Here is a 50301-nt window from a genome sequence, read left to right as displayed (position 1 = left end):
CAAGCTGATCATCGAAAACGACATGGTGCCGGCCTTCCGCGCCGGCGACTTCTCCGGCGGCATCAGTAAGGCCGTCGACGACATGGTCATGGTGCTGGAAGGCAATCCCGAAGAGCTGGAATCGCGCGGGATCCGCAATCCGGCCGACAACAGTTCCGTCGATCCCATCGTGGCGCTGTTCATCATCGTGTGGGCGACGCTGTTTTTAGGCGGCCTGGCGATGGCGGTCCTGCCGCCGATCTTCGGCACCAAGTTGTCGCCGGGCGTGTATAAATGGCTGGGCATGACGTTTCGCTATGGCCAAAGGTCAGGCTATGCGCGCACGGGCGGCGGCGTCTGGACAACGAGTACTTCATCCGGCGGCGGCTGGTCGTCGGGAAGTTCCGGTAGTGGCTGGTCGTCGGGTGGCGGCGGCTTTTCGGGCGGCGGCGGCTCGTCCGGTGGTGGCGGTTCTTCAGGAAGCTGGTGAGACACAACATGGCAACAAGACCGATCAGCCCCGAGGATCATGACCGCATCGCCAAAGCGATCCGCGCCGCCGAGACAAAGACCGACGGCGAAATCTACTGCGTCGTGGCCTATGCCAGCGACAGCTATTTCTTTCCGGCCGCGTTCATGGCGACGCTGGCCATGCTCGTCGTCAGCCTCGCCGTCAGTTACGGGCTGGAAGCGTGGTGGCTGTCGATCCGCTTGCCGCATTTCGTCATCGCACAGCTTCTGGCGCTGGCCTCGGTGCTTGGCCTGTTGTGGGCGCTGCCCGGCTTGCGCATCCATCTGGTGCCGAGGCGGCTGCGCTACCAGGCCGCGCACGCCAATGCGATAAAGCAGTTCCTCGCCCGCAACGTCCATCGCACCACGGCGCGCACCGGCGTGCTGGTCTTCGTCTCCATTGCCGAGCGCTACGCCGAGGTGGTCGCCGACAGCGGCATCGACAGCCGTGTCGGCCAAGATGTCTGGGACAGCGTCGTCCGCGACCTTACCGCGCATGCCGGCGACGATCGTCTCGCCGACGGCTTCATCAAGGCAATCGAAGCGACGGGCGCGGTGCTGGCCGAGCATTTCCCGGTTTCTAACGGCGACAGCAACGAGCTCGACGATCATCTGGTCGAAATCTGAGAGCCTGCCTGTAAACGCTACTCTGCCGGACGCCTGACGCAGTTTTCTGCGCTTCCGATGCTCACGGACCCAAATGTCCGCTGCGCTTCGGTTCTCGAAAACCACGCCATCCGCCTCGGCAGAGCGCATTTTCAGACAGGCTCGCGGGTCTTCCGATGGCCTGTGCGAAAGCGGGGGGAGCCGCTTACCGGACTCTTGCAATCGGGCGATGCGGGTTTATGGTTAACCAATCATGAATACGCTGAGCATCGATATCAGGAAAGCCGAGCCGCGCGACGCAAGCGCCATCGCCGACGTGCACCTGCTGGCCTGGCGCGGCGCCTATGCCGGCATCATCCCGCATCGCACGCTGACATCGATGATCAACCGCCGCGGCGCCGAGTGGTGGGCGAACGCCATCCGTCGTGCGGCCACCGTTCTGGTCGTCGAGATCGGCGGCAAGATCGCCGGCTATGCCACGATCGGCAAGAACCGCGCCCGCGAGCTCAAGCAGCAGGGCGAGATCTACGAACTTTACGTGCGCCCGGAATATCAGGGCATCGGGCTCGGCAGCCGGCTATTCTCAGCCGCACGGGCGCGACTGGCTGACCACGGGCTGAAAGGCATGGTGGTGTGGGCGCTGGAGGACAATCAGAACGCGCTCACCTTCTATGCCGGCGCCGGCGGCCGCGACGTCGCCGAGGGCGTCGAGGTCTTCGAGCAGAAGGCGCTGAAGAAGGTCGCCTTCGTCTGGGAATGACGGCTCGACACTCCTCTCGCTAACACCCTCAGCTGTTTCAGTACCATTCGCCGCATTGCACCATGCGTCCCCGCCCGCTATCGGTTTCCAATCGAAAGAGGGACAAAAGCCATGCGTATCGAAGCCATAGCCATCGGAAAGAACCCGCCGGAGGACGTCAACGTCATCATCGAGGTGCCGATCGGCGGCGAGCCGATCAAGTACGAGATGGACAAGGAGGCCGGCACGCTGTTCGTCGACCGATTCCTGCATACCTCGATGCGCTATCCCGGCAACTACGGCTTCGTGCCGCACACGCTGTCGGGTGACGGCGACCCGATCGACGTGCTGGTCTGCAACACGCGCGCGCTGGTGCCAGGCTGCGTCATCAATGTGCGGCCGATCGGCGTGCTGGTGATGGAGGACAATTCCGGCCAGGACGAGAAGGTCATCGCGGTGCCTTCGCCCAAGCTGACGCTACGCTATCAGAACGTCACCGAATACACGCAGCTGCCGGACATCACACGTGACCAGGTGCAGCATTTCTTCGAGCACTACAAGGATCTCGAACCCGGCAAATGGGTCAAGATCGAGGGCTGGCACGATGCCGCCTACGCCAAGAAGATGATCGTCGAGGCGATCGAGCGGGCGAAGAAAAGCAAGTAGGCCCAGCGCTTTCAAAATTGCGAGACGTCGGCGGGACAACGCCCCCCCCTCTGCCCTACCGGGCATCTCCCCCACTTGGGGGGAGATTGGCAGCTTCGTCGCCCTGTCTCTCTTTCAGCGTTGGAGATTGGCGAAAGCCAAGATGGCAGCCGATCTCCCTCCTTGTGGGGGAGATGTCCGGCAGGACAGAGGGGGGGCGTGAAGGATCGCCGAAGGGCGGCCATTGCTACGCTCTTCCTCACCCCCACTAATTGTCGACGCGGCCAAAAGCGGGCACGTCGCCGATCATCGCGCGCTTGTCCTTGCCGCAGGCAAAGCTGCGTGCTTTCTCGTCGGCGAGCTTGCGCGCCTCATCGTTGGCTGCGGGATTGCCGGTGGCCAGCACCAGGCCGACGGTGCAGCCCTCATACTTCTCCGGCTGGGCGACCTTGGCGACGATCAGCACGTCGGTCGGTTTGTTCTCCCCCTCGGGATCGCTGATCGAGCGACGGTGGATGACCGCGAAGGGAATGGCGAGGTCGCCGTTCGTCTCGATGCGCCACTCGAGCTTTGGTCCAGCCGAATTAAGCCCGACAAAACTTTCCCAGACCGTGGTCATGTCGCTGGGCGGAAAACCATAGAACAGCGATTCCCGGGCGTCGTCGTAAGAGATCAGCACTGGGTAGCCGCGATAGCCCGAACAGACGAGACTGGCCCAGTCGCCATCGCCTTCCTCGGCCTGCGCATAAGTCACGCAGTCCTTCTTCGAGTCGAGATCGGTGTAGGCACTGGAAATGTCGCCGGCCTGGGCGGTCTGGCAGAGGCCGGCGAGGGCTAGCGAAATCATCAAAAGGGCTCGCATCGCAGGCAACTCCGTTTCGGGCTGCCGTAGCGTATCGTCAAACGCTATTTCTGCAAGCTCGCTTCGATCAGCAGGTCGGCGTTCCGGGCCACCGATTTTGCCGGTCCGCCGGCACCGAACAGCTGCCCGCTGATATAGGCGCCCTCGATCAGAAGCAGCAGCCCGTCGCCCAGCGTGTCGGCGTCGCCGGCACCCATTGCCGCCGCCATGGCGCGCAAGCGTCGTCGCAGTTCCTGCTTGTTGGCCTCGCTCACCACGCGGGCCGGGTGGCCGTGCTCGGGATACTCGACGGCCGCATTGGTCATGCCGCAGCCGCGATAGTCGGGTTTTTGCGTGCGCTTGCCGATGCGGGTCAGGAAGGCGGCGATCTGCGCGCGCGGATCGCCGGGATGGGCAGCCACCGCCTCGTCGAAGCGGGCCCAGAACTCGAGGTCGTATTGCCGCAGATAGGACGCGGCCAATTCGTCCTTGGAGGGAAAGCTGCGATAGAGGCTGGGCTTGGTGACGCCGGCACGCCGTACGATCTCGTCGACGCCGATCGCCCTGATGCCTTGCCGGTAGAACAGGTCGCGGGCAACGCGAAGGATTTTTTCGCCGGCGCGGGGCGGTGTCACTTCATCCGCTTTGATCGTTGGTTCAATGCTTTTCATTTTGGATGTGCCGTGGCCTGCTTGACAATGTTACCGATCGGTACGTATACCTCGGTGTAATTGCAACGTACCGGTCAGTAACATGATAGCTCAATCCCGTCCGTTTGGCCAGCGCTACGCTTTCGTCGTGGTTGCCGTCATTTTCCTTTGCCTGCTGATCGCAGCGGGCCTGCGGTCGGCGCCGGCCGTCATGATGCTGCCGCTGGAGGAGAGTTTTGGCTGGCGGCGCGATGTCGTCTCGCTCGCCGCGGCCATCGGCATCTTCCTCTACGGCCTGACCGGGCCGTTTGCTGCGGCCCTAATGGAGCGGATCGGGCTGCGCCGCACGCTGCTGGCATCGCTGGTGCTGATGTCAGGCTCGACGGCGCTCAGCCTGTTGATGACCCAGCCGTGGCACCTGCTTCTCACCTGGGGCGTATTCTCGGGCGTCGGTTCGGGCGCGGTGGCCACGGTGCTTGGCGCCACCATCGTCAACCGCTGGTTCAAGACCAATCGCGGCCTGGTGATGGGACTGATGTCGGCCTCCGCCGCCACCGGCCTGCTGGTGTTCCTGCCGCTGCTCGCCGCGCTCGCCCAGTCGGGCGGCTGGAAGCCGGTCGCCATCGCCGTTGCGGTCGCTACCGCCTGCCTGGTGCCGCTGGTCTGGCTACTGGTGCCGGAGCGTCCGGCTTCGATCGGCATGGTGCGCTACGGTGCTGACGCCGACGACGTGCCGCCGGTTCCGCCGGCCTCGCAGGGCAATTTTCTCACCCACACGCTCAGCACGCTGCGCCGTGCCGCCGGCACCCGCGTGTTCTGGTATCTGTTCGCCACCTTCTTCATCTGCGGCTTCACCACCAATGGCCTGGTCGGCACGCACCTGATCGCGTTTTGCGGCGACATGGGCATCGGCCAAGTGCAAGCTGCCGGCCTGCTGTCGCTGATGGGCATCTTCGACCTGATCGGCACGACGCTGTCGGGCTGGCTCACCGACCGCTTCGACCCGCGCAAGCTGCTCGGCGTCTATTATGGCATTCGCGGCCTGTCGCTGATCTATCTGCCTTATTCCGGCTTCTCGTCGACCAGCCTGATCATCTTCGCCGTGCTCTACGGATTGGACTGGATCGCAACCGTGCCGCCGACGCTCAGGCTGTCAAACGAGGCGTTCGGTGATCGTAGTGGACCGATCGTCTTTGGTTGGATCGTCGCCGGCCATCAGGTGGGTGCGGCGACCGCCGCCTTCTTCGGCGGCACGATGCGCGAATTGCAGGGCAATTACGAGTTCGCCTTCCTCATCGCCGGCATGACGGCAATAGCCGCAGCCTGCATCTCGCTGTTGATCAACACCAGCCGTCCGGCCTTCAACCCGGAACCGCAGGCGGCTTGAGCTGCGACGGCCGAGCGCTAATCTCCCCCCTTGAGGGGGAGATGGCCGCGACGCGGCCAGAGGGGGTCGGTCCGACCGGGCTCGGCCCCTTATCGCAGACGCAGGAGGTTGGCGCTTCACGCGAGACGACCCCCTCTGTCGCCTTCGGCGACATCTCCCCCTCAAGGGGGGAGATCACCTGTCCATTGTTATCAAACCTTCATGGTTTCGAGATGTGCCTGAAACATTGACGCTGGACCTTGGCGGCGACGTTCAACGCCATCCAGGAGACAGCCATGAACAAATTTCGATGACGCGGCGCGCTTTCGTCACGTCGGCGAGCGCCGTTGGCCTCATCGGCGCCTCGGGCCTCGCGCTGCCCTACTATTCCCGCGCCAATCAGCGGCCGGCCTTCACCCATGGTGTCCAGTCAGGCGACGTCGACGCCACCAGTGGCATGGTCTGGACGCGCACCGATCGCCCGTCGCGCGTCGTGTTTGAAGTCTCCTCGACGGAGAATTTCGCCAACGCCGTCCGCCTTGCGCCGCTCGATACGTCGCCGGCCAGCGATTACACGGTAAAACGGCTGCTCACCGACCTCGCCTCGGATCAGGATATATTCTACCGCATGACAGCGGCCGATCTCGCCGACATCAACGCCGTCTCCGAGCCGATCGTCGGCCGCTTCCGCACGGCGCCGGCCTCGAAGCGTGACATCCGGTTCGCCTGGTCGGGCGATACCGCCGGCCAGGGTTGGGGCATCGACGACACCGGCATGAAGACCTATGCCACGATCGGCAAGCACACGCCCGACTTCTTCCTGCATTCCGGCGACACCATCTACGCCGACGGCGCGATGAAGGACGAGGTCGACATTCCCGGTGGCGGCAAGTGGAAGAACACCGTCCTCATCGACGAAAAGCGCAAGGTTGCCGAGACGCTGGACGAGTACCGGGGCCAGTGGAAATACAATTTGATGGACGGACATGTGCTGGGGCTCAACGCCATCTGCCCGACCTTCTACCAGTGGGACGACCACGAGGTGGTGAACAACTGGTCGGATTCGAAGGACCTGAGCGCCCACGACCGCTACTCGGAAAAAAACATCCATGTGCTGGCGGCACGCGCGGCACGCGCCTTCCACGAGATGACGACGATCCGCTACGAGCCGTCGGAACCGGGCCGCGTCTATCGCAAGATCGCCTACGGGCCGCTGCTCGACGTGTTCTTCCTCGACATGCGTTCCTATCGCGGCGCCAATGGCCTTGGCATGCAGGATACGATGACCCCGCAATCGCGCATTCTCGGCGAACAGCAGACCAAATGGCTGAAGCGCGAACTGGCAAACTCCAACGCGACCTGGAAAATCATCGCCGCCGACATGCCGCTCGGTCTCGTCGTCTGGAACGACGCCACCAAGAAGGCCGGCGCCGAGGCCGTCAGCAATGGCGACAATGGCCCGGCCAAGGGCCGCGAGCTGGAAATTGCCGACCTCCTTCGCTACATAAAGAACGCTGGTATCAGCAACACCGTCTGGCTGACCGCCGACGTGCACTACACGGCGGCCCACTACTACAATCCAGACAAGGCGCAGTTCCAGGACTTCAATCCGTTCTGGGAGTTCGTCTCGGGTCCGCTCCATGCCGGCACGTATGGACCCAATGATTTCGACATGACCTTCGGCCCGGAGCTGAAATTCATCAAGGCGCCAACTGCCGAGCAGGGGCAGAACCTGCCACCGTCGGCCGGCCTGCAGTTCTTCGGCCTCGTTGATATCGACGGCGCCACTGAACAGATGACTGTGCGGCTTATGGACCGCGACGACAATGAACTCTACAAGGTCGCGCTCGATCCGGTGCGATCGGCGTGAGCCAAACCATGATCCCGAAAAAGTGGGAACCGGTTTTCGGAGAAGATCATGGTCAAACAAGAAGATAGAGCCCCATCCCGATTCTGTCGGGATGGATCAGGCTCTAGTCCGGATAGCAGACGGTTGGAATCTTAGGCCAGACCGCGCTGTCGCAGCCGGCATTTTCCTGCCTCTGCTTGAAGGCGGCGCTAACCGGCCCGGTCACTACCGGGTCGACGCCATCGGGCGCATCGGCAAACAACTGCTCCGCCGAACGCGTATCGGACGGCAGGGCAGGCGGCGTCTCCTTCAGCGTCGCGGCCGACTGCGCCGCGCCTGCCGCAAGCAGAACGGCGAGGGCTGCCCATGCAAGGATTGGCCGGTATCTGATGCCCGTATTGGTCATGAAATTTGAACTGTCCCGACCCTGAAAGGTTCCGCTTTGGTTAATAATTTCATTTCACACCAAGACGCTTAAGATTTGGTGACCATGTATTTGGTGGCACGCCTCCTCTTTCGCAATTGCGAAAAACCCTGTATGAGCCGCCCAACCGAAAGAGGCAGCGCCGTTTGGCCTGCTGCCTGCAACGCTCCCGAGACCACAACATGAAAATTCGTAATATCGCGATCATCGCGCACGTCGACCATGGAAAAACCACCCTCGTCGACCAGCTTCTGAAGCAGTCCGGCTCGTTCCGCGACAACCAGCGCGTCGCCGAACGCGCCATGGATTCGAACGACCTCGAAAAGGAACGCGGCATCACCATCCTGGCCAAGGCGACGTCGGTCGACTGGAAGGATACCCGCATCAACATCGTCGACACTCCCGGCCACGCCGATTTTGGCGGCGAGGTGGAGCGCATCCTGTCGATGGTGGATTCGGCCATCGTGCTAGTCGATGCCGCCGAGGGGCCGATGCCACAGACCAAATTCGTCGTCGGCAAGGCGCTCAAGGTCGGATTGAAGCCGATCGTCGTCATCAACAAGATCGACCGGCCGGACGCCCGTCACGTCGAGGTGGTCAACGAAGTGTTCGACCTGTTTGCAGCGCTCGACGCGACCGACGAGCAACTCGACTTCCCGATCCTTTACGGTTCAGGCCGCGACGGCTGGGTCTCGGAAAACCCCGAAGGGCCGAAGGACCAGGGCCTCTCGCCGCTGTTCGACCTCGTCATCAAGCACGTGCCGGCGCCGACCGTTCATCCCGGCCCGTTCCGGATGATCGGCACCATCCTGGAGGCCAATCCGTTCCTCGGCCGCATCATCACCGGCCGCATCGAATCCGGCACGCTGAAATCCAACCAGGCGGTCAAGGTGCTGCACCATGACGGCACCCAGGTCGAAACCGGCCGCATCTCGAAGATCCTGGCTTTCCGCGGGCTCGAGCGCCAGCCGATCGACGAGGCGCAGGCGGGCGACATCGTCGCCATTGCCGGCCTGTCGAAAGGAACCGTCGCCGACACGTTCTGCGACCTGTCGGTGACCGAGCCGCTGCATGCGCAGCCGATCGATCCGCCGACCGTGACAATGTCGTTCCTCGTCAACGACAGCCCGTTGGCTGGCACCGAAGGCGACAAGGTGACCAGCCGCGTCATCCGCGACCGCCTGCTGCGCGAGGCCGAAGGCAATGTCGCGCTGAAGATCGAGGAATCGCCTGATAAGGATTCGTTCTTCGTCTCCGGGCGAGGCGAATTGCAGCTTGCCGTGCTGATCGAGACGATGCGCCGCGAAGGTTTTGAGATTGCCGTGTCGCGTCCGCGCGTCGTCATGCAGGAAGGCGACAATGGCGAATTGCTGGAGCCGGTCGAGGAAGTCGTTATCGACGTCGACGAGGAGCACGCCGGTGTCGTCGTGCAGAAGATGTCGGAGCGCAAGGCCGAGATGGTCGAGCTGCGCCCGTCAGGCGGCAACCGCCAGCGCATCGTCTTCCACGCGCCGACGCGCGGCCTGATCGGCTACCAGTCGGAGCTGTTGACCGACACGCGCGGCACCGCTGTCATGAACCGGCTGTTCCATGCCTACGAGCCCTACAAGGGCGAGCTGCCGGGCCGCACCAACGGCGTGCTGATCTCCAATGAACAGGGTGAATCGGTCGCCTATGCCATGTGGAACCTGGAAGACCGCGGCCCGATGGTCATCGATCCGGGCGTCAAAGTCTATCAGGGCATGATCATCGGCATCCATTCACGCGACAACGACCTCGAAGTGAACGTGCTGAAGGGCAAGAAGCTGACCAACATCCGCGCCGCCGGCAAGGACGAAGCCGTGAAACTGACGCCGCCGATCCGCATGACGCTGGAACGCGCGCTGGCCTGGATCCAGGACGACGAGCTGGTCGAGGTGACGCCGAAGACCATCCGCCTGCGCAAGCTCTATCTCGACCCGAACGAGCGCAAGCGTTTTGAGAAGTCGGCGAAAGTGGTCGGCGCGGCGTAAGCTTTTTTCTCCGGAAACAATTATCGAGGGAGGGAGTGTTGCTCCCTCCCTTTTTTACCCGCCGGCGGCCGAGATGATGGCGTCGCGGTCGGTTTCGCCGGCCAGATCGATGCGGATCGCCGTTCCCGCGCGTGCCGGCTTGCGTAAGGCTTTGGCCCCGTCCGGACCAACGACCAGCAATCGCTTCTCGTCCCAGGCCTGAAGCCGCGATCGCGAGATGCCGAGTTCACCGGCGAGCAACCGGTCGAGCCGCAGCGCTGTCGGCATCTCCAGCCCGAGCTGGAGTTCGAGAGCGGTGGTGTTTTCCGGTCTGTCCCCAAGCACCTCCTTATGAACGGCGGCTTCGGGAAATTCCTCGACGCGCCCGATCCTGCTTCGCAGTGCGACAATATCGAAGGCATGGCGACGCGCCAGGGCCGGGTCGTTGCTTTCGAGCGCCTGCAGCAGCGCAGGCTCAATGTTGCGGCGATAGCATCGCTCCAGAATGCCGAAATTCCAGGAATTGTCGCAATCGACGCAGCGGTAGATCAACCACGCATCGATGCGTTTGCCATTGGCGTTGACGCGGAATTTCCCGCTGCTGTGGTACGCCTTCAGGCCACTGCAGCGATTGCAGTTGATGTGAGGTCGAGGCGCGGTTTTGGGTGCGATCGCCCAGCGGATACGCAGTATCGAGAACATGCCGAAAAGCCCTTCCCGTCGGGAAGTTCGTCAGATCGGCGATGTCGAGATGCCCATGCGGGCACGGCGTGGCGAGAGGCTGCGATGGTCGGAAATCAGGTGTCGCGGGTGATTGTGCGCGACAGCGGTTCAGCAGTGCCAAACCGGTCTCGAACCGCCACCCTGAGGAACACATGATATGAAACAGACGCCGCGAAAAGCGGCGCCATGCATTGTGTCGGGGGAGTTGACGAGACCGGCGGTTACGTAGGCAAAGTGAAGCTCAAAAATGTGTCGGGACGAAACTTCTAGCTGCGACGCGTCGGGTCGACAAGCCCCTTCTATTATCGATGCTACCGCCGCGGGGGCACTTGCGCTAATATCGAGCAATCAACGTCCCAAGCAAAGATCCCGGTCATGCACTTCACCTCGCTTCTGATCTTCGCCGCCGCCCTTTTCGTCGCCGCTGGCTCGCCCGGCCCGTCGATTGCCGCTCTGGTGGCGCGGGTCATCGCAAAGGGCTTTCGCGACGTGTTCCCGTTCCTGCTCGCCATGTGGATCGGTGAGGGCATCTGGCTGTCGCTGGCGGTGTTCGGACTGGCGGTGGTGGCGCAGACCTTCCATCTTGCCTTCGTCGTGCTGAAATGGGTCGGCGTCGCCTATCTCGCCTACCTCGCCTGGAAGATGTGGACTGCCCCGGTCGAGGCGCGTGAGGGCGAGATGCCGCGCGAGGAGTCGGCCATCAAACTGTTCTTTGCCGGGATGGCGGTGACACTCGGCAATCCCAAGATCATGATGTTCTATCTGGCGCTGCTGCCGACCATCATCGATCTCGCCTCGGTGACGGTCGTCGGCTGGGTCGAGCTGACGCTGACCATGGCCGTGGTTCTGGTCGCCATCGATCTCGCCTGGGTGCTCGCGGCGGCGCAGGCGCGAAAGCTGTTGAAGAGCAAGCGGGCGATGAAGATCGCCAACCGCGTCAGCGCTGGCACCATGGCCGGCGCTGCGGCGGCGATCGCGGCGCGGTCCTGAGCCGGCGCGTCAACTCATTTCGATGATCGGCGCGATCTCGACGCTGAAACCCGGGTCCGTCAGGATAGGACAATCCTTGGCTTTGGCGACGGCATCGTCGATGTCTTTCGCTTCGATGATTGTATAGCCGGCGGTCGGATTGCTGCCGCCATTGTTCTCGACCTTGCCGCCGGGCAGCACGGTCTTCGACATGCCGACCGGATTGCCGCCGTCGACAACGGCCGAGCCAAGCTTGCCGTACCAGCCGTTCCAGGCATCCATCGCTGCTTTCCGCTCGGCCTCGTCGGTCGGCATCTTGCCCGAGCCGTGATAGACGTAGAGAAACTTCGCCATGGTCTCCTCCCTTGATCGCGGCATCGAACCGGCATGCGGTCACGCCGCAGGAGCGATCATCGGACCAAACCGGCAAAGACGCAACGAGAATGCGCGATAGCTAATATACAGATGACTCGCACATCACCGCGCCATCGCGTGGTATTCATCGTTCGGCCGCATGTCGACTGCCGCTGCCACCCGGTTCGACATGTTGAAGAAGGCGGCGGTCGAGGCGATGTCCCAGATGTCGCGGTCGGAAAAGCCAGCTTCACGCAGCGCTGCCCGGTCGGCTTCGACGATCTTCGCCGGCTGCTCGGTCAGCTTCACCGCGAATTCGAGCATCGCCTTCTGTCTCGCGGAAAGATCGGCGGCGCGGAAATTCATCACCATCATCTCGCCGAAGGCCGGGTCCCCTGAAAGCTGGCGCACCGCCGCGCCATGGGCGGCGAGGCAATAATAGCAGTGGTTGATGGAGGAGACGGCCACCGCGATCATCTCGCGCTCCAGCTTCGACAGGCCGGATTGGCCCAGCATCAACTCGTTGTACATGTCGGTGAAGGCACGCAGCTTCGTCTCGTCGAAGGCGTAGGCCAAAAGCACATTGGGAACGAGGCCGAGCTTCTCCTCGCATTTGGCGAAATAGGCTTTTGTCGCTTCGCTCCGCTCCGCGGGTGCGAGATCGAGTGCAGTGATTTTGTCAGTCATGGCGGATTTTCTCCTTATTTTCGGTGACCCACCGGCGAATTCCGACATTTCGTCGCAAGCCGTCAAACCTTTGTCGCCAAGTACCGGTCATCTGCTACCATAGTTGCAAAACATATGACGGGAGGGATTAGCGACATGGCCGGCCTGAAATCCGCAAGCCAGTTGAAAAAGTTGAGCACGGCCAAGGGCAGCGAAAAGCCCGGCAGGCTTGCCGATTACCTGCTGGCCCGCGCGCCGGCCGAAGATGTCGCCGCCTATGATGTCGCCGACCTCGAGCGCGCCGCCGATCTCGCCGGCCGCGCCGTCGCCAGGCACAAAAAGGGCGATTGCGTCGTCGCCATAGAGGTCGATTCCGGTGTCGTCCGCCAGGGCAGGCCGATGACCGTGATCACCGTCGTCAACGACAACATGCCGTTCCTGTTCGATTCCATCCTCGGCGAGATCTCCGAGAGCGCTGGCGAGCCGCTGCTGGTTACCCATCCGGTCATCGTCGTCAGGCACGGCAAGAGCGGCGTCGACGAAATCCTCGGCGATGGTGGCTTTGCCAAGGGCGATCACAGCCATGAACGCTTGAGCGTCATCCACGTCCATATCGGCCGTCTTTCGGCCGAGCAGGCCGAGGCATTGGCCGGACGGCTGAAGAAAATATTGGACCAGGTGCGCGCCGCTGTCACCGACTGGAAGCCGATGCTGGCCCGCCTCGACCAGGCAATCTCGGAGTTCCGCTACGCTCCGGTGCCGCTCGACAAGGCCCACGTCACCGAAGCGATCGCCCTCCTCGAATGGTTGCGCGACGACAACTTCACCTTTCTCGGCATGCGCGAGTTCAAATACACCGGCGGCGAGAAGAGCGGCACGCTGGAGCGCACCGAAAAGCCTGGCCTCGGCATCCTCTCCGATCCCGACGTGCTGGTGCTGCGGCGCGGCACCGAAGCGGTGACGACGACGCCGGAAATCCGCGCCTTCCTGCATGGGCCGGAACCGCTGATCGTCACCAAGGCCAACGCCAAATCATCGGTGCACCGCCGCATCTATCTCGATTACATCGGCGTCAAGACCTACACCGCCAAGGGCGTGCTCTCGGGCGAGCTGCGCATCGTCGGCCTGTTCACCTCGACGGCCTATACGCGCTCGGTGATGAAAATCCCCTATCTCAGGTCGAAAGCCGAAACCATCATCGCCAAATCCGGTTTCAACCCTGAAGATCACTCCGGCAAGGCACTGATCAACGTGCTGGAGAGCTATCCGCGCGACGAGCTGTTCCAGGTTCCGGTGCCGGTCCTGCGCAAGCACGCCGAAGCGCTTCTGGGGCTGATCGAGCGGCCGCGCGTCAGAGCGCTGGTGCGCGTCGATCAGTTCGACCGCTTCGTCTCGATCCTCGTCTTCGTGCCGCGCGACCGCTACGACAGCATCGTGCGCGAGAAGATCGGCACCTATCTGAAGACGGTGTTCGAAGGCCGGCTGTCGGCCTACTATCCCGCCTTTCCGGAAGGCGGACTGGCGCGCGTCCATTTCATCATCGGCCGTTCCGGCGGCAGAACGCCGAAGGTCGACCAGGCGACGATCGAGGCAGCGATCCGCGCCATCGTGCGGACCTGGGACGACATTCTGCGCGAGACCGCGGCCGAGACCGGCGCCGATGCGACGCTCACGGCGATCGCCGCGCGCTTCTCGGGAAGCTATCGCGACAGCTTCTCGCCGGCTGAGGCGTTGGCCGATGCCGGACGCATCGCCAGGATCAGCGCGGCCAATCCGATCGCCATCGACTACTACCGTCATGCCGCTCAGGAACCGCATCAGGCGGCGCTGAAGATCTATCACCATGGCAGCCCGGTGGCGCTGTCGCGACGGGTGCCGGTGCTGGAGAACATCGGTTTCCGCGTTATCAGCGAGCGCACCTTCGAGGTCGGCGACGATGCTTCCGGCATGATCAATAGTGATCAGCCGGGCATGATCAATAGTGATCAGCCGGGCATGGTCTTCATCCACGACATGGAACTCGAAAACAGCTACGGCAAGCCGATCGACCTTGGCGACCGCGGCGCGCTGTTCGAGGACGCGTTCCTTTCCGTCTGGCGCGGCGACATCGACAATGACGGCTATAACGGCCTTGCCCAGACCGCCGGCCTGTGGTCGGGCGAGGTCACCATCCTGCGTGCCTATGGCCGCTATCTGCAGCAGGCCGGGATCCCGCAGAGCCAGGATTTCATTGCCGCCGCGCTCAACCGCTATCCGGAAATCGCGCGTGGCCTGCACGAGCTGTTCGTTACCCGCCTCGGACCGACCGCCGAGACGGAAGGGTTGGTCGCGGCCAAGCACCTCAAGGCCAAGATCAGGGATGCGTTGGAGGAGGTTCCCAACATCGATGACGACACCATCATCCGTCGCTACCTCAACCTGATCGAAGCCTCGCTACGCACCAATCATTTCGTCCCCGATATGAAAGAGAAGGGCCAGTCGCTGGCGATCAAGCTCGATTCGCAGGCGGTCGACGGCCTGCCGGCGCCGCGGCCGTGGCGGGAGATCTTCGTCTACGGTTCCGAGGTCGAGGGCGTGCACCTGCGCTTCGGCCCGGTCGCCCGCGGCGGTCTGCGTTGGTCGGACCGCGCCCAGGACTATCGCACCGAGGTGCTCGGCTTGGTCAAGGCGCAGCAGGTCAAGAATGCGGTAATCGTGCCGGTTGGCGCCAAGGGCGGCTTCTATCCGAAGAAGTTGCCGATGGGCGCCGGCCGCGACGCCATCTTCGAAGCCGGCGCGTCCGCCTACAAGAATTACGTCTCCAGCCTGTTGTCGATCACCGACAATATTGGCATCGACGAGGTTATCCCGCCTGCCGGTGTGATCAGGCGCGACGAGGACGATCCCTATTTCGTCGTCGCCGCCGACAAGGGCACGGCGACCTTCTCCGACACCGCCAATGCCATCAGCGAGAAGCATGGCTTCTGGCTCGACGACGCCTTCGCCAGCGGCGGCTCGGCCGGCTACGACCATAAAAAGATGGGCATCACCGCCAAGGGCGCCTGGGAAGCGGTCAAGCGGCATTTCCGCGAGATGAACCGGGATATCCAGACCACACCCTTCACCGTTGTCGGCGTTGGCGACATGTCGGGCGACGTGTTCGGCAACGGCATGCTCCTGTCCGAGAAGACCCGGCTGATCGCCGCCTTCGACCATCGCGACATCTTCATCGATCCCGATCCCGACATGGCGGCTTCGATGGTCGAGCGCCGGCGCATGTTCGCCCTCGCCCGTTCGAGCTGGCAGGACTACGACAAGACAAAACTGTCCGAAGGCGGCGTCATCGTCTCGCGCAGCCAGAAGTCGATCACGCTGCCGCCGGCCGCAGCCGCGGCGATCGGTCTCGGCAAGACGACCGCCTCGCCGGTCGAGATCATGAACGCCATCCTCAAGGCGCCGGTCGACCTTTTATGGTTCGGCGGCATCGGCACGTATCTGAGGGCATCGACGGAAACCAACCAGGATGTCGGCGATCGCGCCAACGATGCTATTCGGGTGACCGCGCTCGACGTGCGCGCCAAGGTCATTGGCGAGGGCGCCAATCTCGGTGTGACGCAGCGGGCCCGCATCGAGTTCGGGCTGAATGGCGGTCGCTGCAATTCCGACGCCATCGACAATTCGGGCGGCGTCAACTGCTCCGATGTCGAGGTCAACATCAAGATCGCGCTGGCTTCCGCCATGCGCAAGGGGGCGCTGACCCGCCCGGTGCGCAACAAGCTGCTTGCCGAGATGACCGACGAGGTAAGCGCGCTGGTGCTGTCCAACAATTACGAGCAGACGCTGGCGCTGTCCCTTGCCCGCAAGCGCGGCCTCGCCGACATCGCCCATCAGAGCCGTTTCATGGCAGCGCTCGAGGCGCGCGGCCTGCTCGACCGCGCGGTGGAGACGCTGCCGTCGCCGGCAGCTCTTGCCGAGCGTGAGGCGCGCGGTGAGCCGTTGACCAGGGCCGAGCTCGGCGTGCTGTTGGCCTATGCCAAGATCGTGCTGTTTTCCGACATCGTCGCCAGCGACGTGCCGGACGATCTGCATTTCGACCGTGACCTGATGGGCTATTTTCCGGACCGTATGGCGAAGAAATACGCGGCCGAGATCCACGGCCATCGCCTGCGCCGCGAAATCATCGCCCGTGTCGTCGCCAACGACCTGGTCAATCGTGGCGGCCCATCCTTCGTCAACAGGCTGCAGGAAGCGACCGGCCGCGGCGCGGCCGACGTGGTCCGGACCTTCGCCTTGGTGCGCGACGGCTTCGGATTGCCGGCGCTCTATCGCCAGATCGACGCGCTCGACAATCAGATCGACGGACAGGTGCAGCTCGACCTTTATCAGACCGTTAGCCGGCTTACTTATGTGGCCAGCGGCTGGTATCTCAAGAACGATGCCAGCACCGCGCCGCTCGGCCAAAGGATCGCCGAATTGCAGGACGCGCGCAAGGCACTGGAGCCGAAGCTCGTTTCGCTGCTGCCGGCCTTCTCGCGCGAGTGGATCGAGGAGCGGCGGCATGGTCTAGCCAAGGGCGGCGCGCCCGAAAGGCTTGCCGAACAGCTGGCGCTGACCGATGTGGCAGGCGTCGTCCCTGACATCGCGCTGACGGCCCGAACGGCGAATGCCGACATTGTCGTCGCCGCGAAGGCGTTTTTCGCTGTCAGCGATGCCTTCCGCATTCCGCGTGTCGAGGACGCAGCGCGCTCGATCGCGCCATCCGACTACTACGATCAATTGGCTCTCTCCCGCGCCACCGACACGATCGGCGCGGCCAGGCGCGGCATCGCGGTGGCGGCGCTGACCGGTCATGCCGAGGCGGCGGACCCGGTGGCGGCATGGCTGGAGGCGGGCGGGGAACGGGTCGCGCGTATCCGCGAGCGGCTGCAGGCGCTGACCGAGGGCGGCGACATCACCGTGTCGCGGTTGTCGGTGGCATCGGGCCTGATCAGCGACCTGATGGGGATGTGAGAAGTCTTCCACATCGCGCGGGATTGCCGGCAAGAACTGCGCTATAGAGCGAAGCGGCGACCGCTCCGGGGCGCCGTTTGCGGGAGGGGATATGGCCGAAATAGCAGTGCAGCGGGCATCGGGACGCGGCATCTGGGGATGGATGCTGTTCGACTGGGCGGCGCAGCCGTTCTTCACGGTCATCACCACCTTCATCTTCGGACCCTATTTCGTCTCGCGCATGGCCAGCGATCCGGAGACAGGCCAGGCGGCATGGGGTTACGGCATCGCCGCAGCCGGGCTGGTCATCGCCGTGCTGTCGCCGATCCTCGGCTCGATCGCCGACCAGACCGGCCCACGCAAACCCTGGATTGCTTTGTTCGCCGCAATCAAGATCACCAGTCTTGGCCTGCTGTGGCTCGCCGCCCCCGGCTCCAATCTGTTTCTTGTGGTAGCGTTGTTCTCGCTGGCCTCCGTTGCCGCCGAATTCTCAACCGTGTTCAACGATTCGATGATGCCGCGTCTGGTGCCGAAGAGCGAAATCGGCCGAATCTCGAATATGGCATGGGGTCTTGGCTATCTCGGCGGCATGATCGCGCTGATCTTCGTCGTCGCTTTCATGGCCAGTTCGCCGGAAACCGGCAAGACGCTCCTCGGCTTCAATCCAATCCTCGGGCTTGATCCGAAACTCGGCGAGGATGCACGGGCGACCGGACCGCTCTCGGCGGGGTGGTATTTTCTATTCATCCTGCCAATGTTCTTTTTCACGCCCGATGCGGTGAAGGGCATTCCCCTACGACCGGCGGTGCGCGAGGGGCTGTCGGAACTGAAATCGACGCTGGGCGAAATACGCAAGCGCAGCGGCATCTTCCGCTTTCTCGTCGCCCGCATGATCTATCAGGACGGCGTCAATGCATTGCTTGCGCTGGGCGGTGCATTTGCGGCGGCGATGTTCCACTGGTCGATCACCGAGATCGGCCTGTTCGGCATCATCCTCAACGTCGTCGCCATCGTCGGTTGCCTCATTGCCGCACGCCTCGACACGGCGCTTGGCTCCAAGACCATAGTGATGATTTCGCTTGTCCTGCTCAGCATCGCCACGATCGGCATCGTCTCGACCGGGCCGGGCTATACGCTGTTCGGTGCCTGGATGATGCCCGGAGCCGATAGCGGCGGATTGTTCGGTACACCGGCGGAAAAAGCCTACATCTTCTTTGGTCTGCTGATCGGGCTTGCCTTCGGACCGGTGCAGGCATCGTCGCGCTCCTATATGGCGCGCAGCGTCACCGCTGCCGAATCGGGCCGCTATTTCGGCATCTATGCGTTGGCCGGACGGGCTACGAGTTTTGCTGCGCCGTTCATGGTGGCGACGATCACGCTGGCCAGCGGCTCGGCGCGGCTCGGCATGGCGGTAATCGTGCTGTTCCTCGGCATCGGCCTAGCGATCTTGATTCGCACGCCTTATCCGGCGGACAACCCGCCGGCGGCGTAGGGGCGCCTTTCCCTTCTCCCCTTGTGGGAGAAGGTGGATCGGCGCGTAGCGCCGAGACGGATGAGGGGTGTTGGAAGAAACTCAACGTGAAACATCAAGGGATTTGAAGCGCTTACGTCTTCGTCGCAGCGATCCTGCCCTCACCCCTCATCCGACCGAGCTTCGCTCGGCCACCTTCTCCCACAGGGGGAGAAGGGAAGAAGGGCTCAATGCCGGAAATGCCTGACGCCCGTAAACACCATGGCGATACCGTGCGCGTCGGCGGCGGCGATGACATCGTCGTCGCGCATCGAGCCGCCCGGCTGGATGACGGCGGTGGCGCCGGCTTCGATCGCTGACAGGAGCCCGTCGGCGAAGGGGAAGAAGGCATCGGAGGCGACGACAGACCCTTTGGTCAGCGGCTCGGCCATGCCGGCAGCCTCGGCTGCGTCGAGCGCTTTGCGCGCCGCGATGCGCGAGGAATCGACCCGGCTCATCTGGCCGGCGCCGATGCCGACGGTGGCGCCATCTCTGACATAGACGATGGCGTTCGACTTGACGTGCTTTGCGACGCGGAAGGCGAATTTGAGATCGGCCATCTCGGCCGGCGTCGGCGCGCGCCTGGTCACCACTTTCAGGTCCAGATCATCGACCACCGCATTGTCGCGGCCCTGGACGAGCAATCCGCCGGAAACGGATTTCACGGTGGTGCCGGCCGAGCGCGGATCGGGCAGGCCGCCGGTGACAAGCAAGCGTAGATTCTTCTTGGCGGCGACGATGCGGATAGCTTCTTCCGAGGCGCCCGGCGCGATGATGACCTCGGTGAAGGTTTTGACGATCTCCTCGGCGGCCTCGGCATCGAGGGTGCGGTTCATCGCGACAATGCCGCCAAAGGCCGAGACCGGATCGCAGGCAAGCGCCTTGGCGTAGGCCGCCTTCAGCGAAGTGCCCTCGGCGACGCCGCACGGGTTGGCATGCTTGATGATGGCGACGGTGGCGGAGCTGGCCGGATCGAACTCGCCGACCAGCTCGAAGGCGGCGTCGGTGTCGTTGATGTTGTTGTAGGAAAGCTGCTTGCCCTGAAGCTGGCGCGCCGTGGCGACGCCCGGCCGCTTGTCGCCATCGATGTAGAAGCCGGCGCCCTGATGCGGGTTCTCGCCGTAGCGCATCACCTGGTCCAGCCTGCCGCCGAAGGCACGCCAGGTGGGATGCTCGATCTCCAGCGCCTCGGCGAACCAGCCGGAGATCGCCGCATCATAGCTGGCAGTGCGGGCAAAGGCCTTGGCCGCCAGCTTCTTGCGGAAATCCAGCGAGAGCGAGCCGAAATTCATCTCCAGAGCGTTGAGCACCGAGGCATAGTCCTCGGGATCGGTGACGATGGCGACATAAGCGTGGTTCTTGGCCGAAGCGCGGATCATCGCCGGGCCGCCTATGTCGATGTTCTCGACAATCGAGGCGTAAGCGGCGCCGGAGCGGCGGACATCCTCGAAAGGGTAGAGATTGGAGACGACGAGATCGATAGGCTCGATGCCATGATCGCGCATCGCCGCCGCGTGTTCGGGATCGTCGCGCACGCCAAGCAGCGCGCCATGCACCGACGGATGCAGCGTCTTGACGCGGCCGTCCATGATCTCTGGAAAGCCGGTAAGCTCAGAGACGTCGCGGACGGCCATGCCTGCCTCAGCGATCGCCTTCGCCGTGCCGCCGGTGGAGACCAGCTCGACACCGGCCGCGGCCAGCGCCCGCGCGAGATCGAGGAGCCCGGTCTTGTCGAAAACGGAGAGCAGCGCGCGACGCACGGGAACGAGATCGGGCGCGGGAATGTTCTTGGCGGCGACGGCCATGGGCTGGCGGCCTTTCACGGCTGGTTGGGAAAGTGTCTGCGCGCCGTAGCACATGAGACCTGGAAATCAAACTGCGAGGCTAGCCGCAGTCTCAGCTTTTTTCCGGATGACCGGCGATGACCGTTCGCGTCAGTTGCCAATGGACTTCGGAAACCTCCGACGCCCTAAAGGCCAGCACGATCTGCCGGCTGCGGCGCGGGCCGCCAAGGCCGGCGAAATAGATGGATTCCTCGACCTCGGGCGCCACCTCGGTACAGGTGAACACCCAGGTGTCGGCCTGGTCAGCGGCCAGCACCAGGCGGTCGTGCTCGTCCTGAAGCATGCCTATGTCGGGATGGATGTGGAAGCGCACCGTGACGAAATCGCGGCCATTGTTGCGGATCGCGGCATTGCCGGGCCGCTGAAAACGGTCCCTGCCGGCGAGCACGTTGCCGTTCGTCGACAATTTCAGCTCGCGCTCATGCAGCAAGCCGAAGCGCGCGACATAGCCGTCGTGACGGGCCAGGAAACCCTGGCTGCCCGGCTGGTCGGTGCGTTTGCAAGGCACATGCTGCGGGCCGCCGATCAACGGCGTGCCGAGGAGATCGTTGACGCGCAGCGAATGGCTGAAACGCGCCGACGAGGTGTCGTTGATGGTGGCGGTCGAGTGGGCGGCCGTGGCGCGGGCAAGCGGCCTGAATTCGGCGGCGCCATAGGTGTCGACGCCAGCGTTGACGACATAATGCTGGCGGCCAGACGACAGCTCGAAGGCCAGGCATCCGGCGTGCGCCGCGTTGGAAACGTCGATGGGCGGTGGCAGGCCGGTATCGGCGACCACGGTGACGCCGCCCATGGAGAGGCGTTCGTAGCCCGAATGTGGCGCGTGCAGCAACGGCGCGCCGGCGGTGTCGTCGTGGCGCAGAATGGTGGCGATGCGGTCGTGGATGGTCGCGCCCATGCCGTTGAAGCGGGCGAGGCTGCCGTCCTGGTGGCGAAAGAAGCGCAGCGCTGGCAGCATACGGTCGATGGCGCCCATCAGCGCCGCCGGCGGCGTCTCGGCTTGATTGGCATAAGTCTGGCGCAACGGCAGAAGGTCGGCGAGGATTTCAAGCACGGTCATCGGATTGCGGGAAATATGGCCGCCATCCGGCAGAATCTGACGGTCAAGCTCTTCGGCCAGGTTGCGGGTCGCGCCGCGCAAAGCCGATGCCGGCGCCGGTAGCGACAAAGCGGCAAAGGCAAGCGCGATGCGGGCGCGCAGCCTGTCCTTGCCGTCCGGCATCTCGCGTGCCATCGCCCTGAGATAGCGGATCTGCACGGCCAGCGATTTCAGGAATGCCCGGTAAAAGGGAAATTCAGCGCCCTGCAGCACCACCGAGGAATGCTGCAGCCAGGCGATGACGCGCTTGGCCGTCGTGCCGGGCTCCCAGGCGACACCGGAAATTTGGCTGCCGTGGATAGTGATCCAGTCGGAGACCAGCGCGCGCGCGTTGGCGGCGGCAAGCTCGGTGCCGGCGGCACGCATGTGGCGCAGCCAGCGAAAACCGTGCAGGGCCTTTTGCCATCCGGGATTGGGCACGGCGATCTGGAAGGGCGATTTGCCGCCAGTCTCGACCAGATGTCCCGACAGCGGATAGCGGCCATAGTAGATCTCCAGCGCGATCTGGGGGTCGGCCAGGCGCAGGTCCGGCGGAGCGATCAAAACGCGTTCCGGCGTGCGGCCGGAGTAGCGCCAGCGATAGACCGGCCCGGCGCGCAGGCGCCGGCGCGTCTTGCGCCAAAACTCCTTCGCGACAAGCGTCCATAGACGTGTCGTGCTGCCGGCAGCGATCGCCAAAAGCCCTCCTCATCGCCTCAACCCGAAGACAAGATTATATGATTCAAGAACTTATGCGAAGGCGAATTCAATGGAACCCTTGGAGTTCAGCCTGTTTTCTGCAGGATTCTCCCTAAAATAGTCGTCAAATTTTTAGCATTAGCCGGCTCTGCGCATCCGGGCGGCGAAGAAGCCGTCTAGGCCGGACCGTTCCGGTGAGCCGAGATCGAGATCGGCGGGCGTGGTGCGCAGCGTGCCTTGCGGCGTCAGGAACGGATCGATGCCGGCGATCTCTCCCGGGCGGAGCGGATCGTCGACGATATCAGCCGTCCCGGCGAGGAACGCGCGGTGAAGCGCCTCGCCTTCGAGCGGGTCGAGCGAACAGTTGGAAAAGACGATGCGCCCGCCGGGCCTGACCAGGGTGACGGCGCGGGCGAGTAGCCTTCGCTGCAGATCGGCGAGCTTTTCGACGTCGGCCGCGGTCTTCGTCCAAGGCACGTCGGGATGCCGCCGCACCGTGCCGGTCGAAGAGCAGGGCGTGTCGAGGAGGACGGCGTCGAACAGTTCCTTCGGCTCATATTTGAGCAGATCGGCCTGAACGATCTCTGCGGACAGGCCGAGCCGCTCGAGATTCTGCGAGAGCCGCGCCAACCGGTTTTTTGAGGAATCGATCGCGGTGACCTTGGCGCCGCCAAGTATCAGCTGGGCGGTCTTGCCGCCTGGGGCGGCACAGAGATCGGCGACGCGCAAACCCTTTATGTCGCCGAAGAGCCGGGCCGGAAGGCTTGCCGCGGCATCCTGAACCCACCAGGCGCCATCTTCGAAGCCTGGCAACTCGGTGACGGAGGCGCTGAGCTTTTCCACCCGCACTGTGCCAGTCGGCAGCGCGATGCCGCCAAGCCGCTCGGCCCACAACGCGGGATCGGACTTGACGGTGAAATCGACCGGCGCCTCGTGCCGATGAGCGGCGAGAATCTGCCTGGCCTTGTCGACGCCATAGGCGGCCTTCAGCCGGTCGGAAAACCATTTCGGCGCTTCATCGGTGGCGGCAAGCGCTGCAGCCAGTTCGGCCTGCTTGGACCGCGCCAGCGTGCGCAGCACGCCGTTGACGAGACCAGAGAAGCGCACCGTGCGCGGATCGGACTTGGCGTGGGTCACGGCAAGGTCGACGGCGGCGCTGTCGGGAATGTCGAGGAACAGGATCTGTGCAGCCGCCACATGCAGAATATGCGAAAGCGCGGTGGCATTGGGCGGCAGCGGCTTTTCCAGGCGGCGGGCCAGCAGCCCCGATATGGTCATGCGGAAGCGCAGCGCGGTGACCAGTATGGCGCGCACCAGCGCCCGGTCGCGCAGATCCAGCGCCTTGTATTGCGGATGGCCGTTCTCATGGTCTGTCAGCCCGTCAAGCGGCGTCCTCGCGTCGATGACGGCAGCAAGCAGCCGTGCGGCCGCCTTGCGCGCGGCAAGGCCGGCAACGGGCTCGCCGGGGCTCACCGCATTGTTTTCATGATCGCCTGAAATTCGGTGCCGGCGTTTCGCTTCGCTCACGACCACGGACCCTTGGGTCCGGTCGGATTGCGGCCCCAGGGATTGGATTTCGGCCGGGCCGGTTGCGCCGGCGGCTGCTCAGGCTGCTGAGCTGCCTTCTCCCACGGGCCCGAAGGCTGCTGCTCACCGGCCTGCTCTGGAATTGGAGCTTGCGGCCGCGACGGGGCGGATACGCCACCAATCGCCATGTCCCGCGCCATCGCCTGCAGGGCTGCGATGCGGTTATCGGTGTTCGGGTGGGTGGAAAACAGGCTGTCCATGCGCTCGCCGGAAAGAGGATTGATGATGAAGAGGTGGGCGGTCGCCGGATTGCGCTCGGCATCCGGGTTGCGGATGCGTTCGGCGCCACGGGCGATCTTGTCAAGGGCCGAGGCAAGCCAAAGCGGGTTTCCGGCTATTTCGGCGCCGCGCCGGTCGGCCTCGTATTCGCGGGTGCGGCTGACCGCCATCTGCACGATCATGGCGGCGAAGGGCGCCACGATCATCGCCACCAGCACGCCGACAAAGCCGAAGGGATTGTTGCTGTCGCGGTTGCCGCCGAAAAAGAAGGCGAAATTGCCGAGCATCGAGATCGCGCCGGCAAGCGTGGCGACGATCGTCATGGTCAGCGTGTCGCGGTGCTGCACATGGGCGAGCTCGTGCGCCATCACCGCGGCGACTTCTTCAGGCGACAGTTGCTGCAACAGTCCGGTGGTGGCGGCGACCGCGGCGTTCTGCGGGTTGCGGCCGGTGGCGAAGGCGTTGGGCTGCGGGTTGTCGATCAGATAGGTTTTCGGCATCGGCAGGCCGGCCTGACTGGCGAGGCTCTGCACGATGGCGTAATATTCCGGCGCATTCCTTTCGTCGACCTCGACCGCGCGGTGCATCGACAGCACCATCTTGTCGGCGTTCCAATAGCTGAACAGGTTCATGCCGGCGGCAATCAGCAAGGCGATCACCATGCCGCCCGATCCGCCGATCAGATAGCCGACGCCCATGAACAGCGCGGTCATCGCGGCCAAAAGCATGGCGGTGCGAAGTGTGTTCATCGTCTGCTCCGTTTCTGCCGGCGCTGCGTAAAAGGGGTCGATCCTTGTCGGCTCATCGCTATATGATGGGAAACGCTTGGCCCTGTTTCAATCCGGGAATATCGCATGATCGACGAAACCAGTAAAACAGGCAAAACCGGTAATACAAATGCCGGCCCCGGTCACCGTGCGCTGCAAAAGACGCTGACGCCGGCAGCCCGCCGCGCCTTGGCGGAAGCGGAAGCACGGCGCGAACACTACCGCCAGCAGGAAGCCGCGATGCCCCGGGAGATCGGCGGTCGTGGCGGCAAGGAGCCCGGCCGCTATGGCGATTGGGAGGTCAAGGGCCTGACCAGCGATTTCTAGTCACGACCCTGATACTTGAGGCTTAGCAGACCTCGGCGGCGCGCTCCGGCTCGAGGGCGATCCAGCCGCGGTCGTCAACAGCGATGCCGATCGCGTCGTAACCGGCGATTGCGGCATGCGGCGTTTGCAGCGGATGCTGGTGCGTGGCGCTGATCACCATGACCGCAGCACCTGCCGCCTCGGCCGCCGATATTCCGGCGGGCGCATCTTCGAAAACGAGGCAGTCGCGCGCATCGACGCCCAGCCGCTCGGCCGCCAGCCGGAAGCAATCGGGCGCCGGCTTGCCGTGGGAAACGTCCTCGGCCGCGACAAGGACAGCGGGAAGCGGGATGCCGGCGGCCGCGATGCGCAGGAGAGCCAGCTCGCGCGGCGCAGAGGTGACGATGGCCCAGCGCTCGGGCGGCAGCGACGCCAGAAACGCCGCGGCGCCGGCGATCGGAAGGATGCCGTCGATATCGGCCACCTCGGCCTTCAGAAGCGCATCGGCTTCGCGCATCGGGTCGACGCCTGGAAGCGCCAGCCGAGCTATGGTCTCAATCGCCCGCACGCCGTGGATCGTCGGCAGGAATGCAGCAACGTCGAGACCTTGCCGGTGTGCCCAATCTGCCCATACCCTTTCTGCCGCGGCAATCGAATTGACCACTGTGCCGTCCATGTCGAACAGGAAGGCTGCGAATTTTTTGCCTGCGAACATCTGCTATCCCGGGAGGTTGTTTCGGAGAGATCAAAGCCTGTCGATCGACCGTAACGTCGCGTCGGCTGCATGGGAAGGCGCGAGGCCGCGTTTTCGACAATGCCAGGGAACCACGGCGAGCCGTCTCGCGTTCACCAGACTGTCTTCCGCGATGCTCAAAAAGGGGTGGAACCGCGATGCTGATTCGGCTCGGCTACGAAATCGCCATCGACTGTGCGGAAGCCACCCCGGTGATTTCGCTGCTCGAGATCCACAAGGAGCGGCAGGCAGACATCAAGCGGCAGACGCGCGTGCTGACCTCGCCGGCCGTCCCAACCAGGCTCTATCACGACCTTTATGGCAACACCTGCCGTCGCTTCACGGCGCCTGGCGGCGGCTTTCGCATTCTCTACGACGCCGTCGTCGAGGACAGCGGCGAGGCCGACGAGGTCAACCTACTGGCCAGGGAAGTGCCGGTGGCGGAGTTGCCCGACGACGTGCTCTGCTATCTGCTCGGCAGCCGCTATTGCGAGACCGACCACCTCGGCGGATTGGCCTGGCAGGTTTTCGGCCCTGTTCCCTCCGGTTGGGCGCGGGTGCAGGCGATCGTCGACTATGTCCACAACCGTCTGTCGTTCGGCTACGGCTATGCGCGCCCGACACGCACGGCGGCGCAGGCGCATGAAGAGCGCGTCGGCGTCTGCCGCGACTTCGCTCATCTGGCGATCACGCTCTGCCGCTGCATGAACATCCCCGCCCGCTATGTGAACGGTTATCTCGGCGACATCGGCGTGCCGCTCGACCCGGCACCGATGGATTTTTCGGCGTGGCTGGAAGTGTTCCTCGATGGCAAATGGTACACGTTCGACCCCCGCCACAACATGCCGAGGATCGGCCGCATCGTCATCGCGCGCGGCCGCGACGCGACAGACGTGCCGCTGCTGCACAGTTTCGGCCCGCACCGGCTTGGGCTGTTCAAGGTCTGGACCTACGAGCAGGAAAGCAACTTGTTCAACCCGCCCCATCGCGGCGTCGACAGGACCGTCAGCGCGCAGATGCTGGCATAGAAGCTCAGGCGAACGGCGTGCGTCCCGCTGTTACTATCATCCGGGGCTGTCCTACAGATCTGGTGAGCCTGATCCGCTTCGGCACAGCCCGTCTGTGCCGGATCGGGACCGAGTTCTTGTGCTCCACGGCACACGGCGGGATCATGGTAAGCATTTCGTAAACGAAACTGCCGCAGCGGCTTGTCGTTTACCGGTTGTTCACCCTGTCGCATTCCCAAACCAAGCAGAAACAATGGTTTGACAATGAGCCGTTGGCTGTTGGTCCCTTGGCGGTGCCATCCGGCCGGATTCCTGCAATGCGCCTTCACACGACCTCGATGTCGTTGGCGAATGGAGGCGGAAGCATGCGGCATTTTGGGGGTCTTGTTGACGCGATCGGCGGCTTTGCCAAGGATCGCAGCGGAAATTTTGCGGTTCTGTTCGGCATCGTCGCGTCGGTGCTGGCACTGGGCGCCGGCTTTGCCGTCAACGTCTCCCAGCTCTCCAACGCCAAGTCGAGCCTGCAAGGCGTGGTCGATGCGGCGGTGACCTCGACGGCGCGCGACCTGACGACCGGCGTTATCAAGGAGGCCGATGCCAACACATCGGTGCAGGCCTTTCTCAACGCCAACAGCCAAGCGGGCATCCTGAGCGCTGACCAGATCGTCCTCGACAAATTGACAGTCGACAAAATCGCCAAGACGGTCCAGGCGGACGTCTATGTCGATGTCGGCCTTTATTTTCCGATTTTCAGCATGGGTGATATGAAGCGCGTTGCCGCATCGACGACGGCGGTCTATTCGGACAAGACGATCGAAGTGGCGATGATGCTCGACGTCACAGGGTCGATGGCGGGCCAGAAAATCATCGATCTGAGGACGGCTGCGGCGAACGCGGTCGACAGCTTCCTGAGCGGTCAGGACCCCGCCAAGCCACGGGTGCGAGTCTCCATCGTGCCCTACGCCAATTCGGTGAATGCCGGCGCGCTTGCCGGCAGCAGCGTCTATGTCGAAACCTCGACCAGCCAGCGCAAGCAGGCGCCCGGCAATGGCGCCGTACAGTACGTCTCCGGCTTAACGCGTCCGGACAATTGCGCCACCGAGCGCAAGGGCACCTATCAATATTCGGATGCCGGTCCCGATGTCAGCATGGTCAATCGCGACTACCTGTTGTCGTCCTTCGCCTGGCAGACCGGCACGGCTGCCTGCCCGGCCGCCGCGTTGAAGCCGCTGACGGCGGACGCCACGGCGCTCAAGAACGTCATCAAGAACTTTGTCGCGTCGGGCGGCACCGCGGGCCATATCGGCGTGCAGTGGACCTGGTACATGCTTTCGGAAAACTGGGGCAGCGTGATGAATGCTTCGCAGCGGCCGGCCAAGGCGGATCCGAAAAAGGTCGCCAAAATCGCGATCCTGATGACCGACGGCGAGTTTAACCTGTCCTATTTCGACGCCAGCACTGTCGGTGAGGTCTACAATGATGCCGGCAAGGAACCGACTCGCACGGCAGCCAAGACGCTGTGTACCGCCATGCGCGACAAGGGCATCGAAATCTTCACCATCGGTTTCGATCTCAACGAGGAGAATGCCCAGGCGACACTGCAGAATTGCGCGAGCCCGGATACCGCCAAGATCAAGCACTTCTATCAGGCCGCCAACGGGACGGAACTCAATCAGGCTTTCCAGGACATAGCGCGCAACATCGAAAGCCTGGCACTGACCAAGTAGAGGGCATTGACTAAACGGGGTCCAGAACAAGGAAAAGGCCGCCGCTTCTCTCGAAGTCGGCGGCCTTCCGTGTTTCCGTCCATGGCGCGGCCCATGGCGGCGACGTTTTACGTCACCAGCCGCGCATCTCGCGCCTTAACGGGAAGACTGCTTCCCGAAAGTGCAATCCGCTGAGGCCACGTTCTGGAAAACGAAATCACTCGACATCGGATCACCTCCTTTCGATTTGTTGAACACGCCCTCATGATGGGGTGTCGATCCGCAAATGGCAAGGCGCCATGGTGAAAATGCCGTGCGAGCTTGTCGCTAGCGGCTTGCGACTATCCGATCGGACAGGCAAAGTCGGCGCCGGACCGCCAGCGTGCTGAGCATGAGAGGACGGGAATGGAGGCAGCCGACAAGGCAGCACGGATTGTTCGAACGGCTATCGAAACGCTGAAGCCGGGTTTCGCGGTCAGGCTGTGGACCGGCGAGCGGATCGGGCCGGTCACCGGCCCTGTGCTCACCATCAATGACCAGGACATCGTCTGGCAGGTGATCCGCCGGCCGTCCCTTTCGACGCTGATCGAAATGTGGATTTCCAAGACAATCGACGTGGAAGGCGGATCGCTGTTCGATTTCTACGCCCTGCCTTCGCAAGGCAAGCTCAGGACGAAGCTAAAGACATTGCCGAAACTCGCGATCTTGCGCGACTTGCCGGCCGTGCTGTTTTCGAGAAAGCAGATGGCGGCGCGGACCAACCTTTCCGGGCGCAACCCCTTCGTCAGCGGGTCGAACAGGCAAGCGATCCAGCACCACTACGACATTTCGAACGCCTTCTACCGCCTCTTCCTCGATGAACGCATGGTCTATAGCTGCGGCTATTTCACCGATTTCGCCAACGGCATCGACCAGGCGCAGAAAGACAAGCTCGACCACATCTGCCGCAAGCTCCGGCTGAAGCCGGGCGAAAGGCTGCTCGACATCGGCTGCGGCTGGGGAGCCATGCTCATCCATGCCGCGAAAAATTACGGTGTCGTCGGCCACGGCGTCTCGCTGTCGGAAGCCCAGACCCAGCTAGCCCGCGAGCGCGTCCGCGCCGAGGGGCTGGAGGATCGCATCACCATCGAGATAAAATCCTACGCCGAGCTGTCCGGCTCCTTCGACAAGATCTCGTCGATCGGCATGTTCGAGCATCTGGGGCTCGCCAACCACGCGGCCTATTTCTCGACCATCCATCGCCTGCTCAAGCCGGGCGGCATCTATCTGCATCACGCCATCACCCGGCGCGACAAGGGCAGCATCAAGAAGACCTTGCGCAAAGGCCCGGAATTCAAGGCGCTGATCAAATACATCTTTCCCGGCGGCGAGCTCGACACGATCGGGATGACGCTCGGCAATCTCGAAGCGCACGGCTTCCTCGTCTACGATGTCGAGAATTTGCGCGAGCACTACGCCCGCACCTGCCGCCTGTGGGCCGAGCGCCTGCACGCACGCTTCGACGAAGCGATCGCCGAGGTTGGCGAAGCCAAGGCGCGCCTCTGGCTGCTTTATCTCACCGGCTGTTCGATCACTTTCGAACGCGCCTCGGCGCAGATTTTCCAGACCGTCGTCACCAAGCGGGCGCGGGGTCCAAGCGGTCTGCCGCCGACGCGAGCGGATTTGTATCGATGATCAGCACACATGTTGCGTTCTGCCGCGATCCTTCGCGCCCCCCTCTGCCCTGCCGGACATCTCCCCCACAAGGAGGGAGATTGGCCGTCACCACGGCTTTCGCCAATCGCCGGCGTGGTATTCTGGGCGCGGCGCCCGAACTGCCGATCTCCCCCCAAGTGGGGGAGATGTCCGGCAGGACAGAGGGGGGCGCTGTCCCGCCCTCATCTCAAATGTTCTGCACCGCCTAAACGAACCGCATCATCTCTCGACACGGGCCGGCCGGTCGACCAAGCAGTAGACGCCGAGATTTGCGCACGTTGTGGCGGTTGCTGCCTGCATCAAGCCCTCTTGTTTTGCCGGTTGGCGACGAGGTCGTCGACGACCGCCGGATCGGCCAGCGTCGAGGTATCGCCGAGCGCGGCAAAATCGTCCTCGGCGATCTTGCGCAGGATGCGCCGCATGATCTTGCCCGAACGGGTCTTCGGCAGGCCCGGAGCGAACTGGATCTTGTCGGGCGTGGCGATGGCGCCGATGTCCTTGCGGACATGGGCGATGAGTTCCTTGCGCAGCTCCTCGCCCGGCTTCTCGCCGGCCATCAGCGTGACATAACAGTAGATGCCCTGGCCCTTGATGTCGTGCGGATAGCCGACGACGGCAGCTTCCGAGACTTTCTCGTGCGAAACCAGCGCGGATTCGACCTCGGCCGTGCCCATGCGGTGGCCGGAGACATTGATGACGTCGTCGACGCGGCCGGTGATCCAGTAGTAGCCATCGGCGTCGCGGCGGCAGCCGTCGCCGGTAAAGTATTTGCCCTTATAGCTCGAAAAATAGGTCTGTTCGAAACGCTCGTGGTCGCCATAGACGGTGCGCATCTGGCCTGGCCATGAATCGGCGATGCAGAGGTTGCCGCTGGCAACACCTTCCAGCACCTTGCCGTCGCCGTCCACCAGTTCCGGCTTCACGCCGAAGAACGGCCGCGTCGCGGAACCTGCCTTAAGGTGGGTGGCGCCGGGCAGAGGCGTGATCAGGATGCCGCCCGTCTCGGTCTGCCACCATGTGTCGACGATCGGCACCTTGCCGTTGCCGACGACGTTGAAATACCACTCCCAGGCCTCCGGATTGATCGGCTCGCCGACCGTGCCGAGCACACGCAGCGACTTTCGCGACGTCCTGGCGACATGGGCGTCGCCGGCGCCCATCAGCGCGCGCAACGCCGTCGGCGCGGTGTAGAAGATATTGACCTTGTGTTTGTCGATGACCTCCCAGAAGCGGGACTGCGACGGGTAGTTCGGCACGCCTTCGAACATCAGTGTGGTGGCGCCGTTGGCGAGCGGCCCGTAGACGATATAGCTGTGGCCGGTGACCCAGCCGACATCGGCCGTGCACCAGTAGATGTCGCCGTCATGATAGTCGAAGACATGTTGGTGGGTCATCGAGACATAGACGAGATAGCCCGCCGTGGTGTGCAGCACGCCCTTCGGCTTGCCGGTCGAACCCGACGTGTAAAGGATGAACAGCGGGTCCTCGGCCTTCATCTTCTCCGGCTTGCATTCCGCCTTAACCGTCGCGACCTCGTCGTGGTACCAGACGTCGCGTCCGGCCACCCAGCCGGTCTTGCCGCCGGTGCGGCGCACCACCACGACCTTCTCGACTTTCGTTCCGGCCTTGGCGGCGATCTCGATCGCCTTGTCGGTATTATCCTTCAACGGGATCGGCTTGCCGCCGCGCAGGCCCTCGTCGGCGGTGATGACGAAGGTCGACTTGCAGTCGTCGATGCGGCCGGCCAGCGCGTCCGGAGAGAAGCCGCCGAAGACCACCGAATGGATGGCGCCGATGCGCGTGCAGGCGAGCATCGCATAGGCGGCTTCCGGGATCATCGGCATGTAGATGGTGACGCGGTCGCCCTTCTTGACGCCGTGCTTCTTCATCACATTGGCGAGCCGGCAGACATGGCCGTAGAGCTCGTTATAGGTGATCTTCCTGTCGTCGTAAGGGTTGTCGCCTTCCCAGATGATGGCGGTCTGGTCGCCGCGCTTCTTCAGATGCCGGTCGATGCAGTTCCATGAGACATTGGTCTCGCCGTCCTCGAACCATTTGATCGAGACCTTGCCGTCGAAGGAGGTGTTCTTGACCTTGCTGTAGGGCTTGAACCAGTCGATGCGCTTGCCGTGCTTGCCCCAGAACTTGTCCGGGTTCTTCACGCTGTCGGCGTACCATTTCAAATAGGTGTCATTGTCGATCAGCGCATTCTTCTTCCACGCCGGCTGGACGCGATGGACATGAACCTCGGACATTTCTTCACTTTCCTCCCGAAACCAGGCCGCCCGGCTTGACCGCCGTCGGCATCACGGCGAAGCGGCCGCGAATTCGCGCGCATTATTAACAGTTCCGCGGTGACGGCAACATTAGACGTTGGATTTGCGCGGCGGGATGCCGCAGAAGCTTTTCTCACCGTTGTCAGCACTCGGGGTTGACGGCTGCTAACTTTATGATTTTGCACAGTAAACCCGGCTTCAACCACAAAAAATCAATAGACGATTAAGCAAATAGCGCGCACAATTTCGCATTGGGAGGAAAGGAGAATCAACCCAGAGGATCGAAATGCGCGACCAATCCGAAATGGACCTGATGCTTAGGGGATATGGCTTGACCACGGCCAAGATTCTTTATCATTTTCCCGATCATCCGCATCTGCTGCAGAGCTTCATCTGGCAGGACTACGACATCGCTCCGAAATTTCCGGTGCTGATCCGGTTCATCGAGTTCTGGCAGACCAAGCTCGATGGCCCGCTGCATTCGGTGAGCTATACGCACCAGAAGCTGATCGCGCCGAATGAGTGGCACAAAGTCGACGGCGAGTTCGTGCTGCATTAGGGCATGTCGATATTCAGGTGAGGCCGGCCTGCGAATGGCGGTTTCCTGCGCTTCCGGGTGCTCACGTACTTTAAGTACGCTCCGCTCCGGTTCTCGGAAGCCACCATTCTCGGCGCGCCCTGACCTGGAATCTCAACATGCCCTGTCCCCGGGGCATTTGTATCGAGCGGGGTCAAACCGCAGGCGGGCTGAGCCTGGCAAAACCTTCCTGCCGGCGATACGGAAAATACGGATAGGGCGCGGTGACTTCGCTTGCTGCGTCGAGCTTCTTCATCTGGTCTGATGTCAATGACCAACCGACTGCGCCGAGGTTCTGGCGCAGCTGCTGCTCGTTGCGCGCGCCGACAATGACAGAGGCGACGGTCGGCCGCTGCAGCAACCAGTTGATGGCGATCTGCGGCACGGTCTTGCCGGTTTCCTGGGCGACAGTGTCGAGCGCATCGACGACCCGGTAGAGATGTTCGTCATCGACCGGCGGCCCGAAGCTCGCGGTGTCGTGCAACCGGCTTTTTTCCGGCAGTGGCTCGCCGCGGCGGATCTTGCCGGTCAGGCGGCCCCAACCGAGCGGGCTCCACACCAGCGCACCGACACCCTGGTCGAGACCGAGCGGCATCAACTCCCATTCATAGTCGCGCCCGACCAGCGAATAATAGACCTGATGGGCGACGTAGCGCGGGTAGCCATGCTTGTCCGCCAGGCCGAGTGATTTCATCACTTGCCAGCCGGAAAAATTGGACACGCCGACATAGCGCAGCTTGCCGGCGCGCACGAGACTGTCCAGCGTCGACAGCACCTCCTCGATCGGCGTTGCGGCGTCGAAAGCATGCAGTTGCAGCAGGTCGATGTAATCGGTGCCGAGACGCTTGAGCGCGTCCTCGACGGCTTTGATGAGACGCGAACGGGAGGAACCGGCATCGTTGGGTCCGTCGCCCATCGGCAGCGAGGTCTTGGTCGAGATCAGCACGGCATCACGGCGGCCCTTGATGGCCGCGCCGAGCACTTCTTCGGAGGCGCCGTTCGAATAGACGTCGGCGGTATCGAACAGGTTGACGCCGGCCTCGAGGCAGATATCGATTAGCCGCCGCGCTTCCGTCGCATCGCTGTTGCCCCAGGCGCCGAACAGCGGGCCTGAACCGCCGAAGGTTCCAGCGCCGAACGAGAGTGCCGGGACCTTCAGGCCCGAGGCGCCTAGACGTCGATAGTCCATGGTTTTGCTCCTTGATGATGTCGGATGAGTTTTTTGAAGAGTGATTGAGGGTTGCCGACCTATGACCGCACGATTTCCGGTGTGGCGAGGACGGTATTTTGGTCGAGGCGAAGCGCCAGTGCCGCCACGGCCAGCGCCGAGAGCGGCAGCAGGGCCGCGACCCAGGTGACGGCGCCGAGGCCGGGACCATGGGCGATGACCATGCCGCCGAGCCAGGCGCCGGCGGCGTTGCCGAGATTGAAGGCGGCGATGTTGAAGGACGAGGCGAGGCTCTGGCCGGCGCCTTGCGCTTTCTCCAGCACCCACATCTGCAGCGGCGCCACAGTGGCGAAGGCGGCGGCGCCGAGCAGGCCGACATAGATGACGGCCATTGCCTGGCTGTGTAGGGCGAAGGTCATCGAGCCGAGCACCAGCGCCAGCACGACGAGACTGCCGAGAACCGAAGGCACCAGCCAGCGGTCGGCGAATTTGCCGCCGGCGAGATTGCCGGCGATGAGGCCGCCGCCGAAGACAAGCAGGATCGGCGACACGGCTGCTTCCTCAAAACCGGTGATCTCGGTCAGCAAGGGGGCGATATAGGTGAAGACGGCGAAGACGCCGGCATAGCCAAGCACGGTGGTGGCGAAACCAAGCAGAACCGGCGCGCGGCCGAGCACGGCGAGATCGCCGCGCAGGTCGCTCTTCTCCGGCTCTGTCTGGCTGCGCGGCACCAGCAGGAGAATGATGGCGAAGGCAACGATGCCGATAAGGGTTACAGCCCAGAAGGTCGCCCGCCAGCCGAAGGCCTGGCCGAGCCAGGTGCCGAAGGGCACGCCGAGGATGTTGGCAATGGTCAGGCCGGTGAACATCAGGGCGATCGCCGAAGCCTTCTTGTTGGGCGCCACCAGCCCGGTCGCAACGACGGAGCCGACGCCGAAGAAGGTGCCGTGGGCAAAGGCGGTGAGCACGCGGGCACCCATCAGTGTCCAGTAGTCGGGGGCGAGCGCACAGGCGAGGTTGCCCAGCGTGAAGATCGCCATCAGCGCCAGAAGCACGGTTTTGCGCGGCCAGCGGCCGGTGGCGATGGTCAGCAGCGGCGCGCCGATGACGACGCCCAGCGCATAGCCGGAAATCAGCTGGCCGGCGGCCGAGATCGAGACGCCGAGATCGGTGCTGACGTCGAGCAGCAGGCCCATGATGACGAATTCGGTGACACCGATGCCGAAGGCACCGGCGGCGAGGGCATAAAGAGCAAGAGGCATGGCGGTTCCCACTTCGATCGCGGTCGTTTGATGGGACGCCGGTCTTCCCACGCCCCGTCCCGGAAGATCGTGTCGCGATGTGCTGTGAACCAGCCTTGCGTCGGGCACATTGTCTGTGAAATAGATTCACGAATGGCGAGACCCGACATCAACCGCTCCGGCGAGATCGAAGTGTTCGTCCGCGTCGTCGAGGCGGGCAGCTTTTCGGCCGCCGCTCGCGCCTTGCGGATGACGCCGTCGGCGGTGAGCAAGCTGATTGCGCGGCTGGAGGCGCGGCTCGGCGCGCGGCTGATCAGCCGTTCGACACGCAAGCTGCAGCTGACACCGGAGGGAGCGGCCTTCTTCGACAGCGGCGTGCGCATCCTGGCTGACATGGCGGCAGCCGAGCGCGAGGCGGCGGCGGGTGCCGCCCCGCGTGGGCGGCTGCGCGTCAACAGCTACGTGCCGTTCGGGCAGCACCGGCTGATCCCGCTGTTGCCGCGGTTCCTCGAGCGCTATCCGGAAATCGCCGTCGATCTGGTTTTGACCGACAGTGTCATCGACCTGTTGGAAGAGCGCGCCGATGTCGCGATCCGCGCCGGGCCGCTCGGCGAATCACGGTTGGTCGCCCGCAAGCTCGGGCAAAGTCCGGTGGTCGTCGTCGCCGCGCCATCCTACCTCAGGACGCATGGCACGCCCCGAACGCCTGCCGATCTCGATCATCACAACCGGATGGGTTTCTGCTTCGTGCGCCATATCGACGGCTGGCCTTTCGTCGGCGCAGCCGGCGAGACCATTGTCGTCCCGATCACCGGAAATGCGCTGGTCAGCGATGGCGAGGCGATGCGGCTGATGGCGCTCTCCGGAGCGGGCATCGCCCGGCTGGCGCGCTGGCATGTGGAGCCCGACATCGCCGCCGGGCGGCTGGTACCGCTTCTGGAGGACTTCAACCCCGGCGATGAGGAGCTCACCCATGCCGTCTATGTCGGCCAGGGCAAGCACTTGCCGGCGCGGGTGCGGGCCTTTCTCGACTTTTTGGTCGAGACTGTCCGGTTGTCCTGAGCCCAAAAAAGATCGGGAGCCCGCCGGCTTCCGAAACGTCAAGCCGAAGAGGAGATTGAACTACTTTTTCGGCGCAAAGGGCGCCGGTTGCCGGCCATCACGCTCATCACGAAGGGTTTTTGCCAGCCCTGGCAGAAAGGCGCCGCCTCAACCAACCAGGCGCGCCACGATCGCGAAGGCCGTCATGCCAAAGGCGACGGCGGCGAGCGGCAGGAGGAGCTCGACCACCGCCGTCTTGGCGCTCATGCGACCTTGCCCGGTATCGAATTCGCCGGTCATCCAATCCTCGAAGCTGTGGGCGGTCGCGGACGTCCGACGATGATGTCGAAGCCAGACGCGCCCTGCAATGGCGGGCAATGCCACCGAGATGATGATGAATCCGGTCATGACGACGAGAAGATAGTCGGTATAGCCGCCGTCCCCGAAGCCCGCCCAGGCCGACAGCGCGTACCACGCGGCAAGGCCGACCATCGCCAGATAGACGTGCGGGTGCAGGCCGTTGGAGACATATCGGTTATGGGGAACGTGTTCCTTGCTCATGTTGCCCTCCTTTGGCATTGCAAAGGAACGGCCATGCTTGGTCGCTCGGGTTCTCCCACGGAGCTAGCGCGCAGCCCAGGCGTCGCAATGCGGTGCTATGACGCGGCCGCTACGATCGTCTAGCATTGCGACCGCGTCGGTGCCGTGAGGCCGAATGGAGGTCAGATAGCCCAAGGGTTGAGGACCGTCACCCCGGTATCGTTGAAGTCGGCGACGTTGCGCGTAACCAGAATGAGGTCGTGGACGAGCGCGGTCGCGGCGATGAGCGTGTCGGCGCTGCCTCGTGTGCGACCTGCTGAAATGCGGCCCCAGGCCAAGGCGACCTCTTCGGTAACCGCAAGGATGCGATCGGCATTATCTCGGCGAAGTTCTCGCAACCAAAGATCAAGACGCGTGCCTCGTTCGGGATCGACTTTACGCAACTTGACGATCGCGCGTTCGATCTCGCCGATGGTGATAACGCTGAGACTTATCGAATCCGGGTCTATGGAAGCCAGCCAGGCAGTCGGCTTGAGTAAGCGTCGTTCCACATCCGAAACGATGTTCGTGTCAAGCAGGTACATCAGAGGTCGATGTCGCGGATCATCGTATCCGAGCGACGGTTGACCTCCTCGGCAAAATCATCATCCCAGACCGGACCGGTCAGAAGATACTCTGCCAGCGTCTTCTTTTTTCCCGCCAGACGGTCATAGTCTTCGGCAGAAAGCACCACTGCTGCGCGCTCGCCGCGCAGGGTTACCGTCTGCGGTCCTTCGCTGCGTGCACGCTGAACCACTTTGGAAAAGTTGTTCTTTGCATCCTGAAGGTGCCAGTTCATTGGTCTCTCCTAGCTAGCTTGGCTAGATATATACCTGACATGTCTGGACATCAAGGCTGGACAAACGGTGGCAAAACGAAACGTCCGTTAACGGCTACCGAAGATCGCCGAGCCGATCCTGACGCTGGTGGCGCCGAAGGCGATCGCTGTCTCGTAATCGCCGGACATGCCCATCGAGAGCTTTTCTACCTTGGCCTCAACCCCAAGTTTCTCCAGCAGGGCGAAATGCGGGCCGGGATTCTCGTCGGCCGGCGGAATGCACATCAGACCTTCGATGGCGAGGCCATGAACCGTGCGGCAACGGGTGACGAAGGCGACGGCCTCACGCGGTTCGATGCCGGCCTTTTGCGGTTCCGAGCCGGTGTTGACCTGGACGTAGAGCCTTGGCGACCGGCCTTGTCTGGCGATCTCCTTGGCGAGTTCGGCGGCGATCTTCTCGCGATCGACCGTCTCGACGACGTCGAACAGCGCGACCGCTTCCTTCGCCTTGTTCGATTGCAGCGGACCGATAAGATGCAGCTCGATGTCGGGGAAAGCTTCCTTCAGCGCCGGCCATTTTCCTTGTGCTTCCTGGACGCGGTTCTCGCCGAAGATACGCTGGCCGGCCTCGATGACCGGGCGGATATCGTTGGCGTCGAAGGTCTTCGAGACCGCGACCAGCGTCACCGCGCCGGCCTGCCGTCCCGCCTCGCGCTCGGCAGCGGCGATCTTCGCCTTGACCGTGAAAAACTGTTCGACGGCGCTCGTCATGCCTATATCTGCCTCTAGTTTTGATACTCGCCGGATCGCCGCAGTTGACGGGTCCGGCAATCCATGGTGAACACCGCGACGACATTTCCTGAGCCGCCGGGCATTGTCCGGCCGTTCGCGCATGCTTTTAAGTGAAAAACATCCGATGGCAACCGAACGATACAACCCGCGCGCATCAGAGCCCAAATGGCAGAAGGCCTGGGACGCCAAGAAGCTGTTCGAGGCTGACAACGACGACCCGCGCCCGAAATACTACGTGCTGGAGATGTTCCCCTATCCGTCGGGGCGTATCCATATCGGCCATACCCGTAACTACACGATGGGCGACGTGGTGGCGCGCTACAAGCGGGCCAAGGGTTTCAACGTGCTGCACCCGATGGGCTGGGACGCCTTCGGCATGCCGGCCGAGAACGCGGCCATGCAGAACAAGGTCCATCCCAAGGACTGGACCTATCAGAACATCGCCGTCATGCGCGAGCAGCTCAAGGTCATGGGCCTGTCGCTCGACTGGGCACGCGAATTCGCCACCTGCGATGTCGACTATTACCATCGCCAGCAGATGCTGTTCCTCGATTTTGTCGAGAAGGGTCTGGTGACGCGCAAATCCTCCAAGGTCAACTGGGATCCGGAGGACATGACGGTGCTTGCCAACGAGCAGGTCATCGACGGACGCGGCTGGCGCTCGGGCGCGCTGGTCGAGCAGCGCGAGCTGACGCAGTGGTTCTTCAAGATCACCGACTATGCGCAGGATCTGCTGGACTCGCTCGAAGGCCTCGACGACTGGCCGGAAAAAGTGAAGCTGATGCAGGCGAACTGGATCGGCCGTTCGGAAGGCCTGCTGATCCGCTGGCCGCTGGCCACCCCAGCTACTGGCCCAGCCACTGGCAAGGTGATCGACGGCGAAGATGAGCTGGAGGTCTACACGACGCGGCCCGACACCATCTTCGGCGCCTCCTTCATGGCGGTCGCAGCTGATCATCCGCTGGCGAAGAAGGCGGCCGAAAGCAACCCGGCGCTGGCCAAGTTCATCGACGAGGTTCGCCACATGGGCACTTCGGTAGCGGCACTGGAGACGGCCGAGAAGAAGGGTTTCGATACCGGTATCCGCGTCGTTCACCCATTCGACGCCAACTGGACGCTGCCTGTCTACGTCGCCAATTTCGTGCTGATGGAATACGGCACCGGCGCCATCTTCGGCTGTCCGTCCGGTGACCAGCGCGACCTCGACTTCGCCAACAAATATGGCCTGCCGGTCATCCCGGTGGTGATGCCGGAAGGCGAGAATCAAGGAAACTTCCAGATCATTGACGAGGCCTATGTCGGCGACGGCGTGATGATCAATTCGCGCTTCCTCGACGGCATGAAGCCGGATCAGGCGTTCGACGAGGTGGCGAAGCTGCTGGAACAAAAGACCATCGGCAACCGGCCGATGGCCGAGCGCAAGGTGAACTTCCGCCTGCGCGACTGGGGCATTTCGCGCCAGCGCTACTGGGGCTGCCCGATCCCGATGATCCATTGCGAGGATTGCGGCGTGGTGCCGGTGCCGAAGGCGGACCTGCCGGTCAGGCTGCCGGACGATATCGAGTTCGACCGGCCGGGCAATCCGCTCGACCGCCATCCGACATGGCGGCATGTCAAATGCCCGCAATGCGGCAAGGATGCACGCCGCGAAACCGACACGATGGACACGTTCGTCGATTCGTCGTGGTATTTCGCGCGCTTCACCGCGCCCTGGGCGAACGACCCGACCGATCCCAAGGCAGCGACTGAATGGCTGCCGGTCGATCAGTATATTGGCGGCATCGAGCACGCCATCCTGCACCTGCTCTATTCGCGCTTCTTCACCCGCGCCATGCGCGAGACCGGCCATGTCGATCTCGCCGAGCCGTTCAGGGGACTGTTCACGCAAGGCATGGTGGTGCACGAGACCTATCGGGTCGGCAGTGGGTCGAACAGCCGCTGGCTTGCGCCCAGCGAGGTGCGGCTGGAGGACGTCGACGGCAAGCGCCGCGCCATCGAAATCGCGACCGGCGAAGAGGCTGTAATCGGCCCGCTCGAAAAAATGTCGAAGTCGAAGAAGAACACGGTGAGCCCGGAAGAGATCACCGACGGCTACGGCGCCGACACCGCGCGCTGGTTCATGCTGTCAGACTCGCCGCCCGAGCGCGACGTCGAATGGACCGACGAAGGTGCGGCCGGCGCGCATCGCTTCATCCAGCGCATCTGGCGCCTGGTGTCGACGGCCGCCGAATCGCTTGCCGGCACCCAACCGGCAGCGGCGGAGGAGGGCGAGGCGGGGACTGTTTCCAAGGCCGCGCATAAGATCCTGAAATCCGTCGGCGAGGATATCGAAAAGCTCGCCTTCAACCGCGCCATCGCCCGCATCTACGAGCTCGCCAATGCGCTCACAACGCCGCTCAACGAGGTGGCCGAAGGCAAGGCCGGTGCGGCGCTGAAAGGTGCCTGCCGGCAAGCCGTCGACATCCTTGTGCATCTGATCGCGCCGGTCATGCCGCATCTGGCCGAGGAATGCTGGCAGACGCTCGGCGGCACCGATCTGGTCGCCGAACTGCCCTGGCCGGCGTATGATCCGTCGCTCGTCGTCGACAGCGAGATCGTGCTGCCGGTCCAGGTCAACGGCAAGAAGCGCGGCGATTTGACAATTGCCCGCGACGCGGACCAAGGTGCGGTCGAAAAAGCGGTTCTGGCTCTCGACTTCGTGCAGAAAGCGCTCGAAGGTAAGGCGCCGCGCAAAGTGATCATCGTCCCGCAGAGGATCGTCAATGTCGTTGCCTGACTTAGGGAAGACAGAAGTGACGTATTTGCTGCGCCGCGCAGCGCTTTGCGGCCTGGTCGCTTCGGTTGCGCTGGTTTCAGCCTGCACGGTGCGCCCGCTCTATTCGAGCGCGCCGTTGTCGGCCGGGTCGCAAGTCGGCGCTGCCGCCGAACTCGGGTCCATCTCGGTCAAGCCGGTCAACACCCGCTACGCTCAGCAGGTCCGCAACAACCTGATCTTCGCGCTCGGCCAGGGTGCGGGGGAGCCGGCTTCACCTGCCTATTCGCTTGATCTCGGCGTTAGCGAACTTGTCGAGTCCGCTGCAATCGTGCAGGTCACAACCGATGAGGACGAGCCGACGGCGGGCACGGTGACACTGACCGCGAACTATGTGCTGACCGACGCCAAGACCGGCACGACCATCGCGACCGGCAAGCGCTCGATAGCGTCGTCCTTCGACAAGCCCCGTCAGGAGTTTGCCTCCTACCGGGCGCAAATCGACGCCGAGAACCGCGCGGCGCGCGAATTGGCGGACCTGCTGCGCCTGTCGATCGCCCAGGATCTGGTCAAGCACGGCAAGACGGTGGCGGGTTAACTTTCCGGCCTCGATCAAGACGTTCCGGTTCTCGCTCACAGCCGCTTGCTGGCGCACAAAAAAGGCCGATTGCTCGGCCTTTTTTCATGAACGCGGCGTCTTGTTTTCAGCCGATCTTCTGGCCGGTCTTAGCCCAATCAGCGAGGAACTGCTCCAGGCCCTTGTCGGTCAGCGGGTGCTTGACCAGCGCCTTCAGCGTTGCCGGCGGCGCGGTGATGACGTCGGCGCCGATCAGCGCGGCCTGCTTGACATGGTTCACGGTGCGCACCGAAGCGGTCAGGATCTCGGTCTGGAAATCATAATTATCGTAGATGGTGCGGATGTCCGAGATCAGTTCCATGCCATCCCAGCCGGTGTCGTCGATGCGGCCGACGAAGGGCGAGATGAAGGAGGCGCCGGCCTTGGCGGCGAGCAGCGCCTGGGTCGCCGAGAAGCAGAGCGTGACGTTGACCATGCGGCCGTCCGACCGGATATCCTTACAGGCTCTCAGGCCGTCGAGCGTCAGCGGCACCTTGATGCAGACATTGTCGGCGATCCTGGCCAGGATCTTGGCCTCCGCCATCATGTCCTTGTATTCGGTGGCGACGACTTCGGCAGAGACCGGGCCCTTGACGATCTCGCAGATCTCCCTGGTGACGTCGGCGATCTTGCCGCCGGATTTGAGGATCAGCGAAGGATTGGTGGTAACGCCGTCGAGCAGCCCCAGATCGTTCAGGTCACGGATTTCATTGACATCGGCAGTGTCGACAAAAAATTTCATGGCGGGTCTCCTGAAGATTTTCATGTGCATGCCATGCACATTTGGGGTCGGCCTTTGCTCTAGACGAAAGTCGGGGCAAGGTCACGCCTCATGATCGAAGATTCGCCCTTTGTCGCAGCCGCGCCAGTGCTGGTGCCGATGCCCGCCGAGCGCCCCTACACCTATGCCGTGCCCGCCGGCATGCGCGTGGTGCCGGGCTCGATCGTGCGCGTGCCGCTTGGTCCGCGCCAGGTTGCGGGCATCGTCTGGGATGGCGCCGTCGAAAAGGTCGATGCCAAAAAACTGCGCCCGATCGAGCAGGTCTTCGACTGCCCGCCGATCGACCGCGCCATGCGCCGCTTCGTCGACTGGATCGCGCAATACACGCTGTCGCCGCCCGGCATGGTGGCGCGCATGCTGCTGCGGGCGCCGGAGGCCTTCGACCCGGAACCGTGGATCGAAGGGTTGCAACGCACCTTTGCCAAACCCGATCGGATGACGGGTGCGCGGATGCGCGTGCTGGAAACAGCCGAAGGCGGGCTTGCCTGGACGCGGTCCGGGCTGGCGCATGCGGCCGGCGTTTCGTCGACCGTCATCGACGGGCTGAAAGCGCAAGGCGTGTTCGAGACGGTCATGATCCCGCCGCGACCGGTCGTCGCAGCACCCGACCCCAGCTACGCCCAGCCTTCGCTGATGCCGGACCAGAGCGATGCGGCCGCCATGCTGCGCACCAATGTCGCGGCCGGCGCATTCGGCGTCACGCTGCTCGACGGCGTGACCGGGTCCGGCAAGACGGAGGTCTATTTCGAGGCGGTGGCGGCGGCGCTCGACCGTGGCAAGCAGGTGCTGATCCTGCTGCCGGAGATCGCGCTGACCCACGCCTTCCTCGAGCGCTTCCAGGAGCGATTCGGCGCCAAGCCGGCGGAATGGCATTCGGACCTGCCGCCAAGGATGCGCGAGCGTGTCTGGCGGCAGGTGGCGGAAGGTGGAGTGCGCGTCGTTGCCGGCGCGCGTTCGGCGCTGTTCCTACCGTTCCGGGAACTCGGGCTGATCGTCGTCGACGAGGAGCACGACCCCGCCTACAAGCAGGAAGACCGCGTCTTCTACAACGCCCGCGACATGGCGGTGGTGCGCGGCCATATCGGCGGCTTTCCGGTCGTGCTTGCCTCGGCGACGCCGTCGGTCGAAAGCCGGGTCAATGCGAGCCAGGGGCGCTATGACAGGGCGGTGCTTGCGGCGCGCTTTGCCGAGGCGGCCCTTCCCGACCTGAAGACGATCGACATGCGCCGCGCCCCGCCGGCACGCGGCGGCTTCCTGTCGCCGGTGCTGCTTGGCCGTATGCGCCAGACACTGGAGAAAAAGGAACAATCGCTGCTGTTCCTCAACCGGCGCGGCTATGCGCCGCTGACGCTGTGCCGGGTCTGCGGTCACCGCTTCGGCTGCCCGGTCTGCTCGGCCTGGCTGGTCGAGCATCGCTTTCGTGGCCAGCTCGTCTGCCACCATTGCGGGCACAATGAACGCCGTCCCGAGGCCTGCCCGGAATGCGGCACGCTCGATCATCTGGTCGCCTGCGGGCCGGGCGTCGAGCGCATCGCCGAAGAGGTCGTTGCGCATTTCCCCGACGCCCGAACCATCGTGCTGTCGTCCGACCTGATGGGCGGTGTGCGGCGGCTGAGGCTGGAGCTTGAAGCCATCGCCAATGGCGAGGCCGACATCGTCATCGGCACGCAGCTTGTCGCCAAGGGTCACAATTTCCCCAACATGACGCTGGTCGGCGTGGTCGACGCCGATCTCGGTCTTGCCAATGGCGATCCGCGCGCCGCCGAGCGCACCTTCCAACTGCTCAGCCAGGTGACGGGCCGCGCCGGAAGAACCGGCAAGAAAAGCCTTGGCCTGCTGCAGACCTTCCAGCCCGACCACCCGGTGATGCGGGCGATCGTCTCCGGCGACGCCGAGGCTTTTTACGAGCGCGAGATCACGGAACGTGAACGAGCGGCGCTGCCGCCTTTCGGCCGGCTCGCCGGCGTCATCGTCAGTGCGGCGACGCGGGCGGAAGCCGAAGGGCACGCCCGCGGCCTGCGGCGTGCCGCACCGCAGGCAAGCGACCTGTTCGTGCTCGGACCGGCCGAGGCGCCGCTGTCGCTGATCGGCGGCCGCCATCGCTTTCGCCTGCTGATCCAGGGCGAGCGGCGCGCTGACATGCAAGGGTTCATCCGAGCCATGCTGGCCGAGGGACCGAAGATACGGGGCTCGGTGCGTGTGCAGGTCGATATCGACCCGCAGAGCTTTTTGTGATGGGCGAAGAATTAAGCCCTTGGCCCGCCCTCAGCGAATGGGTTCAGGTACGGTACATCGAGGATGGCGAAATGCCGGACATTGGCTGTCAAGACAGACAGGCCGTTCAAACGAGCAGTCGCTGCGATCAAGACATCAGCCAAGCCCGGACTGACACCTCGTGCGATAGTTGCGTCTTCCAGTCGTCCGGCTTCTCGCGCGATTGCAACATCGACGGGGAGGATGCGCTGGTCAAATTCGACAAGTAAACTTTCGAACCAGCGGCTGATGCGTTCCACCTTCGCATGTCCGCCTGACCGCTTCAGTTTGGCGATGCCTCTTTCCACCTCTAGAATAACGATCGACGACATATGCCAGGAGCCACGCTCCCGTTGTTCAGCAACCCACTTCTGCACATGTTGAGGAATCGGAGTGCGGCCAGGTGCAAAGGCCGAGAGAAAAGACGTATCAAGCAGATAGTCGCTCAAAACTCGACTTCCCGCGATGGCGATTCGTTCCGCTCAAGCTCGATGCCACCTGGGTATTGAAGCAGGAAATCCACGAAGTCTTTTTGGCTGTTTTGCGGATAGAGCTTCCGTCCCTCATCGATCGGTACAACCATGGCTGTCGGCTTGCCGTGCTTGGTAATGACAGTAGGCTCGCCATTCGCCGCCGCCGCCACGAGCACGGAAAGGCTCGCCTTCGCTTCTCGTAGCTGCATTGTCTTCATGCGAGAACTCCTTGTGGTCTCATGTGGTCACAATATAGGAATCGCACAGGAAAAGGAACAGCCCATCATGAAAACCCTTGGCCTCATCGGCGGCATGAGCTGGGAATCGACAGCGATCTACTACCGCCTGCTCAACGAGATCGTGCGCGAGCGGCTGGGTGGGCTGCATTCGGCGAAACTGCTGCTGTGGTCGTTCGACTTCGCCGAGATCGCCGAACGGCAGCACGCTGGCGACTGGCAGGGGGCGGGCGTTCGGCTGGTCGACGCCGCGCGCAAGCTGGAAGCAGCCGGCGCCGAAGGGCTGCTGATCTGCACCAACACCATGCACAAGCTGGCCGACACGGTGCAGACGGCGGTGTCGATACCGCTCATCCACATCGCCGACGCCACCGCCGTTGCGATCAGCCAGGCCGGCGTCAAGCGGCCGGCGCTGCTGGCGACGCGCTTCACCATGGAACAGGATTTCTACAAGGGCCGGCTCACCGACAAATACGGACTTCAACCGGTGGTGCCTGATCAAGCCGGGCGGGATATGGTTCATCGCGTGATCTACGACGAACTTTGCCAGGGCATCGTCAGTACCGAATCAAAGGCGGCCTACGTTGATGAAATCGCTCGCCTGCGGCGCGACGAAAAGATCGACGGCGTCATCATGGGGTGTACCGAGATCACCATGCTGATCGGCCAGCCGGACTTCGACATTCCTGTGTTCGATACGACGCGCATCCATGCCGAGGCGGCGGTCGAATTCGCGCTAGGTTGATGCGCTTTTCGCAAATTGCCGGCGCCCATCTGGCGCATGTCTCTTCCTTCGCTAGAATGCCCGAAATTTCGAAGCAGCCATTTACGAGGGGACAAGATGGAATTTGCGTTTCCGTGGCCGATGAGCCAGGGCGAGTGGCTGGCGTGGTCGAGCGCTGTCGTGACGTTGCTGTTCGGCCTGCTGCTGTTCCTGGCGCCGGGGCTGGCCTTCCGCATCCTGCGGCTGCAGGTCAAGCCCGAGAAGGCGGCGGCGATCGCCGAAGGGCGCGGCAGGATGTCGGGCTTCTATCTCGGCGTTAGCCTGTGCTGCATTCTGCTGGCGCAGCCGCTGCTCTACATGGCGCTTGGCTTTTCCTGGCTGTTCACCGCCTTCGGCCGGCTTCTGTCGATGATGTCGGATGGCGCCAACACGCCTTTCAACTGGGTTTCAATTGTGGTGGAACTGGTGTTGGCGGCGCTGCCGCTTGCCTTCGCCTTCGGCTTTGTGCCTTGAATCAAAGGCTAATTCGGGGCCAGTCGTTGAGCTCGGCCGCCAGATGCGACAATAGTGCCTAAAACCATGCAGGACGACGCATTGCGGTCTTAAAATGCCTGTGCTAGACGGCAATCGACTTTCGGCCGGGGATAGCGGAAGCCGCGCCTCCGTGCTTGGAAAAATGCAGTAAGGTCAAAGATTTAGCCAGAGTTCTCGCTCGCGCCAATAATCTGCGGCCTGTCAGACAAGAGAAAAGACGGTCCGTGGCCCAATCGTCATCGCCAATCTCAGGTGTTGCAGAACGCTATGCGGGTTCGCTGTTCGAGCTCGCGCTGCAGGCAAACTCGGTTGCTAAGGTTGAGGCTGACCTCAACAGTTTCGCGACGATGCTCGAAGGCAGTGCCGACCTCACCCGTCTGATCAATAGCCCGGTGTTCTCCAGCGAAGACCAGGCCAGGGCCATTGCGGCGATCGCCGACAAGGCAGGGATCACCGGCCTCACCGGAAATTTCCTGCGCGTCGTCGCCCAGAACCGCCGGCTGTTCGCCATCCCTGGCATGATCAAGGCTTTCCGCCAGATCGCCGCCGAGCATCGTGGCGAGACCGCCGCTGAAGTCACCTCGGCGCATGCGCTGACGGCGGCTCAGCAAACCGAGCTGAAGGCGGCGCTGAAAAGCGTTGCCGGCAAGGATGTCGCGATCACCGTGACCGTCGATCCGTCGCTGCTCGGCGGGCTGGTGGTCAAGATAGGCTCGCGTCAGATCGATACGTCGCTCAAAACCAAACTCAATTCGCTCAAGCTTGCACTGAAAGAGGTCGGCTGATGGACATCCGCGCCGCGGAAATTTCCGCAATTCTGAAAGACCAGATCAAGAATTTCGGCAAGGAGGCCGAGGTCTCCGAAGTCGGCCAGGTTCTGTCCGTCGGTGACGGCATCGCCCGCGTCTATGGCCTCGACAATGTCCAGGCCGGCGAGATGGTCGAGTTCCCTGGCGGCATCCGCGGCATGGCGCTCAACCTCGAAGCCGACAATGTCGGCGTCGTCATCTTCGGCGCCGACCGCGACATCAAGGAAGGCGACATCGTCAAGCGCACCGGCGCCATCGTCGATACGCCTGTCGGCATGGGCCTGCTCGGCCGCGTCGTCGACGCGCTCGGCAACCCGATCGACGGCAAGGGCCCGATCAAGGCGACCGAGCGCAAGCGCGTCGACGTCAAGGCGCCCGGCATCATTCCACGCAAATCGGTGAACGAGCCGATGTCGACCGGCCTCAAGGCCATTGATGCGCTGATCCCGGTCGGCCGCGGCCAGCGCGAGCTGGTCATCGGCGATCGCCAGACCGGCAAGACCGCGATCATCCTCGACACGATGCTCAACCAGAAATCGGTGCACGATCACGGGCCGGAGAAGGAAAAGCTCTACTGCGTCTACGTCGCCGTCGGCCAGAAGCGCTCGACCGTCGCGCAGTTCGTGAAAGTTCTCGAAGAGCGCGGCGCGCTCGACTATTCGATCATCGTCGCCGCCACCGCTTCCGATCCGGCGCCGATGCAGTTCCTGGCGCCGTTCACCGCCTGCACGATGGGCGAGTATTTCCGCGACAACGGCATGCATGCGCTGATCAGCTATGACGATCTGTCGAAGCAGGCCGTCGCTTACCGCCAGATGTCGCTGCTGCTGCGCCGCCCGCCTGGCCGCGAAGCCTATCCGGGCGACGTCTTCTATCTGCATTCGCGTCTTCTGGAGCGGGCCGCCAAGCTCAATGACGACAATGGCGGCGGTTCGCTGACGGCGTTGCCGATCATCGAGACCCAGGCCAACGACGTGTCGGCCTACATCCCGACCAACGTCATCTCGATCACCGACGGCCAGATCTTCCTGGAAACCAATCTGTTCTTCCAGGGCGTCCGCCCGGCGGTCAATGTCGGCCTGTCGGTGTCGCGCGTCGGCTCCTCGGCGCAGATCAAGGCGATGAAGCAGGTCGCCGGCTCGATCAAGGGCGAGCTCGCGCAGTACCGCGAAATGGCGGCCTTCGCTCAGTTCGGCTCCGACCTCGACGCCGCCACGCAGCGCCTGCTCAACCGCGGTGCGCGCCTGACCGAACTCCTGAAGCAGCCGCAATTCTCGCCGCTCAAGGTCGAGGAACAGGTCGCGGTGATCTTCGCCGGCGTCAACGGCTATCTCGACAAGCTGGCGATCGACCAGGTCAGCAAGTTCGAGCATGGCTTGCTCAGCCACATGCGCTCGGCCGGCAAGGAGGTGCTCGACGGTATCCGCAAGGAGAAGGCGCTGTCGGACGATCTACGCGCCAAGCTGAAGGCGGAGATCGACACCTTCGCCAAGACCTTCGCTTGAACGAAGCCGGACGGACGGGATCAGGTTTGAAGCATGCCTTCATTAAAAGACCTTCGTAACCGTATCGCCTCGGTCAAGGCGACGCAGAAGATCACCAAGGCGATGCAGATGGTCGCCGCGGCGAAGCTGCGCCGCGCGCAAGAGGCGGCGGAGGCCGCGCGCCCCTATTCGGAGCGCATGGGCGCAGTGCTGGCCAACATCACCCAGGCGATCGGCGGCGGCGGCGAGGCCCCGGCGCTGATGACCGGCACCGGCAAGGACGACGTGCATCTGCTCGTCGTCTGCACTGCCGAGCGTGGTCTGTGCGGCGGCTTCAATTCGCAGATCGCACGCTTCGCCCGCGACCACATCCGCAAGCTTCTGGCCAACGGCAAAAAGGTCAAGATCATCTGCGTCGGCAAAAAAGGGTTCGACATCCTGCGCCGCGACTACGCGGAGCTGATCATCGAGCGCGTAGACCTGCGCGAAGTGAAGACGCTCGGCTTCGTCAATGCCGATGCCATTGCCAAGAAAGTCATCCAGCTCTTCAACGAGGGCGGCTTCGACATCTGCACGCTGTTCTATTCGCAGTTCAAGTCGGTGATCAGCCAAGTCCCGACGACCCAGCAGATCATCCCGGCAGGTGTGGCTTCGGCTGCCGCCGAGACGACGGACGGCGGCAATGCCGTCTATGAATACGAGCCGGAGCCGGGCGAAATCCTCTCCGACCTCATCCCGCGCAACATCTCCGTGCAG

Annotated in this window: 44 protein-coding genes and 1 pseudogene (1 of these 45 running past the window's edge); 24 read left to right on the top strand and 21 right to left on the bottom strand. The window is 63.3% G+C overall.

Translation table 11 applies throughout. The annotated features are described in order from the left end of the window. The 4 genes and pseudogenes from CIT25_RS25670 to ppa all read left to right on the top strand — a co-directional run. Positions 1-469 (top strand): annotated as a pseudogene (locus CIT25_RS25670) (TPM domain-containing protein); the annotation flags it as partial. An 8-nt stretch (positions 470-477) separates the two neighbouring features. Continuing rightward, positions 478-1116 (top strand): TPM domain-containing protein, encoded by a 639-nt coding sequence (locus CIT25_RS25665; RefSeq protein WP_095487643.1) that lies wholly within the window; start codon positions 478-480, stop codon positions 1114-1116. Positions 1117-1348: 232 nt separating this feature from the next. Then, the gene (locus CIT25_RS25660) at positions 1349-1855 is read left to right on the top strand and encodes a GNAT family N-acetyltransferase (RefSeq protein WP_095487641.1); all 507 of its coding nucleotides are present in this window, start codon (positions 1349-1351) and stop codon (positions 1853-1855) included. Positions 1856-1966: 111 nt separating this feature from the next. Continuing rightward, positions 1967-2500 carry an inorganic diphosphatase gene (gene ppa, locus CIT25_RS25655; RefSeq protein WP_095487639.1) on the top strand — a complete coding sequence of 178 codons (534 nt, stop codon included), beginning with the start codon at positions 1967-1969 and terminating at the stop codon, positions 2498-2500. Between the two features lie 247 nt (positions 2501-2747). On the opposite strand, the gene CIT25_RS25650 is transcribed toward ppa, so the two are convergent. Both CIT25_RS25650 and CIT25_RS25645 read right to left on the bottom strand, forming a co-directional pair. Then, positions 2748-3341, bottom strand: coding sequence for a hypothetical protein (locus CIT25_RS25650; protein WP_095487637.1), 594 nt, complete (start codon positions 3339-3341; stop codon positions 2748-2750). A gap of 44 nt (positions 3342-3385) precedes the next feature. Continuing rightward, positions 3386-3991, bottom strand: a complete 606-nt coding sequence (locus CIT25_RS25645; RefSeq protein ID WP_095487635.1) for a TetR/AcrR family transcriptional regulator — start codon at positions 3989-3991, stop codon at positions 3386-3388. A gap of 82 nt (positions 3992-4073) precedes the next feature. On the opposite strand from CIT25_RS25645, the gene CIT25_RS25640 reads away from it, so the two are divergent. Both CIT25_RS25640 and CIT25_RS25630 read left to right on the top strand, forming a co-directional pair. After that, positions 4074-5357 (top strand): MFS transporter, encoded by a 1284-nt coding sequence (locus tag CIT25_RS25640; protein ID WP_095487633.1) that lies wholly within the window; start codon positions 4074-4076, stop codon positions 5355-5357. A gap of 289 nt (positions 5358-5646) precedes the next feature. Continuing rightward, entirely contained in the window at positions 5647-7206 is a 1560-nt protein-coding gene (locus CIT25_RS25630; protein WP_095487725.1) for an alkaline phosphatase D family protein, read from the top strand. A 103-nt stretch (positions 7207-7309) separates the two neighbouring features. Here the strand turns inward: CIT25_RS25630 and CIT25_RS25625 are convergent, their stop codons facing one another. Beyond that, on the bottom strand, positions 7310-7591 hold the full coding sequence (locus CIT25_RS25625; RefSeq protein ID WP_095487629.1) for a hypothetical protein: 282 nt from the start codon (positions 7589-7591) through the stop codon (positions 7310-7312). 200 nt (positions 7592-7791) lie between these two features. On the opposite strand from CIT25_RS25625, the gene typA reads away from it, so the two are divergent. Next, positions 7792-9621: a translational GTPase TypA gene (typA, locus tag CIT25_RS25620; protein WP_095487627.1), complete on the top strand. Its 1830-nt coding sequence runs from the start codon at positions 7792-7794 to the stop codon at positions 9619-9621. A gap of 54 nt (positions 9622-9675) precedes the next feature. On the opposite strand, the gene CIT25_RS25615 is transcribed toward typA, so the two are convergent. Further along, positions 9676-10302, bottom strand: coding sequence for a DUF1062 domain-containing protein (locus CIT25_RS25615; protein ID WP_095487625.1), 627 nt, complete (start codon positions 10300-10302; stop codon positions 9676-9678). A 396-nt stretch (positions 10303-10698) separates the two neighbouring features. Between CIT25_RS25615 and CIT25_RS25610 the strand changes: the two genes are divergently transcribed. Continuing rightward, positions 10699-11313, top strand: coding sequence for a LysE family translocator (locus CIT25_RS25610; RefSeq protein WP_095487623.1), 615 nt, complete (start codon positions 10699-10701; stop codon positions 11311-11313). Between the two features lie 9 nt (positions 11314-11322). Here CIT25_RS25610 and CIT25_RS25605 read toward each other — a convergent pair whose 3' ends face one another. Together CIT25_RS25605 and CIT25_RS25600 are read right to left on the bottom strand one after the other, a co-directional pair. Continuing rightward, the gene (locus CIT25_RS25605) at positions 11323-11646 is read right to left on the bottom strand and encodes a YciI family protein (RefSeq protein ID WP_095487621.1); all 324 of its coding nucleotides are present in this window, start codon (positions 11644-11646) and stop codon (positions 11323-11325) included. 123 nt (positions 11647-11769) lie between these two features. Further along, the gene (locus CIT25_RS25600; RefSeq protein ID WP_095487619.1) at positions 11770-12333 is read right to left on the bottom strand and encodes a peroxidase-related enzyme; all 564 of its coding nucleotides are present in this window, start codon (positions 12331-12333) and stop codon (positions 11770-11772) included. 135 nt (positions 12334-12468) lie between these two features. Here CIT25_RS25600 and CIT25_RS25595 point away from each other — a divergent pair, with 135 nt between their 5' ends. Together CIT25_RS25595 and CIT25_RS25590 are read left to right on the top strand one after the other, a co-directional pair. Continuing rightward, positions 12469-17301 carry an NAD-glutamate dehydrogenase gene (locus CIT25_RS25595; protein ID WP_095487617.1) on the top strand — a complete coding sequence of 1611 codons (4833 nt, stop codon included), beginning with the start codon at positions 12469-12471 and terminating at the stop codon, positions 17299-17301. A gap of 91 nt (positions 17302-17392) precedes the next feature. After that, entirely contained in the window at positions 17393-18772 is a 1380-nt protein-coding gene (locus tag CIT25_RS25590) for an MFS transporter (protein ID WP_095487615.1), read from the top strand. 206 nt (positions 18773-18978) lie between these two features. Here the strand turns inward: CIT25_RS25590 and purH are convergent, their stop codons facing one another. The 4 genes from purH to htpX form a co-directional block, all read right to left on the bottom strand. Next, a complete protein-coding gene (purH, locus tag CIT25_RS25585) occupies positions 18979-20595 on the bottom strand; it encodes a bifunctional phosphoribosylaminoimidazolecarboxamide formyltransferase/IMP cyclohydrolase (protein WP_095487723.1) in 1617 nt (538 codons plus the stop codon). Between the two features lie 91 nt (positions 20596-20686). Next, positions 20687-22411: a heparinase II/III family protein gene (locus CIT25_RS25580; protein WP_095487613.1), complete on the bottom strand. Its 1725-nt coding sequence runs from the start codon at positions 22409-22411 to the stop codon at positions 20687-20689. 138 nt (positions 22412-22549) lie between these two features. Beyond that, positions 22550-23944, bottom strand: a complete 1395-nt coding sequence (locus CIT25_RS25575) for an RsmB/NOP family class I SAM-dependent RNA methyltransferase (protein WP_167391090.1) — start codon at positions 23942-23944, stop codon at positions 22550-22552. Continuing rightward, a complete protein-coding gene (htpX, locus tag CIT25_RS25570; RefSeq protein WP_095487609.1) occupies positions 23935-24966 on the bottom strand; it encodes a zinc metalloprotease HtpX in 1032 nt (343 codons plus the stop codon). The genes CIT25_RS25575 and htpX overlap by 10 nt, the downstream gene beginning before the upstream one ends. 105 nt (positions 24967-25071) lie before the next feature. Between htpX and CIT25_RS25565 the strand changes: the two genes are divergently transcribed. Further along, positions 25072-25311: a DUF1674 domain-containing protein gene (locus CIT25_RS25565; protein ID WP_164547085.1), complete on the top strand. Its 240-nt coding sequence runs from the start codon at positions 25072-25074 to the stop codon at positions 25309-25311. 22 nt (positions 25312-25333) lie between these two features. On the opposite strand, the gene CIT25_RS25560 is transcribed toward CIT25_RS25565, so the two are convergent. Next, entirely contained in the window at positions 25334-26005 is a 672-nt protein-coding gene (locus CIT25_RS25560) for an HAD-IA family hydrolase (protein WP_095487607.1), read from the bottom strand. A gap of 176 nt (positions 26006-26181) precedes the next feature. Between CIT25_RS25560 and CIT25_RS25555 the strand changes: the two genes are divergently transcribed. From CIT25_RS25555 to CIT25_RS25545, 3 genes are all read left to right on the top strand, one after another. Further along, entirely contained in the window at positions 26182-27051 is an 870-nt protein-coding gene (locus CIT25_RS25555) for a transglutaminase-like domain-containing protein (RefSeq protein WP_095487605.1), read from the top strand. Positions 27052-27395: 344 nt separating this feature from the next. Next, complete coding sequence (locus tag CIT25_RS25550) at positions 27396-28757, top strand: pilus assembly protein (RefSeq protein ID WP_095487719.1); 1362 nt, start codon at positions 27396-27398, stop codon at positions 28755-28757. A 384-nt stretch (positions 28758-29141) separates the two neighbouring features. Then, positions 29142-30410, top strand: a complete 1269-nt coding sequence (locus tag CIT25_RS25545) for an SAM-dependent methyltransferase (protein WP_095487603.1) — start codon at positions 29142-29144, stop codon at positions 30408-30410. 320 nt (positions 30411-30730) lie between these two features. Here CIT25_RS25545 and acs read toward each other — a convergent pair whose 3' ends face one another. Continuing rightward, entirely contained in the window at positions 30731-32686 is a 1956-nt protein-coding gene (gene acs, locus CIT25_RS25535; protein WP_095487599.1) for an acetate--CoA ligase, read from the bottom strand. Positions 32687-32993: 307 nt separating this feature from the next. On the opposite strand from acs, the gene CIT25_RS25530 reads away from it, so the two are divergent. Further along, positions 32994-33266, top strand: coding sequence for an usg protein (locus tag CIT25_RS25530; protein WP_095487597.1), 273 nt, complete (start codon positions 32994-32996; stop codon positions 33264-33266). Between the two features lie 172 nt (positions 33267-33438). Here the strand turns inward: CIT25_RS25530 and CIT25_RS25525 are convergent, their stop codons facing one another. Beyond that, on the bottom strand, positions 33439-34473 hold the full coding sequence (locus tag CIT25_RS25525; RefSeq protein ID WP_095487595.1) for an aldo/keto reductase: 1035 nt from the start codon (positions 34471-34473) through the stop codon (positions 33439-33441). A gap of 59 nt (positions 34474-34532) precedes the next feature. Next, the gene (locus tag CIT25_RS25520; protein WP_095487593.1) at positions 34533-35714 is read right to left on the bottom strand and encodes an MFS transporter; all 1182 of its coding nucleotides are present in this window, start codon (positions 35712-35714) and stop codon (positions 34533-34535) included. 132 nt (positions 35715-35846) lie between these two features. Between CIT25_RS25520 and CIT25_RS25515 the strand changes: the two genes are divergently transcribed. Next, on the top strand, positions 35847-36755 hold the full coding sequence (locus CIT25_RS25515; protein WP_095487591.1) for a LysR family transcriptional regulator: 909 nt from the start codon (positions 35847-35849) through the stop codon (positions 36753-36755). A 147-nt stretch (positions 36756-36902) separates the two neighbouring features. On the opposite strand, the gene CIT25_RS25510 is transcribed toward CIT25_RS25515, so the two are convergent. The 4 genes from CIT25_RS25510 to CIT25_RS25495 all read right to left on the bottom strand — a co-directional run bounded on the left by CIT25_RS25510 (position 36903) and on the right by CIT25_RS25495 (position 38862). Further along, positions 36903-37295, bottom strand: a complete 393-nt coding sequence (locus CIT25_RS25510; RefSeq protein WP_158302647.1) for a hypothetical protein — start codon at positions 37293-37295, stop codon at positions 36903-36905. Between the two features lie 161 nt (positions 37296-37456). Next, positions 37457-37858, bottom strand: coding sequence for a type II toxin-antitoxin system VapC family toxin (locus CIT25_RS25505; RefSeq protein ID WP_095487587.1), 402 nt, complete (start codon positions 37856-37858; stop codon positions 37457-37459). Further along, positions 37858-38112 (bottom strand): type II toxin-antitoxin system Phd/YefM family antitoxin, encoded by a 255-nt coding sequence (locus CIT25_RS25500; RefSeq protein ID WP_095487585.1) that lies wholly within the window; start codon positions 38110-38112, stop codon positions 37858-37860. Before CIT25_RS25500 ends, CIT25_RS25505 begins: the two co-directional genes overlap by 1 nt. 87 nt (positions 38113-38199) lie before the next feature. Beyond that, a complete protein-coding gene (locus CIT25_RS25495; protein ID WP_095487583.1) occupies positions 38200-38862 on the bottom strand; it encodes a YggS family pyridoxal phosphate-dependent enzyme in 663 nt (220 codons plus the stop codon). A 145-nt stretch (positions 38863-39007) separates the two neighbouring features. On the opposite strand from CIT25_RS25495, the gene leuS reads away from it, so the two are divergent. Both leuS and lptE read left to right on the top strand, forming a co-directional pair. Further along, complete coding sequence (leuS, locus tag CIT25_RS25490; RefSeq protein ID WP_095487581.1) at positions 39008-41659, top strand: leucine--tRNA ligase; 2652 nt, start codon at positions 39008-39010, stop codon at positions 41657-41659. Next, positions 41646-42233, top strand: coding sequence for an LPS assembly lipoprotein LptE (gene lptE / locus CIT25_RS25485; protein ID WP_095487579.1), 588 nt, complete (start codon positions 41646-41648; stop codon positions 42231-42233). Before leuS ends, lptE begins: the two co-directional genes overlap by 14 nt. A gap of 106 nt (positions 42234-42339) precedes the next feature. On the opposite strand, the gene fsa is transcribed toward lptE, so the two are convergent. Continuing rightward, entirely contained in the window at positions 42340-42993 is a 654-nt protein-coding gene (gene fsa, locus CIT25_RS25480) for a fructose-6-phosphate aldolase (protein ID WP_095487577.1), read from the bottom strand. A 90-nt stretch (positions 42994-43083) separates the two neighbouring features. On the opposite strand from fsa, the gene CIT25_RS25475 reads away from it, so the two are divergent. Further along, on the top strand, positions 43084-45267 hold the full coding sequence (locus CIT25_RS25475) for a primosomal protein N' (RefSeq protein ID WP_095487575.1): 2184 nt from the start codon (positions 43084-43086) through the stop codon (positions 45265-45267). An 11-nt stretch (positions 45268-45278) separates the two neighbouring features. Here the strand turns inward: CIT25_RS25475 and CIT25_RS25470 are convergent, their stop codons facing one another. Together CIT25_RS25470 and CIT25_RS25465 are read right to left on the bottom strand one after the other, a co-directional pair. Next, positions 45279-45734 (bottom strand): type II toxin-antitoxin system VapC family toxin, encoded by a 456-nt coding sequence (locus CIT25_RS25470; protein WP_095487573.1) that lies wholly within the window; start codon positions 45732-45734, stop codon positions 45279-45281. Next, a complete protein-coding gene (locus CIT25_RS25465; protein WP_095487571.1) occupies positions 45731-45976 on the bottom strand; it encodes a type II toxin-antitoxin system Phd/YefM family antitoxin in 246 nt (81 codons plus the stop codon). Before CIT25_RS25465 ends, CIT25_RS25470 begins: the two co-directional genes overlap by 4 nt. A 67-nt stretch (positions 45977-46043) precedes the next feature. On the opposite strand from CIT25_RS25465, the gene CIT25_RS25460 reads away from it, so the two are divergent. From CIT25_RS25460 to CIT25_RS25440, 5 genes are all read left to right on the top strand, one after another. Next, positions 46044-46739: an aspartate/glutamate racemase family protein gene (locus CIT25_RS25460; RefSeq protein WP_095487569.1), complete on the top strand. Its 696-nt coding sequence runs from the start codon at positions 46044-46046 to the stop codon at positions 46737-46739. A 96-nt stretch (positions 46740-46835) separates the two neighbouring features. Further along, positions 46836-47231, top strand: a complete 396-nt coding sequence (locus tag CIT25_RS25455; protein WP_095487567.1) for an AGROH133_08824 family phage infection protein — start codon at positions 46836-46838, stop codon at positions 47229-47231. A gap of 245 nt (positions 47232-47476) precedes the next feature. Next, on the top strand, positions 47477-48037 hold the full coding sequence (locus CIT25_RS25450) for a F0F1 ATP synthase subunit delta (protein ID WP_095487565.1): 561 nt from the start codon (positions 47477-47479) through the stop codon (positions 48035-48037). Next, positions 48037-49566, top strand: coding sequence for a F0F1 ATP synthase subunit alpha (atpA, locus tag CIT25_RS25445; protein WP_095487564.1), 1530 nt, complete (start codon positions 48037-48039; stop codon positions 49564-49566). The genes CIT25_RS25450 and atpA overlap by 1 nt, the downstream gene beginning before the upstream one ends. A gap of 33 nt (positions 49567-49599) precedes the next feature. Beyond that, positions 49600-50301, top strand: the 5' portion of a protein-coding gene (locus CIT25_RS25440) for a F0F1 ATP synthase subunit gamma (RefSeq protein ID WP_095487562.1). 183 nt of this gene lie beyond the right edge of the window; the window shows 702 of its 885 coding nt (coding positions 1-702); its start codon is at positions 49600-49602; the stop codon falls past the right edge of the window.

The sequence above is a fragment of the Mesorhizobium mediterraneum genome (genome assembly GCF_002284565.1).
Classification (GTDB): domain Bacteria; phylum Pseudomonadota; class Alphaproteobacteria; order Rhizobiales; family Rhizobiaceae; genus Mesorhizobium; species Mesorhizobium mediterraneum.
The sequence above is the reverse complement of the archived record's forward strand: the minus strand, read 5'-3'. Positions and strand labels throughout refer to the sequence as shown.

What these genes read in the sequence shown, in the direction of transcription:
- CIT25_RS25640 (WP_095487633.1), top strand. Translation starts at nt 4,074, where the DNA reads ATGATAGCTCAATCCCGTCCGTTTGGCCAGCGCTACGCTTTCGTCGTG.
- CIT25_RS25525 (WP_095487595.1), bottom strand. Translation starts at nt 34,473, where the DNA reads ATGGACTATCGACGTCTAGGCGCCTCGGGCCTGAAGGTCCCGGCACTC.
- typA (WP_095487627.1), top strand. Translation starts at nt 7,792, where the DNA reads ATGAAAATTCGTAATATCGCGATCATCGCGCACGTCGACCATGGAAAA.
- CIT25_RS25505 (WP_095487587.1), bottom strand. Translation starts at nt 37,858, where the DNA reads ATGTACCTGCTTGACACGAACATCGTTTCGGATGTGGAACGACGCTTA.
- atpA (WP_095487564.1), top strand. Translation starts at nt 48,037, where the DNA reads ATGGACATCCGCGCCGCGGAAATTTCCGCAATTCTGAAAGACCAGATC.
- CIT25_RS25600 (WP_095487619.1), bottom strand. Translation starts at nt 12,333, where the DNA reads ATGACTGACAAAATCACTGCACTCGATCTCGCACCCGCGGAGCGGAGC.
- CIT25_RS25465 (WP_095487571.1), bottom strand. Translation starts at nt 45,976, where the DNA reads ATGAAGACAATGCAGCTACGAGAAGCGAAGGCGAGCCTTTCCGTGCTC.
- CIT25_RS25625 (WP_095487629.1), bottom strand. Translation starts at nt 7,591, where the DNA reads ATGACCAATACGGGCATCAGATACCGGCCAATCCTTGCATGGGCAGCC.
- CIT25_RS25610 (WP_095487623.1), top strand. Translation starts at nt 10,699, where the DNA reads ATGCACTTCACCTCGCTTCTGATCTTCGCCGCCGCCCTTTTCGTCGCC.
- CIT25_RS25545 (WP_095487603.1), top strand. Translation starts at nt 29,142, where the DNA reads ATGGAGGCAGCCGACAAGGCAGCACGGATTGTTCGAACGGCTATCGAA.
- CIT25_RS25475 (WP_095487575.1), top strand. Translation starts at nt 43,084, where the DNA reads ATGATCGAAGATTCGCCCTTTGTCGCAGCCGCGCCAGTGCTGGTGCCG.
- fsa (WP_095487577.1), bottom strand. Translation starts at nt 42,993, where the DNA reads ATGAAATTTTTTGTCGACACTGCCGATGTCAATGAAATCCGTGACCTG.
- acs (WP_095487599.1), bottom strand. Translation starts at nt 32,686, where the DNA reads ATGTCCGAGGTTCATGTCCATCGCGTCCAGCCGGCGTGGAAGAAGAAT.
- CIT25_RS25510 (WP_158302647.1), bottom strand. Translation starts at nt 37,295, where the DNA reads ATGAGCAAGGAACACGTTCCCCATAACCGATATGTCTCCAACGGCCTG.
- ppa (WP_095487639.1), top strand. Translation starts at nt 1,967, where the DNA reads ATGCGTATCGAAGCCATAGCCATCGGAAAGAACCCGCCGGAGGACGTC.
- CIT25_RS25455 (WP_095487567.1), top strand. Translation starts at nt 46,836, where the DNA reads ATGGAATTTGCGTTTCCGTGGCCGATGAGCCAGGGCGAGTGGCTGGCG.
- CIT25_RS25630 (WP_095487725.1), top strand. Translation starts at nt 5,647, where the DNA reads ATGACGCGGCGCGCTTTCGTCACGTCGGCGAGCGCCGTTGGCCTCATC.
- CIT25_RS25520 (WP_095487593.1), bottom strand. Translation starts at nt 35,714, where the DNA reads ATGCCTCTTGCTCTTTATGCCCTCGCCGCCGGTGCCTTCGGCATCGGT.
- CIT25_RS25555 (WP_095487605.1), top strand. Translation starts at nt 26,182, where the DNA reads ATGCTGATTCGGCTCGGCTACGAAATCGCCATCGACTGTGCGGAAGCC.
- CIT25_RS25595 (WP_095487617.1), top strand. Translation starts at nt 12,469, where the DNA reads ATGGCCGGCCTGAAATCCGCAAGCCAGTTGAAAAAGTTGAGCACGGCC.
- lptE (WP_095487579.1), top strand. Translation starts at nt 41,646, where the DNA reads ATGTCGTTGCCTGACTTAGGGAAGACAGAAGTGACGTATTTGCTGCGC.
- CIT25_RS25665 (WP_095487643.1), top strand. Translation starts at nt 478, where the DNA reads ATGGCAACAAGACCGATCAGCCCCGAGGATCATGACCGCATCGCCAAA.
- leuS (WP_095487581.1), top strand. Translation starts at nt 39,008, where the DNA reads ATGGCAACCGAACGATACAACCCGCGCGCATCAGAGCCCAAATGGCAG.
- CIT25_RS25515 (WP_095487591.1), top strand. Translation starts at nt 35,847, where the DNA reads ATGGCGAGACCCGACATCAACCGCTCCGGCGAGATCGAAGTGTTCGTC.
- CIT25_RS25645 (WP_095487635.1), bottom strand. Translation starts at nt 3,991, where the DNA reads ATGAAAAGCATTGAACCAACGATCAAAGCGGATGAAGTGACACCGCCC.
- CIT25_RS25560 (WP_095487607.1), bottom strand. Translation starts at nt 26,005, where the DNA reads ATGTTCGCAGGCAAAAAATTCGCAGCCTTCCTGTTCGACATGGACGGC.
- CIT25_RS25660 (WP_095487641.1), top strand. Translation starts at nt 1,349, where the DNA reads ATGAATACGCTGAGCATCGATATCAGGAAAGCCGAGCCGCGCGACGCA.
- CIT25_RS25550 (WP_095487719.1), top strand. Translation starts at nt 27,396, where the DNA reads ATGCGGCATTTTGGGGGTCTTGTTGACGCGATCGGCGGCTTTGCCAAG.
- CIT25_RS25650 (WP_095487637.1), bottom strand. Translation starts at nt 3,341, where the DNA reads ATGCGAGCCCTTTTGATGATTTCGCTAGCCCTCGCCGGCCTCTGCCAG.
- CIT25_RS25460 (WP_095487569.1), top strand. Translation starts at nt 46,044, where the DNA reads ATGAAAACCCTTGGCCTCATCGGCGGCATGAGCTGGGAATCGACAGCG.
- CIT25_RS25605 (WP_095487621.1), bottom strand. Translation starts at nt 11,646, where the DNA reads ATGGCGAAGTTTCTCTACGTCTATCACGGCTCGGGCAAGATGCCGACC.
- CIT25_RS25495 (WP_095487583.1), bottom strand. Translation starts at nt 38,862, where the DNA reads ATGACGAGCGCCGTCGAACAGTTTTTCACGGTCAAGGCGAAGATCGCC.
- htpX (WP_095487609.1), bottom strand. Translation starts at nt 24,966, where the DNA reads ATGAACACACTTCGCACCGCCATGCTTTTGGCCGCGATGACCGCGCTG.
- CIT25_RS25615 (WP_095487625.1), bottom strand. Translation starts at nt 10,302, where the DNA reads ATGTTCTCGATACTGCGTATCCGCTGGGCGATCGCACCCAAAACCGCG.
- CIT25_RS25530 (WP_095487597.1), top strand. Translation starts at nt 32,994, where the DNA reads ATGCGCGACCAATCCGAAATGGACCTGATGCTTAGGGGATATGGCTTG.
- CIT25_RS25500 (WP_095487585.1), bottom strand. Translation starts at nt 38,112, where the DNA reads ATGAACTGGCACCTTCAGGATGCAAAGAACAACTTTTCCAAAGTGGTT.
- CIT25_RS25590 (WP_095487615.1), top strand. Translation starts at nt 17,393, where the DNA reads ATGGCCGAAATAGCAGTGCAGCGGGCATCGGGACGCGGCATCTGGGGA.
- CIT25_RS25565 (WP_164547085.1), top strand. Translation starts at nt 25,072, where the DNA reads ATGATCGACGAAACCAGTAAAACAGGCAAAACCGGTAATACAAATGCC.
- purH (WP_095487723.1), bottom strand. Translation starts at nt 20,595, where the DNA reads ATGGCCGTCGCCGCCAAGAACATTCCCGCGCCCGATCTCGTTCCCGTG.